The organism is Agrobacterium sp. LAD9, from assembly GCF_003031125.1.
In the GTDB taxonomy this organism is placed as follows: Bacteria; Pseudomonadota; Alphaproteobacteria; order Rhizobiales; family Rhizobiaceae; genus Agrobacterium; species Agrobacterium radiobacter.
In genome coordinates, this window is record NZ_PHGS01000016.1 from 287,337 (window position 1) to 343,683 (window position 56,347).

The following is a 56,347-nucleotide window of genomic DNA, read 5'->3' on the forward strand; positions in this document are numbered from 1 at the left end:
GGTGCGAAAAGCCGATGGCGCCCGCCTTTACTGACGCGGTGAAGATGCGCGATGCGGCCCGCCGGTCGGGCAAGGCGGCGGCGATGGGCTACAACTACATCCAGAACCCAATGATCCGCCACATGCGCCGCCTGATCGACGAAGGCGCGATCGGCAAGGTCTACCATGTCCGCGCCGAGATGGATGAGGACTTCATGGCCGATGCCACCCAGCCCTTCTACTGGAAGAGCGAGGCGTCCTCCGGTTACGGCGCGCTGGATGATTTCGCCGTTCACCCGCTGTCGCTGCTTTTTGCCCTGTTCGGCCATGCACAAAGCGCCATCACCGATATGGTGAAACCCTATGAGACCCGCCCGCTTGCCGGCGGCGGCGAGCGCGCCGTCGAGACGCATGATCTTGCCAGCGTTCTCTTGAAGCTTGAGGGCGGCATTTCCGCCGTGCTCATCGCCAACCGCTCCGCCTGGGGCCGCAAGGGCCGCATCGCCATCCAGATTTATGGCTCCACCGGCTCGATCCTGTTCGACCAGGAGCGGATGAACGAGTTCCAGCTCTACACCACGGATGGACGCCCCGAGGAGCAGGGTTTCAGAACCATCCTCGCCGCCCCCCACCACAAGCCCTATGACCGCTTCATCCCCGCCCCCGGCCACGGCCTCGGCTTCAATGATCTGAAGGTGATCGAATGCCGCGAACTGATAGCGGCGATCGAGGGAAAGAAGGCCCATATCATCGATTTCGAGGAAGGGCTGAAGATCGAGCGCAGCATCCACGCCATGGCCCGTTCGTTTGCCGAAGGGCGCTGGGTGACGGCGGAGGAGATTGCGGAATAGGGGTTGGCGTAAAAGCGTCCTAGCTGACGCCGAGCCCTCTCTCCGTTCTCGGACATGACCATTGAACCTTTGCACTCGACGTCATCCTCGAGCTTGACCCGAGGATGACGGATGAGAGGTTGGCGCATTCTTAGAAACCTGGATGGGCTGTCTCCCGCAGCCCATCACAGTATCGCCGGAACCTCACCCCTTCACCGGCGTTTCCGGCACCGGTGTCAGCACCGTGCCATCCTTGAACCAGCCGAGAATGTTGTCGGCCACGAGATCGGCCATCGCATTGCGCGTCGGAACCGAGGCGGAGGCAACATGCGGCAGCAGGGAGACATTCGGCAGCGACAGGAAGGCTTCCGGCACCTTCGGCTCGGCATAGAACACGTCGAGACCGGCAGCCCCCAAAGCACCGCTTTTAAGCGCCTCAAGCAGCGCATCCTCATCGACGCTGGAGCCGCGCCCGACATTGATGAACACGCCCTCAGGCCCAAGCGCCGTCAGGATTTCGGCGTTGATCGCCTTATGCGTTTCCGGCGTACCGGGCACGATGCAGATCAGGATGTCGACAGCTTCCGCCATCTCCTTCAGCGAACCGTAATAGGTATAGGAGAGGCCATCCCGCTTGCTGCGGGTGTGGTAACCGATCTCCACCTTGAAGGGCTCCAGCCGCTTGGCGATTTCCTGGCCGATGCGGCCCATGCCGAACAGGCCAACCTTGCGGCCGCGCAGCGAGAAGGGAGAGAGGGCAAACGGCCCTTCGCCAACCCATTTGCCGTCACGCAGCCAGGTCTCGGCCTGATAGAGCCGGCGCACGGTGTTGATCAACAGCGCAATCGTCGTATCGGCCACCTCGTCGTTCAGCACATCTGGCGTATTCGTCACCACGATGCCGCGCGTGGCGGCATGTTTGGCATCCACGCCATCATAACCCACACCGAAATTGGCGATGATCTCGAGCTTCGGCAGCGCATCGATCCATTTGGCGTTGACGACGCCGGAAACGGCGACGGCATTGATGCGCTCAGCCGCACCCTCAGGCAGAACCGGCTCGGCACCGGCAGGCACTGTCACGATCTCGACCTTGCCTTCGAGGCGCTCGAGAACGCGCGGGTTTATCTTGCCGGGCACGAGAACGACGGCCTTTTTGTCAGACATGAGCGGATATTCCTCCTGATAACATTCCGATAGCCGGAGTGGCTTTCAAGCGAACTGCTCGCCATACCACTCCTCTGGGCGGCGATCTTTTCAAACAACGGCAGCCGTGAAAAGGGCAATAAGGCGATGCTATGGGGGCAGACGGAAGTTTCATGCCGATTTTTTTGCGGCGTCGCTATATAGCTTCGTCATTCCGGCCTTGAGCCGGAATCCAGCCGACACGCGTCTGCGCGGCAAAAACAATCCTTTCAGCCCAAGGACTTGGGCTGGCTGGATACCGGCTCAAGGCCGGTATGACGGGGGAAGGAAACGCCGACGACGACTATGGGCGCGCGGTCAGCCGGCTCAGAGTCGCAAACGAGCTCACATCCGCGGCCGCACCGGCCCGGTCGATTGCCGAATGCGCATTTCCGGCTTGATGAGGTGAATGCCGTCAGGCTCATGGCTGCCCGCCAGCCTGTCCAGCAGCGCGCGCGCCGCTAAGCGCCCCACCTCGGCCTGGCCGTTGGAAACGGTGGTCAGCGCCGGCGTGGCGATCGCCGCTTCCTCCAGATCGTCGTAGCCGGTTACCGAGATATCGACACCCGGCACCAGACCGGCGCGGGAAATGCCGTTCATCAGACCGATGGCGACGAGATCGTTCCAGCAGACGGCGGCGGTCGGCTTCTGCGGCAGCGACAGGAAATGCACCGCCGCTTCAAACCCGCCCTGCTTGGAGCGGGGGCCGGGAATGCGCAGGTTCGGATCAACCTCGATGCCGGCCTTGCGCAGCGCATTGACGTAACCCTGGTAACGGTCACGGCCGGTCGAGGTCTGGTCGGTGCCGCCAACCATGGCGATGGTGCGGTGACCGAGGCTGATGAGATGGTTGGTGGCGAGCGAAATGCCGTAGCTGTCATCGCCGCGATAGGTCGGCATATCGACACCGTCCATGGAACGGGCGACCAGAATGGCAGGCATGCCGTTTTCTTCGGCCAGCGTCATGTCCTCGATCGGCGTGCCGATGGCCGGCGACATGATGATGCCGTCGGAACCGAGCTGCAGCAGCGTCTCGATGAAGGTGCGCTGTTTTTCCACCGAATCATAATGGTTGGAAAGAATGAAGGTCTGGCGGCTGCGGTCCAGCTCGCTTTCAATGGCTTTGAGAATTTCCCCGTAAAACGGGTTCATCACATCATGGAATACCACGCCGACAATGCCGGAGCGCGAGGTGCGCAGGCTGGCGGCGCGGCGGTTATAGATATAACCCAGCGCCCGCGCCTGTTCCTTGATCTTGTCCCGCGTATCGGCAGCGACCAGCGGGCTATCGCGCAATGCAAGGGAAATGGTGGCGGTCGAAAGACCGAGGCTTTCGGCAATCGTAGACAGTTTGACCTTTTGGGCCACGGCATTCCTCCCCAAACGCGTGTCACTGACGGATGTCTCCGTTTAAATTGCAATTAAACAATTTAAACAAAATCCGCAACCCGTTTAAGGAATAGCCACAAAACAGATGGTTCTTTTAAAAATTTCAACAAAATTATTGAAGATTGGCGTCGATTGCCTTGAGAAGTTTAACAACGTTGCGAATATCCTTGGCCGAAAGCCCCTCTATCGCCCTTGCTCCGCAATCCGCTATCGAGGTGTTGATGTGGTCGACGCTTTTCAGGCCCGTTTCCGTCAGCTTCACCAGCGTCACGCGGCCATCCTCGTCGTCGCCGCTGCGTTCCACGAAACCCTGGGCTTCCATGCGGCCGATGGTGCGCGTCATGGTGGGCGCCTTGACGCCGAGTTTCTGGGCGATCTGGCCCGGTGTCAGGCTGCCTTCCTGCGCCAGCGCCAGGATAACGCCGTCCTGCCCGGCATAAAGCCCGCTTTCGGCAAGGCTGTGGCTCAGCGCCGTGCGCATGGAGCGGGCGGCCTGGGTAATGGATTGCGCCAGTTCCTCGGGGTTGAAGTTCTCATCCCTCTTTTTGGCGTCCTTTACCTTCTTGCTGCCCTTTTCCTTCTTGGCGCCTTTGTCCTTATGCCCGGATTTGTCCTTGCTCATATGCGAGTGCCTTTTACCCTGTGGCGGAACCGATATATGTTGCTGGAAATCCTTACCGAATACACGTGCGGACTGCCAGATGCCAAACTCATACACGCATTATCACGACGAAAACGTAACAGACCCTCATCTTCGCGCAACAGGTGCAATTTCCGTGCTGCCGCTCGGCGCGCATGAACAGCACGGGCCTCACCTGCCCTTCGAGACCGATACGCTGATTGCCGAAGGCATTGTCACCCGTCTCGCCGCCGCCCTGCCCGGCCATCTGCCCGTCTCCTTCCTGCCGGTGGAACCGGTCGGATATTCCATCGAACACATGAATGTGCCGGGCACCAAGACCTTGCGTTACGATGAGGCCATCGAGCGCTGGCTCGGCATTGCCGAGGCGGAATATAAAAAGGGCGTGCGCAAATTCGTGATGCTGAACGCCCATGGCGGCAATTCACCGCTGATGACCATTGTCGCGACCGAGGCCCGCGCCCGTTTCGGCATGCTGGCGGTCGCCACAAGCTGGACCCGGTTCGGCGTGCCGGCCGATATCGTGAAGCCGGAGGACAAGGCGATCGATATTCACGGCGGCGATATCGAGACATCGGTCATGCTGGCGCTTCACCCCGAGCGGGTGGCGATGCAAAAGGCCGCCAGCTTCGCCTCCCGCCAGAGCGATTTCGCCAGCCGCTTCAAACACCTGCGCGCCTATGGCCCACACGCCTTCGGCTGGCTGATGAGCGATCTCAACCCTGACGGGGCTGCCGGAAACGCCGCCGCCGCGACAGCGGAAAAGGGCGAAAGGCTGATTTCCCACGCTGTGAATGGCCTTGTCGAACTGCTTGAAGATATCCACGCTTTTGACATAACGTTATTTCATAACAAAATTTGAGTGACATGGCCGAATTCGGCCAAAATCTCTTTGAACTGCCAGGGCGTCGCGCCTATATGGACGACGACACATCTTCCTGAGGCTTGATAGCCTCTCTCCACGCGGGGTTTTCCATGACCGAAACAGCACCAGCCAAGCCCATTCCAGTCACCGTCCTGACGGGATATCTCGGCGCCGGCAAAACGACGCTTCTCAACCGCATTCTCTCCGAGAACCACGGCAAGAAATACGCTGTCATCGTCAATGAATTCGGCGAGATCGGCATCGACAACGATCTGATCGTCGAGTCTGATGAAGAAATCTACGAAATGAACAATGGCTGCGTGTGCTGCACGGTGCGCGGCGATTTGATCCGCGTCGTGGAAGGCCTGATGCGCCGGCCCGGCCGTTTCGACGGCATCATCGTCGAAACGACAGGCCTTGCCGATCCGGTGCCCGTCGCCCAGACCTTCTTCATGGATGACGATGTGCGCGCCAAGACCGAGCTTGACGCCGTTGTGGCGCTGGTCGATGCGAAGCACCTGCCGCTGCGCCTGAAGGACAGCCGCGAGGCTGAAGACCAGATCGCCTTTGCCGATGTCGTCGTCGTCAACAAGACCGACCTCGTTTCGCCTGAGGAAGTGGCCCGCATCGAGGATATCGTCCGCGCCATCAACCCGTCCGCGCGCATCTACAAGACCACCCGTTCCGGTGTTGATCTTGCCCGGGTTCTCGATCAGGGTGCCTTCAATCTGGAGCGCGCGCTGGAAAACGATCCGCATTTCCTCGAGCACGGCCATGAGGATCATGCCTGCGGCCCCGATTGCGATCATCATCACCACGACCACCATCATCATGACCATGACCACGATCACGGGCATCACGACCATGGGCACGATCACCACCACCATGGCGCGGCCTCCCCGATCCATGACGTGACGGTGCAGTCGGTCTCGCTGCGCGGCGGTGAGATGAACCCCGAGCGGTTCTTCCCGTGGATCCAGAAGGTCACTCAGACAGACGGCCCCAACATTCTGCGCCTCAAGGGCATCATCGCCTTCAAGGGTGATGCGGAGCGTTACGTGGTGCAGGGCGTGCACATGATCATCGAGGGCGACCACCAGCGCCCGTGGAAGGAAGACGAAAAGCGCGAAAGCCGCCTCGTCTTCATCGGCCGCGAACTGGACCGCGAAAAGCTGGAAAAGAGCTTCAACGCCTGCCTCGCCACGGCCTGATCCTCTCTCTTCGGTACCCCGGCGTTGCGCCGGGGTGACGCCGCCTCCGTCATTCGGATACGCTCACCGCCCCTCATCCCTGTGCTTGTCACAGGGATCCAGCCAGCCCAAGTCCTTGGGCTGAGAGGAGTCTTTCGCCGCGCAGACGCGCGTCGGCTGGATTCCTATGACATCCTCGGGCTTGTCCCGGGGAACAGGAATGAGGGACAGGGAGATGCACGTCCTGTAAAATCATGGTGCCGTATGCCGTGGATTCCTCGACTACAAAGCGGTCTATCTCCTTGATTTCACGAATCGTGCGAACGTAAAAGCGGTTCCGCTTTTGCCGGAAATGCTCTAGAACCATGCCTGCCGCCGGGGTCGACATCGTCGCCCCACCAGACACAGATACGAAAGACCGATGCCCCATGCCGACTGTTGCCCCGCTTGATATCGAAGGCCACGTGGTCTCGACCCATTTTCTCGGCGACATTCCCCTGTTTGCCACCGCCGCCGGCACCATTCACCGCCTGGATGGCGGCGAGAAGGTGACGCAGGCGCATGACGGGCTTCTGACCTGCATTCGCGATCCCTACAGCGCCACGCTGCTTTCCGGCGGCGAAGACGGCCGTGTGCTGCGCATCGGCCATGATGGCAGCATCAGCGAGCTCGCCAATGTGCCGCGCAAATGGGTCGGCGTCGTTGCCGGCGGGCCGCAGAAGGCGGTGGCTTATGGCGTCGGCAAGTCCAGTTTTGTCCGGCTATCCGACGGTACGGTCAAGGAATTCAAGGAAGAGCGCACAGTGGAGGCCATCGCGTTTGCGCCCAAGGGCCTGCGCATTGCTGTTGCCCGTTATAACGGCGTGACACTGCATTGGGTGGCAAGTGCCGGCGATCCGGTCGATCTGGAATGGAAGGGCGCGCATACCGGCGTCACCTTCTCGCCCGATGGCAAGTTCCTCGTCACCACCATGCAGGAAAATGCCCTGCATGGCTGGAAGATGGAAGCGACCAAGGGCGGCATGGAAGCCCGCCACATGCGCATGACCGGTTATCCCGCCAAGGTGAAATCCATTTCCTGGTCGGCAAAGGGCAAATGGCTTGCCTCATCAGGTGCGCCAGCCGCCATTGTCTGGCCATTCGCCGGCAAGGACGGCCCGATGGGCAAGGCTCCGGAAGAACTCGGCAGCCGCGCCAACATCATGGTCACCAATGTCGCCTTCCACCCCGTGGAAGACGTGCTCGCCATCGGCTTCATCGACGGCATGATCCTCGGTGTGCGCCTGGCCGACGGCAAGGAAGCCCTGCTTCGCCGCCCCGGCAAGGGCGCCATTACAGCCATGGATTGGAGCGCCACCGGCAAGCTGCTCGCCTTCGCCTCGGAAGCGGGCGATTGCGGGATCATCGATATTTCGGCGTGAGGGCCAACACCCTGCCCCTCATTCCTGTGCTTGTCACAGGAATCCAGCCGACGCGTGTCTGCGCGGCGAGAGACCTCTTTTTTCAGCCCAAGGACTTGGGCTGACTGGATTCCTGTGACAAGCACAGGAATGAGGGATGATCGGGCCGCAAGGCCAGATGAAATCCTCCCTACCCCCGCCCGAACACCCTAATCCGCCACCTGCCGCCGCGTCAGAAACAAGAGCAGCAGCGCAGCACCCGCACCGACCGAAGCAAGCCGGATCGAGGTGCCGAAGCTTGCATATTGCGACACGAACCCCATCAGCGGCACCGCAAAAAGTGCTGCAAGGAAGATCGAATTCATGTAGAGCGCCGTCGCCCGCGCCGTGCGCCCGCGGGCAAAGCCCTGCACGAAGGTGAGAGATGTGCCGGCGAAAAGGCCGTAATAGGAACCTTCCATGGCAGCCCCCACCAGCATGGCCGGCAGGGTCGTGACCGAAGCGATGATGTTGAAAGCAAAGATCGCCGTCACCGCCGCGATGCTCAGAAGCAGCCGCGCGCTGATCCGGCGCATGATCCTCGGCGCGAGCAGGATAAGCAGGACTTCCATGGCGCATTTGACGCTGAGCGACAGGCCCGGCGCATAATCCGGCAGGCCCACCTCACGCACCAGAAATACCGGCAGGGCCGAGGCGCAGAGAGCATGGGCGAAAGACATGCAGAAACTGGCCGTCGCCGCCATCAGCAGCGGCAGGTTGCGCCCCGCATCGGCTCCGCCCTCATCCCGCCGCTCCATGGGGCAAGTCTGCCCACGCGGCACGATGGCAAGCGCAAGCGCCCCCCAGATGGCCGCCATCAACATCGCATTCACGAAGACGGCTTTTGCGCCGGCGAAATCGACGATCAGAAAGGCTGCGGCCGGCAGCAGCATCCAGGCCAGCGATACCATCATTCTGAGGAAGGCGTTATAAGCGGTGGTATCGAGCGCCTCCACCCGGCCGTGATACCGGCCATAACTGAAGACGAGGGTGGTGGCGGCGTTGGAAAGCCCCATGCCCGTCGCCGTTACCGCCACCAGCAGCGCCAGATGCCCGAAACTCGCGGCCGCCGCCGCCACGAAAGCACCTGCAATGGAGAGCATGAGCAGCGGCTTGATCCGCACGCCGGCATCCACCCGCTCGCCATAAAAACGGCTGGCGACGATCGAGGCCACCATCGCCGTCACGCTGTAGAGACCGAGCGTCGCCGGCGGATGGCCGAGCACCTGAATGATGTAAAAACCGATAAACGGTACGATGGCGGCATTGGTGCTGCCGGCGATGAAAACCAGCAACGCGATCAAATAGGCCTGACGGTCAAAAGCGCCCGGCGAAGTGCTTTTCTGTAGCATGGGAATCGACTGGAGACTGGCAAGCGGGAGTGGATTGGAACCCACCATCACATCAAAACGGCCCGCTGTTCAAGCCTGCGCGAAAGGCAATGTGCGTTTTGATTTCCTGCGGAACGTCTTCAGCGTCCGCTGGACCGATGCCAGCACCGCCGCATCAGGCGTGTGGGGGGGCGTCGCAACGCTGCGCCGCCCCCTGTCGAAAACGGAATAACCGTCAGAACTTCACGCCAAGGCCAACCTTGACGACGTGTTCGCTGACATCGCCGGTCGAAGTGATCGGACCGGTATGGTAGGTTGCCTTGCCGAAGTCGTTGTAACGATATTCGACGCGTCCAAACAGGTTGTTGGTGAAGGCATAGTCGACGCCTGCGCCAACCGTCCAGCCGTGCAGGACCTTGCTGTCCTCACCGAACGGCGCTTTGACTTCGCTGTCCGTCGCGGTGTAGCCGGCGGCGGTATAGATCAGCGCGCGGTCGATTGCGTAACCGGCGCGCAGACGCGCAGAGCCGTTCAGGCCTGCAGAAACCTCGCTGGTGACGATGGTCTTGTCGCCCCAGGCGTAGCCGAGATCACCCTCGACGCCGAGAATGACGGAAGGGGCAACTTCGGCATTATAGCCTGCGAAGCCGGAAAAACGGCCGCCGTCAAATTCATGCTTGGTGGTGACGCCAAAAGTCGTCGACTTGACCCGGTTCCAGCCGTAACCCGCAGACGCACCGAGATAAACACCATCCCAGGAAAAGGCAGGCGCAACATCGTTGACAACAGGTGCGGACGGAATGTCGCCGACGGCGTCGGCGGCAGCGGCCACGCCGGAGAGAACGCCGAGCAGGCCGAGCGCGAGAAGAGATTGTTTCAACATGCGATAGCTCCTTGAAAATAACATCCCGTCACCTGCGGGCTGCGAGTATTTCGCGACCAGAAGCGCAGCATCATGACGGGGTTAGCGCACCCACAGATTGAAGAACATCATGGTTAAAATCGCGTAAATAGCTTAGGCAAAAACACCGCCATGGAGCGTATTTCGATTAATATCTGCAATATTTACCAAATATAAATCGGAATTTACGCGGACATTCACACGGCATCCGCCCTGACGCAAAAGGGCTCTCACGACTTCACAAAACTATCATGAGTAGTGGTCGTCAGGCACTTTTGTGCGGGGCCGCCATGTCGGTAACACGGATAAAAAAAAGAGGGCCGCAAGGCCCCCTTCCAGTCATGCGATGCGCCGTTTGTTCTTGCCGGAAATGCCATGCGTCAAACACACGCAACTCGAGGGTCATTGCCGGCTTATGCGCTGCGCATCGCCTGTGTCGAAAATCCCTGATGATTTTCGAGCTGTCCCGTTGGAGCGGGATGGAGAAAAGCCCGATGGTTTCGCCATCCCGTTCCAAATTTCAGTTAGTGCCGGCGCTTCTTGCCGCCGTCATTCTTGTTGTCGATGACATCGACTGACGTCTTGTTGCCGTTCAGCAGGCCGTTCAGGATGCCGGTCTTGTTGCCGTTCAGAATCCCGTTATTGGACAGGATGCCGCTGACGCCGAGATCGATGCTCGGCGAGACGACGACAAGGGCGCCGCCCTTGTTGCTGTTGCCGGACAGGATGCCACCCAGAAGACCACCCGCATTGGCCTGACCAACGGAAGCGACAGTAAGAATAGCGGCTACACAAGCGAACTTTGCAATCATTTCTCTCTCCTCTTTTGTTTGATCACGCCATCTGGCGTAACTGAACTGTATATTTAGAGGATTCTAATTCAAGCAAAGGCTAATATTACAATAAACAGTTAACTTTAATACTGGTGATTTTAATAGAGTTTTACATATCTTCTTATGGAATCCGCTACCTCTATTCCGGTATTGGCGCACTGGATTTCGGCCACGAAAGTAAAACGGCGCGGGAGACTTTATTAACCATCCAAATATAAGATATTGCTTAATTAGCGACCGGAGATGCGAATGCGGCTGGGGGGATATATCGCGCTTGTTCTCGGCCTTGCCTGCGCCTGCGGCGCATGGGCGGGTGAAAAAGCCGATGAGCATAATGTCACCTATAAGTCCGGCATTGCTTATGACACCAATTATTTCGCCGACACCAACAGGCTGAGCGCAATTTCGCTGCGTGCCGGCTTCGGGCTCAACGGCAAGGTCGTGCTTGATGGTGCGGAACTGCGTTATTCGCTCGAACACGAGGAGGTCCGCCTCCCCCGTTACCGCTTCGCCAATGAACACAACACCATCGCGGCGCTGGGACTGACGAAACGGTTTTCCGAAAAGCTGGAATGGGCCATCGAGCTGCGCGGCACCCGCAGCGATGCCGGCGACATCTTCCTGCATCTGCCCGAAGAAGACATTGGTTACCGGCAGCTCGATCACAAGCTGGAGGCCTCTTCCCAGCTCGGCATCCTTGCGCTCGGCGGCAAGAACACGCTGACGGCAAGCTTTGCCAGCCTGATGAAGGGCAAGGCGCAGTTCCGTCCGGCCTATTTCACGCCCACCCGGCTGGAGGCAAACGAGGCGCTTTTATCGCTGAAGGCCGAACATGCGCGGCCGCTGGCCGGCGGCGAGGCGGGCCTGACGCTTGCTTATGACCGTATCGTCGTGCCCGAGGGGCAACAGGAGAAATATGAACGTTTCCCTGCCAATACGCTGCGCGGCTCGCTGGCCTATGGTTACAAGTTCTCCGATCGTTTCGCGGTTCTGGCCGAGGCGGGCTTCACATCCATTTCCGGTGACGAGATCAGCGACCAGGTGAAGCGTAGCCGCCCCTATCTCCGGGCCGAAGCCGAGGTGAAGGCCACCGAGCGCATCGCCTTCGGCGTCGGCTATTCGCAGGACTATGCGCTTTTCGATCCGGATGATCCGATCGCCGAGTTTCACCGTCGCTGGCAACTCGTCGTGAAAAGCAGGCTCACCGAAAAGGTCGGGCTCGATCTTGCGCTGAACCGGGTCCATAAGGACTGGATCTATTATAATTACGATACCAGCGAGCGCAGGCTGGTCGCCACGCTATCCTTCGATACCGGCAAGAACAGCAAGCTGGAGCTGGAGTTCAACCGCCTGCTGCATGGTGAGCGCGAGACCGACCTCGCCTATAGCGGCTCCAGCATCACCTCGCGTTTCAGCGGCACCTTCTGAAATCCCTTGACGGCCCGCGCGAAGGACGCGCGAAGGATCAGACGCATCAGGTCGAAATTCGGTCCCAATTTCTGCTAGAGTCGGGTCTTCAAGATTCGAAGGCAGGACAGACCGGATAATGAACAGACGCTTTTTGCTCCTCGCGGCCGGCCTCGCCTGCGTTCCCGTCGCGGCTGCTGCGCATCCGCACATCTTTGCCGAAGCCCGCATGGAAATCGTCGAGGGGCCGAACGGCACCGTTCAGGAAGTGCGCAATATCTGGCGTTTCGACGAGATGTTTTCGGCAAGCGTGGTGATGGATTACGACAAGAACAGCGATCTGAAGCTGGACAAGGACGAGCTGGCCGAGATCGGCAATACGGTGCTGGAATCGCTCGCCGAATATTCCTATTACACCTTCATCACCGCCAATGGAAAACCGGTGGAGTTCTCCAAGCCCGACGCCATTCACGTGGACTACAAGGACCAGCAGATCCTGATGTTCTTCTCCGTGAAGCCGACCAAGCCGCTCGCCGTCAAGGGCAAGCTCAGCTTCGGCGCCTGGGATCCGACCATGTATACGGCGATCGATTTCGCCAAGGACAGCGATATCGCGACACAGGGCAAGGATCTGAATGCCTGCAAGCATCATATCGTCCGCCCCGATCCCGACGAGGTAATCTCGCAGAACCAGGGTTCGCTGACCGACGCCTTTTTCAACGATCCGACCGGCACCGACATGACCAAGCTCTTCGCCACCCGGCTGGAGGTCTCATGCTGAGCCGCAGGGCACGCCTTGCCGCCGTCGCCATCGGCCTCATCGCCGTGGCCGGTGTCGCCCATGCGCAGTCGCCGCTCGGCATCGGCTCGGCCGAACCTTCCTTCTCCGTCGGCGGCCCCTTCGCACCGCTGATGCAATGGATCAACGTGCACCAGCAGATGTTTTACCGGGCGCTGACCGGTGCGTTGAAGGCCATGCGCGAGGACAGCTGGGCGCTCGGCTCGCTGATCGGCCTTTCCTTTGCCTATGGCGTTTTCCATGCCGCCGGTCCCGGCCACGGCAAGGCGGTCATTTCGTCCTACATGATCGCCAATGAAACGCAGCTGAAGCGCGGCATTCTCATTTCCTTCGTCTCGGCCCTCATTCAGGGCTTGATGGCCATCGGCCTTGTTGGGGCGGCCTGGCTGGTGCTGCGCGGCACCTCCATCACCATGACCAAGGCGACGCAGGCGATGGAGATCGCCAGCTTCGCCATGGTGGCGCTGTTCGGCGCCTGGCTCCTGGTGCGGAAGCTTTGGTCACTGCGCATCCGGCGGGAACCCGTCCCCGTCTTTGCCACGGCGGGTGAAGCCACGGCCGGCAGAACCACCGGCATGGGCACGGGGCTACGCTTTCAGGGCAAGCCGGTTTTCGCGGATCATGAGCATAACGGCACCGGCGATCTCTGCAACTCCTGCGGAAAGTCCCATGCGCCGGACCCCATGCTGTTGAAGGGCAAGAACTTCAGCCTGCATGAAGCATGGTCGGCCATCATCGCGGTCGGCCTCAGGCCATGCTCGGGCGCGATCATCGTCATGAGCTTCGCGCTTTTGAACGGGCTTTATCTCGGCGGCGTGCTCTCCGTGCTCGCCATGTCGCTCGGCACCGCCATAACGGTGTCGGCTCTCGCCATCATGGCCGTCTCGGCCAAGGGGCTCGCCGTGCGTTTCGCCGGCCCCGGCAGCCGCAAGGCGGCCGGCATCAGCCACGCGATCGAAATCGCCGGCGCACTTTTCGTGCTGATCATGGGACTACTGCTGCTCGGCGCTTCGCTTCAGCTCTAGAGCGTGTCCAATAAAATGGCCTAACCGTCGCGGCGGCGCTGGTAACGAGCGCGCAGCCAGAACAGCAGGAAGAAACACAACACGGCAACCGAACCGAAGGCGGCGGCGAGCCACGGCGAATAATCACCCAGCCACAACATGATATCAGGCATGACGAAGAACACGAGCCCGAAACCGACGATGATGAGGGCAGCGGCAATTGCCGGCGACCAGTCCTTTTTCCCCGATGTCGGTTTTTCAGGCATTGGCAAGCTCCGCGCGGATATCTTCAAGCTTGCGCTTCTGCGCCCCGTCGGCTGCAAAATTGTCAGGCGAAAGCCACGCTTCAAAGGCCTTGCCGATCAGCGGCCATTCGCCGTCGATCATCGAAAACCACGCCGTATCGCGGTTCTGGCCTTTCGAGATCATATGCTGACGGAAGACGCCCTCGAAGGTGAAGCCATAACGCTTCGCCGTGATCTTGGAGGGTTCGTTTTCATTGTGGCATTTCCACTCGTAACGGCGATACCCCAGATCCTCGAAAACATGTTTCGCCATCAGGTAATGCGCTTCGGTGGCAAGAGGCGAGCGCTTCATCTTCGCGCCATGGGCGACGGAGCCGACCTCGACCACGCCATTGGCCGGATCGGGCCGCATATAGCTCGCCATGCCGACGATATCGCCAGTGGCATTTTCCACGAAGACCAGCGTGACCCAGTTAAGCTTCTGCCCCGCGCCGATGAGCCAGTCGCCAAAGGCGTCGGCATCAGGGAAGGCGTTTTGCGGGAAATATTTGAGAAGCGCATTGGTGCCCTCGCCGCCAAGGGCTGACCAGAGCCTTGCGAGGTGTTTTTCGCGATCAAACGGCTCGGCCGTGACGTAACGGCCCTTTAGCACCACCGGCTGCGGCGGCGGACATCCCCTAAAATCACTCAGATCGCGCATTCTCTTCCCCATTTGCTGGGAGAAGGATTAGGGCAAGCGGGGCGGGATGACAACAGGGCATGTGGGGTGGGATGCGGTGGTCTCGGCGGGTGTGGCTCACCCCCTCTGCCCTGCCGGGCATCTCCCCCACAAGGGGGGAGATCGACCTGCGGTAAAGTCTCGCCCATCTCAACGTTCGAGAAGGAAGTGGCGAAAGAGCGTCTTGCCGATCTCCCCACCTGTGGGGGAGATGCCCGGCAGGGCAGAGGGGGGTGAACCACACGCTCAAACCTTCGTGCCCAAGCCTAAAGCACTACCTCAAACCTTCGCCGCCACCACCGTCGCCTCGATATGGTCCACCAGCGCATCCGGCAACCCAAGTCGCCCGGCAAGAAGATCGAGATACCCCCGCTCCGCCCGCGTATCGGCCTCGATGGCAAGGCGCGAGGCGGTATAAAGCTCCACCTTCTGCTCTTCCGTGCGGGCGGCAGCCACCAGCGCGTCGATGTCGAGCGGATCGGCCAGTTCCTTCTCGAGGAACCGCTCGGCTTCATCATCGATGCCGGAGACCTGCACCTTGTCCATGATATTGGCGCGTTCCTTCTCATCGATATGACCATCCGCCTTGGCAGCCGCGATCATCGCCTGGATGAGCTTCAGCGCAAAATCATTGGAAAGGGCCGGCGATTGCGGGTGGAAGGCGGAATCTGTGGGCGGGGCGAGAAGCTCCGGCTCGGGTTTCGGCGCGGCTTCCGGGGCCTGACCGGACTTGTAATTCTTGTAGGCGAGATAGCCGAGGCCGGCGATGGCGGCGACACCGCCGATGGTGGCGACATTGCCGGCGAGCTTGCGGCCGGTCTTGGTGCCCAGAATTGCGGCGGCAAGGGCACCGGCCTTCAGGGGATTGTTTTTGGCGATATCGGCGGCCTGCCCGGCTCTGTCACGGACGCTTCCCGAAAGGCCCGGCACCTGAGAGCCGAGGAATTGTTCAAGAAGCTTCTTGGCGTCGAACATCAAAATCTCCTGTAAAGGTCAAATCTACAGGGGAGATAGGAAGTCGTGGGCCGAATACAAATGTCAAACCCGCTCACGCCTTCGTGAACGGGTTTGACAGGACGCAAATCAGGCGCGCAGTGCCGCGGCTTCGGCAGCAAGCTTGGTGATGCCCGCCCAGTCACCGGTCGCCACCAGTTCGCGCGGGGCAACCCAGGAACCGCCGACGCAGACGACGTTCGGCAGGGAGAGATAGTCATTGGCGTTCTTGAGCGAGACGCTGCCGGTCGGGCAGAACACGGTGCCGGCGAGCGGTGAAGACAGCGCCTTGAGGTAAGGTGCGCCGCCAGCCTGTTCGGCCGGGAAGAACTTCAGCACTTTATAACCCTCGTCGCGCAGCGCCATGACTTCGCTGGCTGTGGCCGCACCCGGAAGCAGCGGCACCTTGGAACCGCGCGCGGCTTCCAGCACGCTTTTATTGATGCCGGGGCTGACGATGAAGGTGGAGCCGGCTTCGGCCGCCGCTTCGAAATCCCGGGCGTTGAGAATGGTGCCAGCGCCGACATGCGCGCCTTCCACTTCCGCTGCAACCGCGCGGATGGCATCCAGCGCCGCCGGCGTGCGCATGGTGATCTCGATCGCCTTCAGGCCGCCTGCGACCAAAGCGCGCGCCAAATGCACGGCGGAAGCGGCGTCATCCACGATCAGCACCGGCACGACCGGCTGGAGCTTGAGGATGGAGAGCAGTTTTTCGGAGTCCTGGGCCAAGATGAGCCTCCTTGCGCGTTTGAAACGATTGAAATTCCGTCTACGGATTAGCCTGCCTCGGCTTTCATGTCGAGGCGCGCCAGCCGCATTTTTATCCAGATACTTCAATCAATTCGCTTCATCATAATGTCATATTGCGATAATCTGCAGCACCAGTTCGCGGAGACAGCATGGCCAAGGAAATTGAACGGAAGTTTCTGGTTGCAGGCGGTGAATGGCGTAATGAGGTAACGCATAGCATGGCTTTCCGGCAGGCATATGTCGCCTCGATGGAAAACCGTTCGGTTCGGGTGAGGATCGTCGACCAGCGTGACGCGACCCTGACCATCAAGATCGGCGCCAGCGCCCTTGTCCGCGACGAATATGAATATTCCATACCCCTCAAGGATGCCGAAGAGCTGATGGCAAGCGCGCCGGGCGTGGTGATCGAGAAAACCCGCCACACCGTCGATCACGGCGGTTTCACCTGGGAGGTGGATGTTTTCGAAGGGAAATATCACGGGCTGGTCGTGGCGGAAGTGGAAATGCATGACGAGAATGCCGATCCCGCTCTGCCGTCCTGGCTTGGCCGGGAAGTAACCGGAGACAAGCGTTTCTCCAACCAGTCGCTCGCCATGGACTGTCCGAACGGAGACCTGTCGGATGCCCTTCAGAATTGATCCGAAAAAGCCCTTCGACGACGAAATCCGTCGCGCCGGGCTGGAACTGATCGACGATACGATCACGATCCTGCGCGACCAGCCGTCGGGATCGCACGAGGCGGTGCATGACGCCCGCAAGCGGTTCAAGCGGCTGCGCGCCCTCTACCGCCTGATCCGCGAGGCGGCGCCGGATTTCGGCCGGGAGGAAAATGCCCGTATTCGCGATATCGCCCGCTCCCTCGCCTTTGCGCGGGATGCGACGGCGCTGGTGGAGACGGCGGAATATCTCGAGACCTTCGCGCGCTCGGACGCGCAGGGCGAAGCGTTGCGATCGATCACCGCGATGCTGCGCAAGCGCCGCGACGACGCCATAGAACATGAGGCCGGCCTCGACGAGGCCATTGCCGCCGCCATCGCCGGCTGCGGGGAAGCGCGCAGGAAGCTCGAGGCCCTGTCGCTGCCGGATGAGTTGAAAGACACCGCCCGGCTGATAAGAACCGCCTGGGCGAAACAGCGAAAAAGGGCACGCAAGGCGCTCACCGATTGCCACGAGCAGGCCGACGTCGAACATTTCCACGAATTGCGCAAGGCCGGGCAGGCCTACTGGATGCATCTCGGCCTGATGCGCCGCCTCTGGCCTTCCGCCATGCGCGCCAAGCGGGCCGATACCAAGCGGCTGGTCGACATTCTTGGTCACGAGCACGATCTTTCGGTTCTCGCCGCCGTCGCCGACCGCGAGCCGGACCGTTTCGGCAATGGCGAGCGGCTGGCTCTGCTGCTCGACGCCATCATCCAGCGGCAGCAGGCGCTGCGCACGGAAGGCCTTGCGCTGGCAGGCGAGGTGTTTTCCGAATCCGCCCGCACCGAAAGCCGCATCATCGGCCTGCTGTGGCGGCGGGCGGCGAAGTAGCCCAAACTTCTCGTTCGGTGCTCCCTCACCTCCGCCATTCCGGCTCAAGGCCGGAATGACGGAGGTGAGATCGGCCGGAAGCCCCCCCAAACTCTCCCGATTTGACGATTTTCAAAATGACCGGACCCGTTGATAAATATTGCTTTGCGGCCGCCGTCGCTGTATTTCAGCGCCCATGACCGACACGACCATTCTCCCCCGCCCGGAAACCTCTGGTGATTTCCTTGTGGCCGCGCTTTATCATTTCGCCCGCCTGCCGCGGTTCGAGAGCCTGCGCGAGCCGTTGTTCGAGCTCTGCCAGAAGAACGGCGTCAAGGGCACGCTGCTGCTTGCCGCCGAAGGCATCAACGGCACCATTGCCGGGCCGGATGCGGGCATTCACGCCGTGCTCTCCTTCCTGCGCGCCCAGCCGGAATTTGCCGCGCTGGAACACAAGGAAAGCCGTGCCTCGCACATGCCCTTCGTGCGGCTGAAGGTGAAGCTCAAGAAAGAGATCGTCACCATGGGCGTGCCTGATATCGATCCGAACCGCATCGTCGGCACCTATGTCGAGCCGCGCGACTGGAACGAGCTGATCTCCGATCCGGATACCATCGTCATCGACACCCGCAACGATTACGAGACCGCCATCGGCGTCTTCAAAGGCGCGGTCGATCCGAAGACGAAAACCTTCCGCGAGTTTCCCGACTGGGTGAAGAACAATCCCGGCCTGCACAACAAGCCGAAGATCGCCATGTATTGCACCGGCGGCATTCGCTGCGAAAAGGCCACCGCCTTCATGAAGGAACAGGGTTTCGACGAGGTCTATCACCTCAAGGGCGGCATCCTGAAATATCTGGAAGAGGTGCCGGAAGAAGAGAGCCTGTGGGAAGGCGCCTGCTTCGTGTTCGACGAGCGTGTCTCCGTTGTCCACGGCCTTGCCGAAGGCGATCATGAGCTCTGCCACGCCTGCCGCAACCCGATCACGCCGGAAGTGCGCCTGTCTCCGAAATTCGAGGAAGGCGTCTCCTGCCCGAGCTGCTACGACGACCGCAACGAAGAGGACCGCCAGCGGTTCCGCGACCGGCAGCAGCAGATCGAACTGGCAAAGAAGCGAGGCGAACAGCATCTGGGACGGTAAGCCGGGTCAGCATCAGAATGCACAGGGGCCGGGTTTCGATTGAGCGGGTGCCGCGTATTTCTTCTCCCCGCCGGGGAGAATAAAATGGGCGGCACTCTCAGTTGATCGAGAATTGCTGAAAGACATCGGTGCGCCTCTCACGCCCCCGCTCTCAGAGCAAATAACGGCGCATCCTGCCCATCCAGCATGTCGGTAATCTCCTCGGCTGCGACCGGCCTCGAGAACAGGTAACCCTGCAATTCATCACAGCCGCACAGATGCAGGATGGCAGCCTGCTCTTCCGTTTCCACGCCTTCGGCCGTGACCGGAATATCGAGCGACTTCGCCAGCGCCACGGTGGCCTGCAGCATTTCCAGAGACCGGCCGCCCTTATCGAGCGCCATGATCAACGAACGGTCAATCTTCATCCGGTCGAAACCGAAGCGGCGCAGATATCCGACGCTGGCGAAGCCGGCGCCAAAATCGTCGAGCGCAATATGCAAGCCGAGCTGTTTCAGCTTGTCGATGGCCGCACTCGCCCGCTCCGGATGCTGGATGAAATAACCTTCTGTCATTTCCAGCCGCAGCCTTTCGGGCGGTGTCTGCGTCGCGTCAAGAATATCCGCGATATGGCCGGAGAAGGCCGGATTGCGGAACTGCACGGGAGAGATATTCACCGAGAGCTTGATGGACGGCCATTGCTGCGCCGTCTCGCAGGCCTTGTGCAGGACGAGAAGGCCGAGCCGGTCGATCAGCCCGCTGGTTTCGGCAGCGGCAATGAAGATATCCGGCGGCACGAAGCCATATCCCGGCCTCTGCCAGCGGGCCAGCGCCTCCACCCCGGTAATGCAGCGCGTGGCGGCGCTGACGACCGGCTGATAAACCACCTGTATCTCGTCGTTCAGGATGGCGGAGCGAAGATCGGCTTCAAGCTGCAGCTTTTCCTCGCGCAGCGCATCCATCTTCAGTTCATAGGAAACGTAACGCCCGCGTCCGTTTTCCTTGGCCTGATACATGGCCATATCGGCACGCCGCAGCAATTCCTCGCCATTGATATCGCCGGCGCGGGAAACCGAGGTGCCGATGCTGCAGCCGATGCTCGCCACCCTTTCACCGATGCTGAAAGGCTCGGTAAAGAGTTCGAGAAGCGCCAGACACAGTTTTCGGCCTTCAGACCAGACGTCGTTGCCCTGGATGGCAATGGCGAATTCGTCGCCGCCGAGCCGCGCCAGGACAGCGCCTTCCGGCACCAGCACCCTGAGCGCCGCCGCCACACCCTTGATCAGCCGGTCGCCGGCGGCATGGCCGTAGGAATCGTTGATTTCCTTGAAACCGTCGAGATCGAGATAGAGAAGCTTGATATCCGTCTTGTCGTGACGGCCGTTGTCGACCATGCGGTTCAGTTTCGCAAAGAGACCCGCGCGGTTGCTGAGCCCGCTCAACCGGTCGCGCAGCGCTTCCTCCCGCGCTGCCGCCTCATCCGCTTTCAGCCGGTCCAGCGTGGCCGAACCGATGATGAGCAGCACGAGGAAAAACGTGCCGGCAATGCCAAGCGCGGTGAAGACCACCGGCCGCGCCTCATGAAAGCTGACATCCCCCGGCAGGTGCGAGCGCCAGACGAGCCGCGCCAGCACCTCGCCTAAGGGATTGACGATATCCACATGGTTGGCGGCAGGTCCGTCGCCATATTGCAGTTCCAGCCCCTCGATGACGTAGTTGCGGGCAAGCTTGTCCACCGTCGCCTGCTTGAGGTGACGGGCAAAAACCAGATAACGCCGCTCCGCATCAACCGGCGGCAGCGCCCCGGATTTCAGCCGCACGAGCGCGACACCGGCTGCAGCGATGCCATCGCCGGTTTTGACGAAACCCGTGACCTGCGAGGTGATGCCGGGACGCATGGAACGCACGCGATCGATCATTTCCTTAAGGCCGCCGGCGAAATAGGCGTTTGGCCTCCATGTCGCCGGCTTGCCGTTCTGATAGGCCATGCGGACCCTGTCGTCCTCGTCGATGATCACGGCAGTATCGAAAAGATCGTTATTGATCGTCATCTCGCCGTAATTGCTCGCCACCCAGTCAAAACGATCAGGGGCATAGACATATTCGGCGGCATCATCCCAGGCGGCGTAATCATTCAGCGTTGCGCCGAGCTGTTCGCGAAAGGTGACGAGAGCACCCGCCGTCGTCTCGCGCGAACGGGCATTGTCGAGCGAATTCGCCTTTTCACGCACCTGACTGAGGGCGGACAGGACCAGCGCGGTAACGATGAGAAGCACCAGCGCGAAGGTGGACAATACAACGCCCACGGCGGTTCTGCGCCCGACCGGCAAATAGTCCCCAATGTTGCGCGGCGCAATCCGCATAAAATCCCCTTCGAAAGCATCATCTTCCGAAGGAAACATTCAGAAGCCGTTAAACCGCATCGTGGCCACGCCCCAAAAAAACACGGGTATAAAACGACAGTCCGGCAGCGACTCTGAAAAATTCTTCCCTGAAATGCCCCGGGCTTTTCATGGAACACGGATTTGCGCCCGCCCGGAAACAAAAAACCTCCCCCGCGAACGGGAGAGGTTGTCATTTTTTACAGTGCCGGAGCGGCTTACCAGGACGGGATGACCGTGCCGTTGTACTTTTCCAGAATGAAGGCCTTCACTTCCGGGCTCTGGTAGGATTCCACCAGCGTCTTCACCCAGGGCTTGTCCTTGTCCTGCGCCCGAACGGCGATGACATTCGCGTAAGGGGACTTTTCGCTTTCGATGGCGATGGCGTCCTTCTTCGGGTTCAGGCCGGCTGCCGTCGCATAGTTGGTGTTGATGACCGAAGCGTCGGTGTCATCAAGCGAGCGCGGCAGCTGGGCGGCGTCAAGTTCGACGATCTGGATGTTCTTCGGGTTTTCGGTGATGTCGGCAGGCGTCACCTTCAGGCCGGCTTCTTCCTTGACCTTGAGAACGCCCTTGGAAGCGAGAACCAGCAGTGCGCGGCCGCCATTGGTCGGGTCGTTCGGAATGCCGACGGTTGCGCCGTCCTTCAGCTCGTCAAGGCTCTTCACCTTCTTCGAATAAACGCCCATCGGGGTGGTGATGGTGGTGCCAACGCTGACGAGATCGAACTTGCGGTCAGCGATCTGGTTGTCGAGGTAAGGCTGGTGCTGGAAGGAGTTGGCCTGCAGCTCACCATCGGCCAGCGCCTGGTTCGGCACGACATAGTCGGAGAATTCGATGATATCGATATCGAGGCCCTTGGCGGCCGCGATCTTCTTCACCTGCTCCATGATCTGCGCGTGCTCGGCGGGGGTGACGCCGATCTTGATGGTCTCGGCCAGCGCCTGACCGGCGGTGAAGAGAGCGGCGAGCGAAGCCGCGAGGATGAGTTTCTTCATGGGTGTCTCCTTGGGTTGTTATTATGAACGCAGTTAATTCTTGCGGGTCCGCTTGTCGAAGCTGCGCGCCAGCCTGTCGCCGGCGCTCTGCACCAGCTGCACCAGCACGATCAGCACCAGAACCACCGCCAGCATCACGTCGGGCATGAAGCGCTGGTAACCATAGCGGATGCCGAGGTCGCCCAGCCCGCCGCCGCCGACTGCGCCGACCATGGCCGAATAACCGATGAGGCTGACCAGCGTGAGCGTGAGCGCCAGCGTGATGCCGGGCTTGGCCTCCGCCAGAAGCACCTTTGTGACGATCTGCAGCGGGGTGGCGCCCATGGCGCGGGCAGCCTCGATCAGGCCCTTGTCCACCTCGCGGATCGCCGCTTCCACCAGCCTTGCGATGAAGGGCACGGTTGCGACCGTCAGCGGCACGATGGCGGCGCTGGTGCCGATCGACGTGCCGGCCACGAGGCGGGTGAAGGGAATGATCGCCACGACAAGAATGATGAAGGGCGTGGAGCGCGCCGCATTCACGATAAGGCCGAGGATGCGGTTGGTCATTGGCGCGGGAAACAGTTCGCCCTTGCCGCTGGTGGCAAGGAAAACACCCATGGGCACGCCGATCAGCGAGCCGACGATGCCGGCGACCGCGACCATGTGCAGCGTCTGCCACAGGCCCTTGAAGAGAAGGTTGAACAGCATATCAGGCGACATAACCGAGCACCTCCGTGTGAAGACCGGTCTCAGCATAAAAGCGGCTGGCGCGGGCGGTGACGTCCACCGAGGCCGGATAGGAAACGACGAGCGAGCCGAAGGGCTGGCCGGAAATCTCCTCGATGGTACCGGCGAGAATATTCACATCAGGACCAATTTCGGCGACGAGGCGCGCCGTCAATGGCTGGAACGCCGTTTCGCCGAAGAACACCAGGCGCACCAGAACGCGATCACCTTCCGCTGCCTGCGGCTTGAGACCCGAGGTGACCCAGTGCGGCAGCTTCACGCCGACCGAGGACGACAGCAGGCTGCGGGTCGTCTCGTGTTTAGGCGCGGTGAAGATATCGAAGGTCGTGCCTTCCTCGACGATCAGGCCCCTGTCGATGACAGCCACCTGCGAGGCGATGGTCTTCACCACCTCCATCTCATGGGTGATGAGCAGCACGGTGAGGCCCAGTTCGGCATTGATGCGCTTCAGAAGTTCAAGAATGGACTGGGTCGTTTCCGGATCAAGCGCCGATGTCGCCTCGTCGGAAAGGAGCAGCTTCGGCTGGGTGGCGAGCGCACGGGCAATGCCGACACGCTGCTTCTGGCCGCCGGAGAGTTCCGCCGGATAACGATTGGCCTTGTCCGAAAGCCCGACGAGATCGAGCAGCGGCGCAACGCGGGTTTCGATCTCCCTTTTGCCCATGCCGGCGATTTCGAGCGGCAGCGCCACATTGCCGAAAGCGGTACGCGACGACAAAAGGTTGAAGTGCTGGAAGATCATGCCGACGGAACGGCGCAGCGTGCGCAGGCTCTTTTCATCGAGCACCGCGACATCGACGCCATCAACGACCACACGGCCGGTCGAGGGCTTCTCAAGGCCGTTGGCGAGGCGGATCAGCGTGGACTTGCCCGCACCCGAGCGGCCGATGATGCCGGTGATGGAGCCTTTCGGCACGATGTAATCGATACCGGCAAGGGCTGCGAAGCCGGGCTTGCCGTCGGCGCCGCCAAAGGTTTTGGTCACGCCTTCAAACGTGACCATCGGCTCCTTTGCCGCCCCTTCCGGGACCGCCTGTTCTGAACGCGCGGGCGATGCCGCACTGGATGGAAAACTCATTGTGAACTCTGGGAATGCGTGACGGATCGGGTCTCAAAAAATCCTGTTGCGGTGCTGAACCGCTCTCTTCATGCAGCCTTTTGGCACATTCGATGACAGCTGATTTTCCGGGTCATTTCGTCAGGCTTTCACTCAGAAATGCCGGGGATCGGCAATTCGATGGCGCATACTTGCCTGCACACGCCACCTTTTAACAGGGATGTTTTTTCAATTATCTGAAAAGAGAGAAAAAATCTACCGCAAAGCCGCGTGTGCGGCCCTGCGGCAGTCAAGATTTCACGACGATATGAAAATCACACGCGGCTGGTGAATTCCTCGAGCGGGCGGCGGACCTTTTTCAGGTTCACCAGCCAGTCGCCTTCCGGTTCACGGTAGCCGAGCGGCAGAATGGTGACGGAGCGCAGACCCTTTTCACGCAGGCCGAGGATTTCATCGAGCTTCGCGGGATCGAAACCTTCCATGGGGGTGGAATCGACGCCCTCGAAAGCGGCCTGCGCCACGGCCATGCCGAAGCCGATATAGGCCTGACGGGCGGCGTGTTCGAAATTCACCTGCTGCTCGCGCTGCGGATAGGTGGAGAGTAGCATCTGGCGATAGGCTTCCCAGCCTTCATTCTTGATGCCGCGTTCTTCATTGACCAGATCGAACATGTGGTTGATCCGCTCTTCGGTGTAATTGTCCCATGCTGCAAAGACCAGCAGATGCGAACCATCGGTCACCTGCGCCTGGTTCCAGGCGATCTCGCGGATCTTTGCGCGCACTTCAGGATCGGTAACAACGATCACTTCGAAGGGCTGCAGGCCGCTGGAGGTGGGCGCTAGCCGCGCCGCTTCCACGATCCGTTCAACCTTGTCTTCAGACACGGCCTTGGAAGGATCCATTTTCTTTGTGGCATAACGCCAGTTGAGTTTTTCGATAAGCATGTTCGTTTTCCCTGGGAGGACCAGCCCGCCCTGCCCCTTGACCGGCAGAAACGGACGCTACGCCGTCGTAGCCCGCCTGACATAGGAGACGGGACGGCGCGTGCAAGCAGGCACCGCGCGGTAACCGGTAAAAAAGTTTGGAAAACTGATAATAAGGGAGCAAAACTTTATTGCAGAGAGCGGTGACGCATCGCCTGCTACCGGATGCGGCGCGTAAAGTTCATCCACGCCCGCCCCAACCCTCATTCCTGTGCTCGTCACAGGAATCCAGCCGACACGCGTCTGCGTGGCGAAAAGACTCCTCTCAGTCCAAGGACTTGGGCTGGCTGGATCCCTGTGACGAGCACAGGGATGGGGGGAAGCCTCACCCCTTCGTCACGCCATGGTTCCCCTTCGGAAAACCCGAGGCCAGCGCGCTGTACCACTTGCCGCTGTTCTTCAGCGTGCGCACCTGCGTGTCGTAATCCACATGCACCAGGCCGAAACGCATGCGATAACCCTCGGCCCATTCGAAATTATCCATCAGGCTCCAGGCGAAATAACCGCGCATCGGGTAACCGTCGCGGATGAGATCGGCAACGATGCCGAGGTGTTCGGCATAATAATCGAGACGCGGCTGGTCATTCACCTCGCCGTTTTCAACGCCCATATTGTAGCAGGCGCCGTTTTCGGTGATGTAGCATTCCGGCAGGTCGTAACGCTTGTAGAGCGTCTCCACCAGCGACTTGAGCGCCGGCGCGTAGACCTCCCAGCCGATATCGGTCTTCACATCGCTTATGGCGGGGGCCGGTGTGGTCGCGGGGAATTCCGCGCCCGGCGTCGCATCGTTGGCGACACGCATCGGCGTGTAATAATTCAGACCCCACCAGTCGAGCTTCTGGCTGATGATGGCGAGGTCTTCCGCCTCCACGACAGGCATGCGGTCACCAAGCGCTTCCATCATCTCGGCCGGATATTCGCCCTTGAAGACAGGATCGAAAAACGCGCCATTGTGGAACTGGAAGGCCCGCTCCGCCGCCTTGAGATCGGCGTCGCTATCGGAAGCCGGGATGACGGAATGGGCGTTGAGCACCAGTCCCACCGGCACCTTCGGCGCGACATGGCGGGATGCCTCCACGCCGAAACCGTGGGCGAGGTTGATGTGGTGCATGGCGGCAAGGGCCGCCTCCATGTTGCGTTCGCCCGGCGCATGGATACCGTAGAGATGGCTGAGCCACACAGCGCACCAGGGTTCGTTGAAGGTCGCCACCGCATCCAGCCGGTCGCCGAGGCGGGCCATGACGGTCTTGGCGTAACGCTGGAAGGCGTGCGCAGTGGAACGCGAGGCCCAGCCGCCGTCACCCATCAGGGTCAGCGGCAGGTCCCAATGATAAAGCGTCGCATAGGTCTTGATGCCGCGCGCCTTGCAGCCATCGACGAGGCGGTCGTAAAAATCCAGCCCCTTCTCGTTGATCGGACCGAAACCATCGGGAATAATGCGCGGCCAGGCGATCGAGAAACGATAGGCCTCGACACCCATGTCCTTGATGAGATCGAGATCCTGTTCCCAGCGATTGTAATGATCGCAGGCGACATCACCATTGTGACGCCCAAAGACATGGCCCGGCATGTTGCAGAAGGCATCCCAGATGGAGGGCTTGCGGCCATCCGCCCTGGTGGAGCCTTCGATCTGGAACGAGGCAGTCGCGACGCCGAACAGGAAGTCGCCGGGGAAACGGGCTGCTAGCGTTTTTGGATCGGTCATCGGAGAGGCCCTTGTCGTCCATCGGGTGTGAAAAGATCTGCAGCGGTTTAGACCATGCCGCCTGTGAGGTACAGCCGGGCCGCAAAGAATCTACAACGTTTCAGGCTGCGCAGTTAACAAGTCCAAAGCGCTTTGCATGCGCCAATGCCGCCGCAGCGGTTTGCCGGCGGCGAAAGACATCGGCCCGGCAAATGCGGGGGAAATGGGAAGTGGTGGAAGTTGTTGCATTCACCGGGCCGCCGCATCGGGACCGCAATCGCGGCCCCTCGGTCACAGTCTTTTCACGGCACCTATCCGATCAGCCCTTCCCGCCTCTGGCCCGGCGGGATGCCTTTCAAAAACACGGTCTGCCAGAACCATGCTTGTCGATGCCGGCAGCCGGTTCGCGAAAGGCGCCGCGCGTCTCGCCCTTCCGTTCCGGTTGCGGGAGAATGATGCGGCGGAAATGGCTGATGGGGACGGACGGGAACGTATTTTCTTGGAAGCTGCTGAAAAGTGAGGAGCGGTGGCGGAAAGCCTTCCCCGCTTTGGGTGGATAACGGAGAGCATGTCCCCTCATACGATCCTTAGGGCCTGCCTTGCTCCACACTCGACGTCATCCTCGGGCTTGACCCGAGGATGACGTCGAGTGTGTCGTGACGGCGATCGTCAACCCGAAACGGCGAAAGCGGGAGATATTCTCCCGCTTCCTTTTGAGAACCTATGACCCCGTCAAACGTAACGATTGACCACGTTTTCGAGATATTCCTGACGACCGGATTTCGGCTCGGGGTTGATATCCTGGCTCTCGACCAGCGCTGCGATTTCCTCGAGCTTCAGCTCGCCGCGCAGCATCTTCTGGGCTTCAGCCGAATCCCACTTGGCGTAACGCTCGGAAAGCGGCTTCGAAAGCGCACCGTCCTCGATCATCTTCGCCGCCGCCTTCAGGCCACGGGCGCAGCAATCCATGCCGCCGATATGGCCGATCAGCAGATCCTGCGGATCGAGCGACTGACGGCGCAGCTTGGAATCGAAGTTGGTGCCGCCATTCTTGAAGCCGCCGCCGGCCAGAACATGGTAATAGGCAAGCGCCATTTCCGGTACGTTGTTGGGGAACTGGTCGGTATCCCAGCCGGACTGGTAATCGTTGCGGTTCATGTCGATGGAGCCGAAGATGCCGAAGGCATTGGCCATGGCCAGTTCGTGCTCGAAGGAGTGGCCGGCGAGGATCGCGTGGCCCTGCTCGATATTGACCTTCACTTCCTTATCGAGGCCGTTCTTCTGCAGGAAAGCATAAACGGTGGCGACATCGTAGTCGTACTGGTGCTTGGTCGGCTCCTGCGGCTTCGGCTCGATCAGGATCGTGCCTTCAAAACCGATCTTGTACTTGTATTCCACCACCAGATTGAGGAAGCGGCCGAGCTGGTCGAGCTCACGCGAAAGATCGGTGTTGAGCAGGGTCTCGTAACCTTCGCGGCCGCCCCACAAAACATAGTTCGCGCCGCCGAGCTTCTTGGTGGCGTCCATGCAGGTCTTCACGGTTGCGGCAGAGAAGGCGAAGACGTCCGGATCGGGATTGGTGGCGGCGCCGGACATGAAGCGGCGGTTGGAGAAGAGGTTGGCCGTGCCCCACAGAAGCTTCACGCCGGTATCGGCCTGCTTCTGCGCGAAATAATCGACGATCTCGTTGAGGTTCTTGGTGTTTTCGGCAAAGTTCTTGCCTTCCGGGCGCACATCGGCGTCGTGGAAGCAATAAAACGGCGAACCGAGCAGCGAGAAGAATTCGAAAGCCACATCTGCCTTCAGTTTTGCCGCCTGCATGGTGTCTTCGAACCACGGACGCTCAAAGGTCTGGCCGCCGAAGGGGTCACCGCCCGGCCAGGTGAAGGTGTGCCAATAGGCGACCGCAAAACGCAGGTGATCTTCCATGCGCTTGCCGGCGACGACTTCGTCCGGGTTGTAATGGCGGAAGGCCAGCGGGTTGGTGCTGTCGGGGCCTTCATATTTGATCTTGGCGATATCGCCGAAAAAACCTGTGGTCATGGTGATCCTCCTCTTGGGGTGGGTTTGGGTGTTGTTCGGGATGTGTTGGAGGGTGCGGCTCACCCCCCTCTGTCCTGCCGGACATCTCCCCCTCAAGGGGGGAGATCAGCAAGACGCGGTCTCGTCATTTCATTCTCGAAGCTGGAGAAGGGCGAGACCTCGCCGCAGGTCGATCTCCCCCCTTGAGGGGGAGATGCCCGACAGGGCAGAGGGAGGGTGAAGCCGCACACTCCGCGTCTCAATGCGAAAGCGGCCGAATAGCCGGATAAAGCGCGTGATACCGCCGGTAAGCCTCCTCATAGGCACCGGCCAGATCGGCCACCGGCTCGATCGTCCGTGCCGTCTCCGGCTGCGAGCAAACGGCAACCGGATCGGCCCCCGTCGCGGCGATGAGGCCGAGGCGGGCGGCGCCGAAGGCCGCGCCGAAATCGCCCTCGGCCGGAATATCGACGGGCACGCCGAGCGACGTGGCGATCGAGGCCAGCCAATAGGCCGAGCGCGAGCCGCCGCCGATGGCGGTGACGCGGGAAATCGAGGTGCCGGCCGATTTCAGCGCTTCAAGATTGTCCCTGATCGCGAAGGTGACGCCTTCCAGCACGGCCTGCGTCAGCGCCTTGCGGTCGCTTTCATGTGAAAGGCCGATGAAGGAACCCCGGATGGCGGCGTCGTTATGCGGTGTGCGCTCACCGGAAAGATAAGGCGCGAAGGTAACGCCGGTCGGCGCAAGAAGCGCCTCGCCCAGCTCACCCGTCAGATCGGCGGCGGATTGCCCGGTGAGGCGCGAATACCAGTTCAGCGCATCCGTCGCGGAAAGGATGACGCCCATCTGGTGCCAGGTGTTGGGCAGCGCGTGGCAGAAGGCGTGCACGGCGCTTTCAGGCTTCGGCAGATAGGACGCATTGGCGGCGAAAAGCACACCTGACGTGCCGAGCGACACGAAGGCATGGCCTTCCTTCACCGTGCCCATGCCGCAGGCGGAAGCGGCATTGTCGCCCGCCCCGCCGGCAACGACGGCACGGCCGGAAATGCCCCATTCGGAAGCAAGTTCGGAGCGCAGCACGCCCGCCTCATCCGTGCCTTCCACCAGGGACGGCATGTGCTTTTCATCCAGCCCGGTGGCGGCGAGCAGTTCGGAAGACCACTTGCGCGCGCCGGTATCGAGCCAGGAGGTGCCGGCGGAGTCAGACATTTCCGAGATGTATTCGCCGGTCAGCCACAGACGCAGATAATCCTTCGGCAGCAATACCTTGGCCACTTTCGCGAAGATATCGGGTTCGTTCTTCGCCACCCAGGCAAGCTTCGGCGCGGTGAAGCCGGGGAAAACGATGTTGCCGGTGATCTTGCGGAAACGCGGATCGGCATCCAGCGCGGCGGCCTCGGCGTGAGAACGCGTGTCGTTCCACAGGATGCAGGGGCGCAGCACCTTGCCATCGGCATCAACAAGCGTCGCACCATGCATCTGGCCGGAAAGGCCGATGCCCTTTACGGCGGCGAGTTCCCCAGGAAACTTCTGCTTCAGGCCGGCAACGGCGGTTTTCGTGGCAGCAATCCAGTCTGCCGGGTCCTGTTCGGACCAGCCATGATGCGGGCGCGAGACGTCCAGCGAGCCGTTGGCCGAGCCGATGATTTTCTGATCGCCGTCCATCAGCAGGGCTTTGACGCCTGAAGTGCCAAGATCGAGACCGAGATACATGTATTTCTCCATTCCGGCGCGCCATGCGCCGCTTTCAGCGTTTTTTAAAAGCCGCCGCATTTCCGGACGGAAAACCGGCGGCCACTTTTCCTGGAAATGCTCTCGTCAGGGCAGATTGTCCCTGAGGAATATGTCGATACGGATCCGTTCCTGCGCGGCGATGACGGGCAGGCCATCGGCGCGCGCCTTCAACACGCGGATGGCGCTGCGCACCTCGTGGCCGGCATCCTGGTTGAGCACGGCATCCAGCAGCCCTTCCCGCAGCGCATTGGCGGTGTTTTCCGTCAGTTCATGGGCGATGACCGAAAGCGCTCTTTCGCCATCTGCGGCCCCAAGCGCCCGGATGAGGCCGCGATTACCCGCACCGAGACTGTAGATGCCTGACAGTGAGGCGTTGCCGAGCGCCTCGCGCACCAGCGTCTCGACGGTCAGCGGATCGTCCCTGCCCTCCAGCACCGGCAGCAGCCGCAGCTGGGGAAATTCGGATTCGATCACGGCGCGAAATCCTTCCAGACGCTCGCGGTGGTCGCGCACCAGCATGGAGCCGGCAACAACAGCGACATCGCCGCCGCGTCCGGAAAGGAAACGCCCCATCAGGCTGGCCGCCGTGCGCCCGGCCGCGACGTTGTCCACACCGGCATAATGATCGCGCCGCGAACCGGAGAGATCGGAGACCAGTGTCACCGTGGCGATGCCGTCTTCCGCCAGCCGGTCGGCGGCCTCAGCCACATCTTCGGAATCGGTGGCGACAAAAGCGACGCCCGAGGGTTTTTCCCGGCGTGCAACTTCCAGTGCCTCGGTCAGTGCTGCGGCATTAAACGGCGGCACCTCGATGACACGGATGGCCGTGCGCTCCAGATGGGAACGGCTGGCAGCAGCCCGCACCTCGGCGCGCAGGGTCGCCATGAAGGAATTGTCATTGCCGGGCAGGATGAAGATCATCGAGTAATTGCGGCCCTTGGCCAGATTGGCGGCCGCGATATCGCGCACGTAACCCAGCTCGGCAATGGCCGCTTCCACCCGTGCCCGCGTTGCCGCATGCACGCCGGGGCGCATGTTCAGCACCCGGTCGATGGTGGCGAGACTGACGCCCGCGCGCTCGGCGATATCGTGAACTGTAGGCTTCATGGCTCCTCCCTCCCCCTTGCATATCCAGCTTTGCCGCCGCCGTAAATCGAAAAATGATGTACGTACCTCACAATTCATCAAATGGCTGCGGAATATCAAGAGCGGCATGGGCTGCGGCTAATAAAGGGTCCGCCGGTAGTCCTGCTCCAGCTGCTCGTCCATCTTCTGCATCTCATCACCGTTCGTCGGCGCACCTGTCGTCTCATCGAGAATGATCTTGATAAGCGAGGGCATTTCCGACCGGACCTGGAAATGTGCGGGATCCCACAGGTGGGAGCGCCTGAACGCCTTGGCGCAATGCATGAAAACCTCGTCCACCTCTACGACGATGGCAAGTTTTGGGGTGTGATCCGCAATGCTCATGAGCTTCAGGATCTCGGGATCATTGCTCAGTGTCGCGCGCCCGTTCACCCGCAGGGTGTCGTCGAAACCGGGCACGATGAACAACAGCCCGACAACAGGATTGGCGATGATATTGCTGAGGGTATCGAGGCGATTATTGCCCGGCCGGTCGGGGATCGCCAGGGTGCGGGCGTCGAGAACCTTTACAAAGCCCGCCGGATCGCCGCGGGGGCTGACATCGGCCTTTCCTTCAAGATTCTGGGTGCCGATGCAGAGAAACGGCGAACGCCTTATGAATTCCTGCGCATGTTCGCCGAGCCTGTCCTGACACTTCTGTACCGCCAGGGCATGTGTCGGCTCGAACAGCCCGCGAAGCGACTGCTCATCCGTGATTGCAAAGTCTGGATTGAGTTCCAAGGCCATCATGATCTCCCCCTCTGAACTGCCCCCTCCCAAGCGGCCGAAATCCGGGTCAGCCGTCCTCCCGGCCCCGTTTTGGCTCCCTCTCAAGCATTTTTGAGGTACGTACCTCAAGGATTGATATATATGGCTTGCCCGCTGCGATCAACAGGCAGAATCGGGATTTTCGGTAGGATATAAAAAAGGGGCCGTCATTTCCGACGGCCCCAGCTCTGCGGTGGATGGGAGGGGATTGTTATCAGTGCGCCGCGTCCGGCGGCGGCGCTGCCTTGGGTTTCTGGATCAGCACGGTCATGAAGATCAGGCTGGAGAACAAAATCGTCAGTGCGAAGAACACATCGGCAAAGGCCAAGATCCAGGCCTGCTGCGAAACCATGCCGACCATTTTCTTGACGGCGACGGAAGCGCCGTCCAGCCCGTAGGAATCATAGTTGGCGCCGACATTGTTCAGCCATTCCAGCGCCTGCGGGTTGGAATAGCTGATATGTTCGGCCAGCCGCACATAATGGTCGTCGGTGCGCTGCGACAGCATGGTGTTGATGACGGCAAGACCGACGGCGCCGCCGAGGTTACGGGTGAGGTTGAACAGGCCGGACGCGTTGCGGATACGGGCCGGCGGCAAGGTGCCGAGCGCGATGTTGTTGATCGGCACCATGCACATCATCAGGCCGAAACCGCGCAGGATCTGCGGGATCAGCAGCTCGTAGAAGTCCCAGTCGGTCGTCACATGCGTCATTATCCAGGTGCCGCAGCCGAAGCTGATGAAACCGATCGCCATCATCGCCCGCGGATCGAGCTTGGTCGAAACCTTGCCGGCAATCGGCGCGGTGAAGAACATCGCAAGACCTGAGACGAACATGGTCTCGCCGATCATCAGCGCATCGTAACCCCTCACCCGGCCAAGATAGAGCGGGTAGAGATAGGTCAGGCCGTAAAGCCCGATGCCCATGACGAAGGAGAAAAGCGAGCCGATGGAGAAGTTTCGGTCCGCAAAGGCGCGGATGTCAACCACCGGGAATTCCACCTTGAAGGCACGCCAGAAGAAGACCACCGCGCCGATGACCATGGCGACGGAGCCCAAAACGATATGCTCGTCGTTGAACCAGTCCTTGTTGTTGCCCTCTTCCAGCACATATTCCAGCGAGCCGAGGAAGACCGCCATGGAGATCAGCCCCCACCAGTCGAACTTCTTCCAGAGCGAGTGCTCCGGCTTGTCGAAATCAATGAGGCTCCAGGTCAGGATGGTGACGATGATGCCGGGAATGATGTTGACGAGGAACAACCAGTGCCAGGAAAAGGCATTGGAAAGATAACCGCCGACCGTCGGACCGATTGTGGGTGCAAGCGTCGCGACCAGACCGATGATCGGCGAGACGACCGAGCGTTTCGATGGCGGGAAGATCGTGAAGGCGGCCGCAAAGACGGACGGGATCATGCCGCCGCCGATAAAGCCCTGGATCGCGCGATAGACGATCATCTGGTCGATATTGGTGGCGGTGGCGCAGAGCGCGCTCGAAATCGTGAAGCCCGCAGCACAGGTGGCGAAGAGCACGCGCGTGGAGAGAATGCGCGCCAGCGTGCCCGAAAGCGGGATCATGATCACTTCGGCGATCAGATAGGAGGTCTGCACCCAGGCGATCTCGTCCGAGCCGGCGCCGAGGCCGGCCTGGATTTCCGCCAGCGAGGCGGAAACGATCTGAATGTCGAGAATCGACATGAACATGCCGAAGACCATCGCGAAGAACGCGATGAGCCTGCGCCTGTCCATCGGGGGATCGGCGGGGATGGACGCCCCGCCCGTACCGACAACCGTAGCCGCCATGATCTTGCCCTCAACGGTGCGTCAAAGACGCGCCTTACTTGGCTTCCGGGTTGACTTGCGCCGTTCTGGTGGTTTCCGGCGCCGTGCGGGTATCGACATCGACAACGACGCTGAGGCCGGCGCGGAGATTGTGCTTTTCAAGGTCTTCCTTGGAGAAGACGATACGAACAGGCACGCGCTGGATGACCTTGGTGAAGTTACCTGTCGCATTTTCCGGCGGCAGCATGGAGAAGACCGAGCCCGAACCGGGCGAAATCGACTGCACGGTGCCTTCGATCGTCGCATCGTCAAAGGCGTCGACATGCACGCGCACCTTCGAACCGGGCACGACGCGGGCAAGCTGCGTTTCCTTGAAATTGGCGTCGATATAAAGCTCGTTCATCGGCACCAGCGAAGCCAGACGCTTGCCGACCGACACCAGATCACCGTTCTGCACACCGAGATTGCCGATGACGCCGTCATAAGGCGCCTTCAGAACCGTGAAGGCCAGATCGCGGGCAGCCTTGTCCTTGGAAAGCTGCAGCGAACGGATGGTGCTTTCGGCTTCCTCGCGCTGGGCGCGCAGAAGCTCGACATTGGCCTTGGCCGACGCAATCGCCGCCTCGCCCGCCACGACATTCGCCCTGGCCTGATCGAGCGCGACCTGGGCGCTGTCGGAAGCGGCAACCGTGCCGACATCCTTCGCCTGCAGCTCGCTGGCGCGCTTCTGGGTGATTTCCGCGCCGCGAAGGGCGGCATCCAGCGCACCCTTCTGGGCAACGGCCTGTTCCTGCGCGGCTTCGCCGCCGATGATCTGCGCGTCGATACGCTTCAGCGACAGTTCCTCGGTGCGGATCTGGGCTTCGGCCTGTTCCAGAGCGATGCGATAATCGCCATCATCAAGCGTCACCAGCGGGTCACCCGCCTTGACTTCCTGGTTCTCGACCACGTTCACCTTGGCGACGTAACCGGCAACCTTCGGCGCTATGACGGCGATATCACCTTCGATATAGGCGTCATCCGTCGACACCATGAAGCGGCCGTCGACCCACCAGTTGTAACCATACCAGCCGGCGCCGGCGAGAATGGCAAGGGCGAAGACCGGCAGAAGCGGCGAACGCTTCTTGGCCTTCGGCGCTGCAACGGCCTGGGCCGGCTGCTGCGGCGCGGCCTCGGCCGGCTTTGCGGGAGAGGTCTCGGCCTTGGCAGAGATATCCGCCTCTTCCGCATCGTTGACGGCGCGAACCGCGCTATTCTTCTGGGCCGACATGAGAATGTACCGTGATAAATTGAAGAAAGTTTTTCGAACTGAACCGTTCGGTTCGATTGACATAATCCCTTTCCTGACACATATCAAGTGTTATCGAACCGATTGGTTCGACGTTCGGTTAGTTTTTTTTACGTCATTACGATGCTAAGAGGCGGCAGTGATGGCAGGTGAAGACATGGATATGGAGACGGAAACCGATACGGGCTGTCCGGGAAACCCCGCCGGGCGTTTTGCGGCGGGCGAAGACCCGGCCAAACGCGACCAGATTCTGGCCGGCGCCTGGCGCGTGTTCAAGCGCAAGGGCTTCGACGCCGCCAGCATGAACGACATCACCCGGGAAGCGGGCGTTTCCAAGGGCACGATCTATGTCTACTTCTCCAACAAGGAAGATTTGTTCGTTGCGCTCGTCGACCATCACCGCAACGAATTCGCCACCTCCATGCGCCATATTCTTGAGGGCACCGAAGAGGTACGCGAGGGGCTGGAACAGTTCGGCAAGGCTTTTGCCAACAAGATGATCTGTTCCGACATGATCCCCGCCATGCGCTCCGTGATCGGTGTCATCGATCGCATGCCGAAGCTGGCGCAGCGTTTTTTCCTCTCCGCGCCGAACAATGTGCGCACGGTGCTGCTGGATTTCATCGAACATCAGGTCAAGATCGGCCATCTGAAGGTGGATGACCCCGAGTTGGCGGCCCGGCAATATATCGAGCTTTCCACAGGCACCTTCTTCAAGCTGCGCCTGTTCGGGGAACTCGAAGGCCCGGTTCCCGAAGAGGAACTGGACCGGATAATCGGCAGCGCCGTCAATGTGTTCATGGCTGCCTACGGAACTGACAAGGCCTGAAATCATTCAGCAACGGGCGACCGGACCGGCAACGGGACAGTGCCCGATACGCGGTTTGCGCGAAATTTCGATGAAATCTTGCCCATCACAGGGGCGGTCTCCTTGTTTCTCGCGTATTGCGCTATAAATTCCACCCACCGAATGTTTCGGGTGGCCTTGTTGCTGAAAGGAAAAATTCCCTGATGGAGTCCGTTCTCCCTCTTCTGTCCGACCCCGCCGCCTGGGTGGCGCTCGTCACCCTGATCGTCATGGAGGTCGTGCTTGGTATCGACAACCTGATCTTCATCTCGATCCTCACCAACAAGCTGCCGCCTGAACAGCGCGAAAAAGCCCGCAAGATCGGCATCGGCCTTGCGCTCGTCATGCGGCTTGGCCTGCTCGGCACCGTCGCGTGGATCGTGCAGCTGACCACGCCGGTCTTCGAGCTCTTCGGCCACGCCTTCTCATGGAAGGACATGATCCTCATCGCCGGCGGTCTTTTCCTGATGTGGAAGGCCACCAAGGAAATCCACCACAATGTCGACCCGGAAGACCACAAGGAAGACATGGTCGGCGGCCCTGTGGGCATGAATTTCGGCGCCGCCATCGGCCAGATCCTGCTGCTCGACCTCGTCTTCTCGGTGGACAGCATCATCACCGCCGTTGGCATGACGCCGCATCTGCCGATCATGATCGTCGCTGTCATCGTCGCCGTCACCGTCATGCTTTTGGCCGCAACGCCGCTTGCCAACTTCATCGAGCGCAACCCCACCATCGTCATGCTGGCCCTCGCCTTCCTGATGATGATCGGCACGACACTGATTGCCGAAGGCATGGGCTTCCATGTTCCGAAGGGCTACGTTTATGCCGCCATGGCGTTTTCGGCGCTGGTGGAACTGCTCAACATGCTGGCCCGCAATGCGCGGCGTCGAAAGAAGGCGGAGGCCGCCGGCGACGTGCATTGATGTTGCCGTGACGTTTCCCTGATTTTCCGAGGCCCGTTTGCAGACGGGTCTCGGATTGAGGAAGGACCGCTCCTCATACTCCACGTCATCCTCGGCTCAAGGCCGAGGATGACGGAAGCTTTAGGCCGATAGGCGGCCATCCAAAGCCTTCCGCGCGAAGCAGGCTTCCACCAATCGGACTCTTTATTTCCGTCCGGAACCTCAAAGCCGCGGCTTGCGTTTCAATGCATCCTCGCCTTACGCCCGGCGACGGCGCGTTTTTCTCCTTCGAAAGCAAACAGGCAGCATGACAACCGACCAGATCCTCGCCTTCACCGTGATCGCCGGCATGATGGTCGCGTTCATCTGGGACAGGCTGCGTTACGATGTCGTCGCCTGCAGCGCATTGCTGGTGGCGGTGGCGGTGGGGGTTGTGCCTTTCGAGAAGGCTTTCTCCGGTTTTTCGGATGATATCGTCATCATCGTCGGCAGCGCGCTGATCGTCAGTTCGGCCGTGGCGCGCTCCGGCATCGTGGATATGACAATCAAGAAATATTTTCCCGAAATGCACTCCAAGAGCCTGCAGCTTGCCTTCCTGATGATCGTCGTCGCCATCATGTCGGCCTTCATCAAGAATATCGGCGCGCTCGCCATCATGATGCCGGTCGCTTTCCAGTTTGCCCGCAAATCCGGCAGCCCCGTTTCCTATTATCTGATGCCCATGGCCTTTGCCGCACTTCTGGGCGGGCTGATGACGCAGATCGGCACCTCGCCCAACATCGTCGTCTCGCGGCTGCGCGAGGAGATGACCGGGCAGAGCTTTTCGATGTTCGACTTCACCCCCGTCGGCGCGGGACTGACAGTCATCGGCATCATCTTCCTGACTTTCGGTTATCGCCTTCTGCCGGTCCGCAACCGCCAGCAGGCATCGGTGGAGGATATTCTCGACCAGTCGGCCTATACCGCCGAAGCGACGCTGCCCGCCGACAGCACCTATGCGGACAAGCCGCTGCGCGAATTGCTCAAACAGGCCGATGGCGACGTCATCGCCAGCACCATCCTGCGCGGGCCGAGACGCATCTCCCCCTTCCCCGATGTGAAGCTCAAGGCCGGGGACACCGTGCTTCTCGAAGGTAGCCCGGAAGGGCTTGACCGCATCGTCTCGCAGGCAAAGCTGCTGCTGTCAGGCAAGCCGCTGATGGAGAACGGCCAGAAGACCGTCGATCTCATTTCCATGGAAGCGGTCATCAGCAATGAATCGGTGCTGAGCGGCATTTCGGCGCGCGAGCTTTCGCTCTCCTATACGCGCGGCGTCAATCTGATCGCCGTCAACCGCCACGGCCAGCGCGTCAGCCAGCGGCTCTCCGAGCTGACATTGCAGGCAGGGGACGTCATTCTTTTGCAGGGCAGCCGCAAGAACCTGCCGCAGGTCCTGCAGGAATTTTCGCTCTTGCCACTGGCGCAGCGGGAAATCCTGCTTGGGGTGCAGCGCCGCGCGCTGCTGCCCGTCATCGTGCTCGCCGCCGCCATGATCGCCGCCGGCAGCGGACTGGTGCCGGTCTCAGTCGCATTCTTCGCCGCCGCCTTCCTGATGATCCTCGTCGGCGCGATCCCGCTCACAGAGGTCTATAAATCCATCGACGGGCCGATCCTCGTCATGCTCGCCGCCCTCATTCCCGTCAGCGACAGTCTGCGCACCAGCGGGGCGAGCGAACTGATCGCCGCCTGGCTCGGCCATGCCGCACAGGGATTGCCGCCCTTTGCGGCGCTCGGCATGATCCTGCTCACCGCCATGGCGGTCACGCCCTTTCTCAACAATGCCGCAACCGTGCTGGTCATGGCCCCCATCGCCGCAGGTTTCGCCACCACACTCGGCTTCAGGCCGGAAGCCTTCCTGATGGCGGTGGCGATCGGCGCGGGCTGCGATTTTCTCACGCCCATCGGCCACCAGTGCAACACGCTGGTGATGGGCCCCGGCGGTTACCGCTTCAGCGACTACCCGCGCCTCGGCCTGCCGCTGTCGATCATGATCGTCATCGCCAGCATTCCGATGCTGCTTTACGTCTGGCCGGTTTCCTGAAACTTTTCGGGGAAAAGCGCGGCATCCTTGCATCGCAGCAATGCGTTGAGGCAAGACGGTAAATATCCTTATTTCCTTGACGCCTGCGGCATAATATGGCCTAAGCCGATGCCGAACGGGAATGTGCAAAAGCGCGCGTGACACGCGCCTTTCCGCATGATTTCCTGCCGCATTCAAACGAAAACTCCGTGATATAAGGGCCAATTCGCCCCCATGTCACTGCCACGTCACGACGAGTGAATTTCATGACCACTTCCGGCGTTCGCGTCCGCATTGCACCTTCCCCCACCGGCGAGCCCCATGTCGGCACCGCCTATATCGCGCTGTTCAACTATCTCTTCGCCAAGAAACATGGCGGCGAGTTCATCCTGCGCATCGAGGACACCGACGCCACCCGCTCGACGCTGGAATATGAGCAGAAGGTGCTCGAGGCGCTGCGCTGGACCGGCCTCACCTGGTCGGAAGGCCCAGATGTCGGAGGCCCCTATGGCCCTTATCGCCAGTCCGAGCGCAAGGCCATGTACTGGCCCTATGCCGAAGAGCTGCTGGAAAAAGGCCATGCCTTCCGCTGTTTCTGCACACCCGAGCGGCTTGAGCAGATGCGCGAGGCCCAGCGCGCCGCCGGCAAGCCGCCGAAATATGACGGCCTTTGCCTCCACCTGAAGGCCGAGGAAGTGACCGCCCGCGTCGCCGCCGGCGAAGCCAACGTCGTGCGCATGAAGATCCCGACCGAAGGTTCGTGCGATTTCCATGACGGCGTTTACGGCGATGTCTCGATTCCGTGGGACTCGGTCGACATGCAGGTGCTGATCAAGGCCGACGGCATGCCGACCTATCACATGGCAAACGTCATCGACGACCATCTGATGAAGATCACCCATGTGGCGCGCGGCGAGGAATGGCTGGCCTCCGTGCCCAAGCACATCCTGCTTTACCGTTATTTCGGCTGGGAGCAGCCGACGTTCATGCATCTTTCGCTGATGCGCAACGCCGACAAGTCGAAGCTTTCCAAGCGCAAGAACCCGACGTCCATCTCCTATTATTCCGCGCTCGGCTACCTGCCGGAAGCGCTGATGAACTTCCTCGGCCTGTTCTTCATCCAGATCGCTGAAGGCGAAGAGCTTTTGACCATGGAAGAACTGGCGGCGAAGTTCGACCCGGAAGCGTTGTCCAAGGCCGGCGCCATCTTCGATATCCAGAAGCTGGACTGGCTGAACGGCCGCTGGCTGCGCGAGAAGCTCACACCGGAAGAATTCATTGCCCGCACGCTGGAATGGGCGATGGAGAATGCACGCCTGACCGAAGGCCTGAAGCTTGCGCAGAGCCGTATTTCCAAGCTCGGCGAATTGCCCAACCTTGCAGGCTTCCTGCTTTCAAGCGACGTTGGCCTCACGCCCGCGTCGTTTGCCGGTCTCAAAAGCAAACCGGAGGAAATCCACGAGATCCTCACCACGGTTGCCACCGACCTGGAAAAAATGCCTGATTGGAACGTGGAAGCAATCGAGGCCGAGCTGCGCGACATTGCCGAACGCACCGGCAAGAAGCTGCGCATCGTCACGCCGCCGCTCTTCGTTGCCGTGTCCGGTTCCTCGCGCTCGCTGCCGCTGTTCGATAGCATGGCGCTGCTCGGCCGCTCAGTGGTGCGCCAGCGGCTGAAGATGGCGATTGCTGTCGTGGCCACCATGGTTGGCAGCGGAAGCTGATAGTTTAATGCTGCCGGTAACGGCAGCATTCTGAAATATACCCCTCTGCTCGGGGCACCCCCCTCTGCCCTGCCGGGCATCTCCCCCTCAAGGGGGGAGATCAGATGGCGCACCCGCCCCCATGGGCAAGGTGTCCGCCGCTTGTCGATCTCCCCCCTTGAGGGGGAGATGTCCAGCAGGACAGAGGGGGGTAAACCCAGAGTGGGATGGGTAACCGTAACAAGCAAAGCCCGCTAAAGGCGAAGAACAATGACCGACACCAAGACCGAAACCACCGCCCTTTCCTCCGACGCGACAGAAGTGCGCCGCCAGAAACTTGCGCTGCTGCGCGAGCAGATCGGCGACGTTTATCCGGCGCATTTCCACCGCACGCTGACCAATGCGGAGCTGGCGGAAAAATATGCCGATATCGAAGCCGACGTCGAAACCGGCGACACGGTGACGGTGGCGGGCCGCGTTTATTCCTCGCGCAATTCCGGCATGTTCATGGACATCCATGATGCCTCGGGCAAGGTGCAGATTTTCTCCCACAAGGATACGACGCCGGAAACGGCGCGTAATCTTCTGCCAATGATCGACATTGGCGATATCATCGGCGTGACCGGCAAGGTGCGTCGCACCAAGCGCGGTGAGCTGACGATCAACGCCGAAGAAATCACCATGCTGACCAAGTCGCTGCTGCCGATGCCGGAGAAGTGGCATGGCGTTTCCGATATTGAGCTGCGTTACCGCAAGCGCCATCTCGATATTCTCGCCAACGAAGAATCCAAGCTGCGCTTCCTGCAGCGCTCGAAGATCCTGTCCGGTATGCGCCGTTTCATGGAGGATGAAGGCTTCCTCGAAGTGGAAACGCCGATGCTGCAGACCGTCTATGGCGGCGCGACGGCCGATCCGTTCAAGACTTTCCACAACACGCTGAAGATGGACATGTATCTGCGCATCGCGCCGGAACTGTTCCTGAAGCGCACGCTGGTATCCGGCCTCTCCGACAAGGTCTTCGAAATCAACCGCAACTTCCGCAACGAAGGCGTTTCCACACGGCACAATCCTGAATTCACCATGATGGAGTGCTATTGGGCCTATGCCGACTACGAAGACATCATGGGTCTCGTGGAGCGGCTGTTCGAGACGCTGGCGATTGCCCTGCACGGCACGACCGAAGTTGAATTCCAGGGCCAGACGATCTCCTTCAAGGGTCCGTTCAAGCGCGTGCCTATGCCTGATGCGGTAAAGGAAGCAACCGGCATCGACTTCCTCGCCATCAAGACCGATGAAGAAGCCCGCGCTGCTGCCAAGGCCGCCGGTTTTGCCGTCGAGAAGGACTGGACCTGGGGCGAATGCCTTGCCTTCATCTTCGAAGAGAAGGTGGAAGGCACGCTGATCCAGCCGAGCCACGTCACGCATTTCCCGAAGGATATTTCGCCCTTTGCCAAGGAAGTGCCGGGCGAGCCGCGCCTCGTCGAGCGTTTCGAAAGCTATTGCAACGCCTGGGAAGTGGGCAACGCCTTCTCCGAACTCAACGATCCCGAAGAACAGCGCCGCCGCATGGTGGAGCAGCTGGAGCAGGCCCATGCCCGCGGCGAAAAGGACAAGCAGCTGGACGACGAATTCCTCGACGCCATCGACCAGGGCATGCCGCCCGCCGGCGGCCTCGGTATCGGCGTCGATCGCCTGATCATGCTGCTCACCAACGCGCCCTCGATCCGCGACGTCATCCTCTTCCCGGCCCGCCGCAACAAGGCGGACTGATCGGACGAAACCCGGGGGCGGCCTCGCGGCCGCCTGCCGCTCCCCGATTTTCTCGCTGGTGGCGAAGGGGACGTATTTTCTCGACGTCATCCTCGGGCCTGTGCCGAGGACCTAATCACGTCCAATAATGTCAATCCGTTGCAGATCCTCGGGACAGGCCCGAGGATGACGCCGGAGTGTGTGGCGAGGTTTCGCCCCGTTTGCTGTCGGTTTTCCTCTCCCTACATAGACACGGCAAGTAACTATCCGGCCATCTGTGAGCGGATCGAATAAATTCATATAACTTTTAGTAGAATATACTGGCGATATCGCCTCAACTTGTGATACCCATTCCGCATCATTCGCATTGTGTTTGACGGCTTTCGATCAAGGGCCGCCGGGGGAGATACGCATGCCCGAGAATGAGCTTCCCAGATACCAGCCCGATATGTTCGCAACCCCTGAAAAGGAATGCGACGTGGTGATGAAAGGCGGCATCACCTCCGGTGTCGTTTATCCCTATGCGGTTCTGGAACTGGCGCGCCGATACCGTTTCCGCTCGATTGGCGGCACATCGGCCGGGGCGATTGCCGCCGCTTTCGCGGCTGCGGCGGAATATTCCCGCACCGTCAGGAAAGACCCTGATGGGTTCACCCGCCTGCAGGCCCATTGCGACGCGATACCCACTATTCTGGACAGGCTTTTCCAGCCGGAGCGCCGTTTTCGCCCCCTGATGCGCTATCTGCTGTGGGCGCAGGCCGGTGGCTGGCCGGGCAAGGTTTTGGGCTTGCCCATGGCTTTTCCGCTGGCAGCCATAACAGGCATTGTCATCGGCGCCGGTATCTTGTGGGCTCTGGGTGGCGGCTGCGCCGGGTCCATTCTCGGCGGGTTGGTGGGCATGCTGGCCGGCATCCTTGGCCAGATCCTGTGGCTGGTTTTTCATCGGTTGCCGAAGGACGGCTTCGGCTTCTGTTCAGGACTGACGGTTTCCGATCGGGAGGTTCCGGGCCTGACGGAATGGTTGCATGCCTCGATCCAGGACATTGCTTTCGGCAGCGACGCTGCGACAGCGCCGCCGCTGACCTTTGGCGATCTCATTGGCGCGGAGCCGGAGAAGCCGGTCATAAACCTGAAGATGGTCACGACGAACCTGTCGATGCGGCGGCCGCACACGCTTCCGACAACGACTCTCATGGTGGCCTACGACCCGAAGGAATGGAGCCAGCTGTTCCCCGCTGGCGTGATGGACTGGCTGAAGCAGATCGCAACACCGGGCGGCCCCTTTCCTGAACTCAAGGCTTTTCCGGAGCCCGCCCAGCTGCCCGTCATCATCGCAACGCGCATGAGCCTGAGTTTCCCGGTCCTGTTCAAGGCCATTCCGGCCTATACCAATGATCGCGGCACGCTGGATATCGTGCGACGCATCAGCGGCGACGCACGGCCCGTCATGAAGGCGAAAATCTGGTTCTCCGATGGCGGCATCAGCAGCAACTTTCCCATTCATCTTTTCGACGCCCTGCTTCCGTCGCGTCCGACTTTCGCCCTCAGCCTTGATGAATTGCCGAAATCCATCGCCGGCAGCAAGAAGCGCGTCACTATCCCGCAGGCGGCCGGCGAAGGGATAGGCGTGCCCGTTCACAAGATGGAAAAAATGAGCGGCTTCCTGGGCAGCATCCTCAGTTCGGCGAAGGACTGGCAGGACCAATCCCTTGCCACCATGCCCGGCCAAAGGGAGCGCATCGCCCGCGTTTTCCTCAATGAGGAGGAAGGCGGGCTAAACCTAACGATGCCACCGGAACGCTCGGCAAAACTGATGAGCTACGGCCTTGAGGTCGGATCGCTTTTTGCAAATGGCGCGCTGGATTTCGACGAGCATCGCTGGCGACGGACGCTTGTTGCCTATGATCGGCTGGAAGACGCGGTGTTTGCGACTGGGCGTCTGTGGAGCGAAGGCAAATATGAAGAATGGCTGACGGGTTACATTGACGAGATCAAAAGCTACGAAGCCGTGACGAAGGGTGAACGGGAAAAGCTGATCGCCCGAATTGCCGCCTTTGCCGCCCTGTCGCAGAGTTTCTCTCCGGCAATCGTCAACAAGCGCAAGAAATTTCCAAATCCGGCTGGCCGTCTGCGGATCGGACCCGATATCTGACGCACCGGGGGCAAGGTCGCCGGAAGGTTTCTCCGAGAACCGCCCTCGCCCGCTTAGTGGCTTGCGGCCTTTTTCTCCGCACCCGGTTCTTCTGCCGGCGCATTTTCGGTCGCCGGCTTCTCTTCCGCCGCCTGTGCGGTCGTCGAGCCTTTTCCGAAGATCAGCGATTTCAGGTAGGACAGGCTGAAGATGCTGCCGCCATCGGCTTCCGGTGTCGAGGTCAGAAGTTCATCGGCGGCAGGTTCGCCATGCGCTTCGGGAGACGGGGTTTCGTCATGGGCTTCCGCACCGGCCCCGCCTTCCTTGGTTTCCGCCGGCGTGCCACCGTGGCCGCCTGCGCCATCATCCTTGGTTTCGCCGTGTCCCGTCGCGCCCTTTGCGGGCTTTGCGTCGTGGCCTTCGGAGCCTGCATCCAGAGCCGGGGTCGCGCAATCGGCTGAATCGCTGAGGCTTGCTGCCAGCGCTTCGGTATCTTCCAGCGGCAGATCGATGCGCAGCCCATAAAATTGCCCGGTGCCGTTTGCCGCGCCATCGTAATAAAAGGCCGAATAGCGCCGCGCCTCCGCACCCTCAGGGATTTTGGCGAGGTCCGGAATGAAAACCACCTGTGCGGCAATGGCGCGGCCGCGCATTTCCGAGCGCAGCTGCGGACCGTTCTTGTCGAGCACGGAGACCTGAACCAGATCGGGTTTCTGCTTGTCGTAAACCGCCCTGGCGACGCGAAGCGCGGTCTTCAGCCGCTCGGTGCCGTCACCGCCCTGGGTACGAATGAATTTGCGGACCCATAAAGAACCGTTCTTGCGAATGTTGACTGTCTGGACCGCGTCGCAGGAAAGCCCGTTGGTGGAAGCGTAGGATGGACCAAGCAGCCGATCGCTGCCGATGAACACGGCAGCAGAACCGGTCGCACCCGCCAAAAGCAGGATCCCGCCTCCGATCATAACGAGCTTGCGCGAAAACCGCATTCGTCCGAATACAGCTTTCACCCGCAACATCCTGACATCAAGTACCCCGTCTTACGCCCTCACCCCAAAACGTGGCTCGATGGATGAGGAACACACGCGGGACAAGCTACGGACCACGCTGTCCGAGCCCTGCGATAGTGCCGCTTTCTCATTGAAAAAAGTTTAACCCCACCGGCGCGGTACCGGCAAAAACGCACCATTTTCAGACATTCTTGAAATCCACTAATTTGCGAATGATTTGCAATAGCGTTGACAAGGGTGATTTTATAACAGATGGTATTGCGAATTAATCGCAACAAAATCTGGTGAGCCCCGTGAACTTTCAAAAAATCCGGCATGCAGTTTTCGCCTTCTCGCTTTTTCTCCCCGGTGCGGCCCTTGCCCAGGAAAAACCTGTTGTCGTGACGACCTTCACCATCATCGCGGATATGGCGCGCAACGTGGCGGGCGATGCGGCCGAGGTGGAAAGCATCACCAAGCCGGGTGCGGAAATTCACAATTACCAGCCGACGCCGCGCGATATTCTCAAAGCCCGCAAGGCCGATCTGGTGCTTCGCAACGGCCTCAATCTGGAATTGTGGTTCGAGAAGTTCCTGGTCAACCTTTCCGGCGTGCCGAGCGTGACGGTGAGCGAGGGCGTGAAACCCATGGCCATCAGCGGCGGGGCATACCAGGGAAAGCCCAATCCGCACGCCTGGATGTCGCCCGATAACGCCTTGATCTACGTGGAGAATATCCGCAAGGGACTGACGGATATCGACCCCGCCCATGCGGATGTCTATGCCGCCAATGCCAAGGCCTATTCGGACAAGATCAAGGCCACCGTGCAGCCGATCCGCGACACGCTTTCCGTCCTGCCTGAAAACAAGCGCTGGTTGGTAACGAGCGAAGGCGCTTTTTCTTATCTCGCCCGTGATTTCGGCCTGAAGGAACTGTTCCTGTGGCCGGTCAATGCCGACAGCCAGGGCACACCGCAGCAGGTTCGCGGCGTGATCGACGCCATGCGCGAGCACAATATCAACGTCATCTTCAGCGAAAGCACGGTTTCCGCCGATCCCGCCCAGCAGGTGGCCAAGGAAACCGGTGCGGCCTATGGCGGCATTCTTTATGTGGATTCGCTGAGCGAAGCCGATGGTCCGGTTCCGACCTATCTCGACCTCCTGCGCGTGACGAGCGAAACCATCGCCAAGGGGCTGTCTTCATGAGAATGGGCAGTAAAAAATCAGGCGGCGGCCTGACGGTTCAAAATGCGACAGTGACCTATCGAAACGGCCACACCGCATTAAGAAATGCCAGCTTTTCCATCCCCCGCGGAACGATCACTGCACTTGTCGGCGTCAATGGCGCCGGCAAGTCCACGATTTTCAAGGCGATCATGGGTTTCGTGCCTTTGGCCGCCGGTTCCGTCTCTATCTTCGACCTGCCGGTGAAGGAAGCGCTCAGGAAAAACCTTGTCGCCTACGTACCACAGGCCGAGGAAGTGGACTGGAGCTTTCCGGTGCTGGTCGAGGATGTGGTGATGATGGGCCGTTATGGCCATATGAATTTCCTGCGCATCCCCTCGAAACGCGACCACCAGATGGTGGAAGAGGCGCTGAAACGCGTCAACATGCTCGATTATCGCAAGCGCCAGATCGGCGAACTCTCGGGCGGACAGAAGAAGCGGGTGTTTCTCGCCCGCGCGCTGGCGCAGGAGGGTCAGGTGATCCTGCTGGACGAGCCTTTCACCGGTGTCGATGTGACAACGGAAGAGCAGATCGTCACGCTTCTGAAGGCGCTGCGCGACGAGGGCCGGGTCATGCTGGTCTCCACCCATAATCTCGGCAGCGTGCCGGAATTCTGTGACCGCGCCGTCTTCGTCAAGGGCACGGTTCTGGCATCAGGCAAGACGGCGGATACCTTCAACGAGGAGAACCTGCAGAAGGCCTTTGGCGGCAGCCTTCGCCACTTCGTGCTTGGCGGGGCCGACCTGCATAACGACGCCGATCCGCGGCGGGTGAAGGTCATTACCGATGATGAGCGGCCCTTTGTGATCTACGGCAAGAACGGCCAGAACGGGCACGATCCTGAGGCTCCGAAAGAAAAAGTCGATGATAAACAGCCTTCTTGAGCCCTTCACCTATGGTTATATGCTGAACGCCATCTGGGTCAGCGCACTGGTAGGCGGCGTCTGCGGTTTCCTCTCGGCCTATCTGATGCTGAAGGGCTGGTCGCTGATCGGCGATGCTCTTTCCCATGCCATCGTTCCCGGCGTTGCGGGCGCCTATATGCTGGGCCTGCCCTTTTCGCTCGGTGCGTTCCTTTCCGGCGGGCTTGCGGCCGGCTCCATGCTGTTCCTGAACCAGAAGACGCGGCTGAAGGAAGACGCGATCATCGGGCTGATCTTCACCTCGTTTTTTGGGCTCGGGCTGTTCATGGTGTCGCTCTCGCCCACCTCGGTGAATATCCAGACCATCGTGCTCGGCAATATTCTCGCGATCACCACCGAAGACACGATCCAGCTGGCGCTGATCGGCGGTATCAGCCTCATCGTGCTGGCGCTGAAATGGCGTGACTTCATGGTGGTGTTCTTCGATGAGAACCACGCCCGCACCGTGGGGCTGAAACCGGAAGTGCTGAAGGTGATCTTCTTCACCCTGCTGGCCGCCTCCACGGTTGCCGCCCTTCAGACGGTTGGAGCCTTCCTCGTCGTTGCCATGGTGGTAACGCCGGGCGCCACTGCCTATCTCTTGACCGACCGTTTCGAGCGGCTGATCCTGATGAGCCTGATCATCGGCGCGGCCACCAGCTTCGTCGGTGCTTACCTCAGCTATTTCCTGGATGGCGCAACCGGCGGCGTCATCGTCGTGCTGCAGACGGCGATCTTCCTTGCTGCCTTCGTCTTTGCGCCCAAACACGGGCTTCTCGCATCGCGTGCCAAGGCCCGCAAGGCGCTGGAGGAAACGCCATGAGCGAATATCTCGAACTCGCCATCCTGCCGTTTCAGCTGCCCTTCATGCAATATGCCTTCGTGATCACCCTGATGATCGCGGTGCCGATGGCGATGCTCTCCTGTTTTCTGGTGCTGAAGGGCTGGTCGCTGATGGGCGATGCGGTTTCCCATGCGGTGCTGCCCGGCGTGGTGGTGGCCTATATTGTCGGCATCCCGCTGTCCATCGGCGCGTTCATCGCCGGCATGATCTGTGCGCTCGGCACCGGTTTCATCAAGGAAAACAGCCGTATCAAGGAAGACACGGTGCTCGGCATCGTCTTTTCCGGCATGTTCGGGCTGGGGCTGGTGCTTTATGTGAAGGTGCAGAGCGACGTGCATCTCGATCACATCCTCTTCGGCGACATGCTCGGCATTGCGCCCTCAGACATGCTGGAGACGGGCCTGATCGCGCTTTTCGCCACGCTGTTTCTCGGTATCCTGCGCAAGGACCTGCTGGTCAACGCCTTCGATGCGCAGCACGCCAAAGCCATCGGCCTGCCGGTGCGTATCCTGCATTACGGCCTACTGATGGTTCTGTCGCTGACCGTGGTTGGCGCGCTGAAGGCGGTGGGCATCATCCTCTCGGTCGCCATGCTGGTGGCGCCGGGCGCTATCGCCTTCCTGCTGACCCGGCGCTTTTCCGCCATGCTGCTGGTGGCCATGGCGGTGGCGGTCGCCTCATCGCTTTCGGGCATATGGCTGAGCTTCCTGATCGACAGTGCGCCTGCCCCCACCATCGTCATGTTCATGAGCCTTGCTTTCGTTGCCACCTTCATCCGCACCACCTGGAAGGCCCGGCGGATCGACGCGGCGGGGGAAACAGGCTTCTAAAACAACGATTTTTGCGGGCGTGTGGAACATTTTCCCCTTTTGCGCGTCATTTTACTGAGCCAGTCGCGGGACGGCGGGCTCGGTAAAATTATGCAAAAGGGGAAGCACCATGCTGAAGTGGGCTCTTATTTTCTTTGTCATTTCTTTGATCGCAGGCGTGTTCGGCTTTACTGGCATTTCGGCAGCCGCGGCGGGCGTGGCCCGTATCCTGTTCTTCATCGCCGTGGTGATCTTCCTGGTCTTCCTCGTGCTTGCACTGATGGCCGGAAGCGCCGTCGTCTGAATGAAAAAAGGCGACCGGGTTTTACACCGGTCGCCTCTCCTCTCTCCCGTAACGGAATTCAGCCAGTCCAGCCGCCATCGATCACATGGATCTGGCCGGTGGTGAAGCCTGCCTCATCAGAAGCAAGATAGGTGACGAGTGCCGCGATTTCTTCCGGCATGGCGATACGGCCCATCGGCTGGCGGGCGATGAAATCGGCCAGAGCCTGTTCGTAATTGCCGGTGGCGCGCAGGCGGTCATGCAAGGACGGGCTGTCGACCGTGCCGGGGCAGATGGCGTTGCAGCGGATGCCCTTGGTGACGAAGTCAGCGGCAATCGCCTTTGTCAGGCCCACCACGGCAGCTTTCGAGGCGGTATAGGCGAAACGGTTCGGCACGCCCTTCACGCTTGATGCAACCGAGGACATGTTGACGATCGCGCCCTTGCCCTTTTCCAGCATGCCGGGCAGGAAGGCGCGGCAGGTGCGATACATGGCCTTGGCGTTGAGATCGAAGGAGAAGTCCCAGTCCTTCTCTTCACAGTCCAGAATGGTGCCGGAATGAACGAAGCCGGCGCAGTTGAACAGCACATCCGCATGGCCGATATCGGCAGCGAAATCCTTGACGCCATCGCCATCAAGCACGTTCAGAACGCGGGTTTCCGCGCCCTTGAGGGTGGAAAGCGCCTGCTCGTTGATATCAGTGGCGATGACGCGCGCGCCGAGCGAGATGAACCGCTCCGCCGTCGCCCGGCCGATACCCTGACCGGCGGCGGTGATCACCACTGTCCGGCCGTTAAAATCCTGCACCATGAATAGCCTCCCGCTAAGGCGCGCCCGCCCTTCGGGGATCGGACCGCTGAATTTCGATGATCTCAAATATGGATCGACAATTCATATGTAAACGCGGTATTCATATGGCGTCAAGCAAACTTGCGCGGATGTCGGGTATCGGGCAACCATATTTTATGGCGCCTCCACCGGGCACTCATAGAAAACACATCGAGGCCAGATGACCGACGACGACAGCGAAAGATATCGCGCTCCCGCCCTCGACAAGGGTCTCGACATTCTCGAGCTTCTGGCCCGCACCGATGGCGGGCTGACGCAGATCGAGATCGCCAAGTCTATCGGTAAAAGCCCGAACGAGCTTTACCGCATGCTGGACCGGCTGGTGCGCCGCGGCTACGTGCAGCGGCTTGACGGCGACCGGTTTTCGCTGACGCTGAAGATGTTCGGGCTGGCGCATTTCCATGCACCGATACGCCGGCTCGTCTCTTTTGCCGCACCTGTCATGCGCGATTTTTCGGCCAGCGCTGAGCAGGCCTGTCATCTGGCCGTTTATGACCGCGGTAGCGTCGTCGTCATCGCCCAGCAGGAATCCGCCACCTATTGGGCCATGTCCATGCGGGTCGGCGCGCAGATGAGTCTGTTCCACACCGGCTCCGGCCATGTGCTCTTGGCCTTCCAGACCGAGGCGCAGCGTGAGATCATGATAACCGAGCAGGTGCGCGGCAGCGGCGAAACCGTGCCGCCCTCCCTCGCCGAGCGGCTGGCGGAGGTGCGCAAAAACGGTTTCGAATCCATGGACAGCCTTCAGACCGCCGGCGTGCGCAATATTTCCGCGCCGGTACTGACGCTCGATGGCACGGCGCTCGCCGTCATCACCTGCCCCTATATCACGCCGCTTGGCGGCAAGGCGCCGACACGCGAGGCCTGCGAAGTGCTGATCCGCGAGGCGGCAAAGCGGATTTCCGAAGTGGCGACAGGGAACGGAAATTCCTGAAACGCACAAAAAAAACGCGACCGGCAGGGACCCGATCGCGTTTTGAGTGACTGGAGATTATATCTCTTAAACGTCGGGGGAACGTGGATGGTTCCCCCCTTTATGTGTCAGGCCGCAGCCAGCGTCAGTTCCTTGCGGACCATCTCACGCAACGTCACCAGATCCTTTGCGAACAGGCGGATGCCTTCCGAAAGCTTCTCGGTTGCCATCGCGTCTTCGTTCATGGCCCAGCGGAATGCCTTCTCGTCGAGCGACTGCAGCGGCTCTGCCTTGACGTTGTCAGCCGAAAGCTTGCGCTCCAGCTTGCCGGTATCCTTGTCCAGCTCTTCCAGCAGCGCCGGGCTGATCGTCAGGCGGTCGCAACCGGCCAGCGCTTCGATTTCGCCGACATTGCGGAAGGACGCGCCCATGACGACGGTGCTGATGCCATTGGCCTTGTAGTAGTTGTAGATGCTGCGCACCGAGACGACGCCCGGATCGGTCTCGGCGGTGTAGTTCTCGCCGGTCGACTTCTTGTACCAGTCAAGGATACGGCCAACGAAGGGCGAGATGAGGAAGACCTTGGCTTCGGCGCAGGCAATCGCCTGGGCCTGCGAGAACAGGAGCGTCAGATTGCAGTCGATGCCTTCGGACTGCAGCACTTCGGCAGCCTTGATGCCTTCCCAGGTGGAGGCAAGCTTGATGAGGATGCGTTCACGCTCGATGCCGCGCTCCTTGTAGGCCGCGATGATGTGGCGCGCCTTGGCAATCGAGGCTTCCGTATCGAAGGAAAGGTCGGCATCAACTTCGGTCGAAACGCGGCCCGGAACGAGGCCGGCAAGCGCCGCACCGACAGAAATGGCCAGACGATCGGCAACGGCGGCAACAACGGCGTCGGACTGGCCACCCTGCTTCTTGCCCCATGCGACGGCTTCCTTCACCGCATCCGCAAAGGCCGGCGTGCCGAGTGCTTTCAGAACGATGGTGGGATTGGTGGTGCAATCCACCGGCTTCAGGCGCGCAACCGCCTCGATATCGCCGGTGTCGGCAACAACCGTGGTGATGGCGCGAAGTTGTTCGAGTTTGGACGTCATATCGAATGATCCTTCATGATCTCTTGAAAACTTGCTCACCCGTCTTTTCGTTCCCGCACCATGGGTGCGCCCAAGGCCGAAATCGCGGTTTGTCCGGCTCCGACTATCGCAAGCGGCACGGCCCAAAGTCAAGACATTTGCGCATCGCAATTGACATAAGTTTCACGCCTGCGATACTCCGCCAACATAAAGAATGGCGGAAACCGTGGCGAAACTGAGAAGAGAAACCCATACGGCCTATTCGGAAGCGGCTTCGCTGAGGCTGCGCGCCGCATGGCTTTATTATAATCAGGGCATGACGCAGAAAGATGTCGCCGAGAAGCTCGGCATCAGCCGCTCCACCGTCATCCGCCTTCTCGATGAAGCGATGAAACGCTCCGAGGTGCAGATCTGGATCAACGAGGGCATCGAGGATTTCGTCGAACTGGCCGGCCGGCTGGAGGCGGCTTACGGGCTGGATGAGGCCGTCATCATTCCCTCCCCCGACAAGGCAAGCGTCGAGGGCACGGCCAAGGCCGTGGGCCTGGCGCTCGGGCAATTTCTCTCCGAAGCGGTGCCGAACGGCGCCACCATTGGCGTCGGCTGGGGCCGCACCATGACCGCTTCGCTTTCCAGCTTCCGCCCGCCGCGCCGGGAAAACTGCAAGGTCGTCTCGCTGCTCGGGGGTATCGTCGCCGTGCATCAGACCAACCCGCTCGATTACACCTGGCGGCTGGCAAGCGCGCTCGGGGCGGAATGTTACATGTTCCTCGCACCGCTTTTGGTGGATTCCGTCGAGACCAAACGGGCGCTGATTGAAAAATGCGGACTCGCGACGCTTTACGATCTCGCTGAAACGCTTGATCTCGCCATCGTCTCCTGCGGCGATATCGGCCCGCATTCGACCTCACTGTCGGAGGGTTTCATTTCGAAGGCGACGCTGCAGGAACTCATCGACGCCGGCTGCGTCTGCGACACGATGTTCAACTTCATCGATGCTGAAGGCCGCTCCGTCGATCACCCGATCAATCAGCGCGCCATGGCCATCGATCTCGATACGCTGCGCAAGGCCAAACACATCGTTCTCGCCTCCGGCGGCGCCCATCGCGCCGTCGCCATCCGCGCCACGATCAAGCGCATCGGGTGCAATACGCTGATAACGGACGAGGCGGCGGCAAGGGCATTGATGGAGCTGGTTTAGGCTTCGTCAGGCCATTCCCGGGCGGCGTGCTGAACGAATAGGACCTCGATCTGCCTGTCCGTCACGCGATAAGCCACGATGTAGGGCAGACCGGAAATAACCAGCTGGCCGAGATAAGGATTTGCGCACAGAAGGCGTGCCGTTGTCTGGTGGATTGCCCGAACGACCTTTGTCGCCGCACGCGGATTACGCCCCGCAATGTAGTCGCCGATACCGCCAAGTTCTTTAAGATAACGCGGTGTCCAGACCAACCGCACGCGTTTCAGGCCTTGGCGTATTTGTTCAAAACAGCGTCAATCTCTTCTTCGGAAACGAACTCTCCGGCTTCTGCCTCAGCCAGCCCAGCCCTGACACCGCTTGTCCACTTCTCCTGCCATGCCAGGGAACGGCCATGCGACAGCGCATCTTCTATGATGCGACTGGGGCTCAAATTCGAGCGCTCGGCCAGAAGGTCTATCCGGCGCTTCAGATCATCGGGAAGTTCGATCATGCTCTTCATGGGCAAAGAATAGCCGATCCTCGACGGATCGGCAAAGGTAATCGTCCCCCGTCACACCTTTCCGGTTTCCCAGCCGAGCATCGCCCGCTTGCGGGTCAGGCCCCAATGATAACCGGTCAGCGCCCCGCTTTTACCGACCGCGCGGTGGCACGGAACGACGAAGGAGACGGGGTTGGCGCCGACTGCTGCACCCACGGCGCGCGAGGCGGTGGGCTGGCCGATATCGCAGGCGATGTGCGAATAGGTGACGGCGCGGCCCATCGGGATTTTCAACAGGCTTTCCCACACCCGCACCTGAAAATCCGTACCGAGCAGCACGACGCGCAGCGGCTTGTCCTCCAACCACATGGACGGGTCGAAGATGCGCGCGGCATAGGGCGCGGTCGCTTCGCGATCCTCGACATAGTCAGCATTCGGCCAGCGGCCGGCCATGTCCTCGAAACAGGCTTTTTCCTCACCCGGATCGGCGAAGGCGCAGCCGGCAAGACCGCGATCGGTGACCATCACCAGCGCAAGGCCGAAGGGCGAGGCGTGAAACCCGTAACGGATCGTCAGCCCGCCACCCTTGGCTTTCCATTCGCCAGGCGACATGGCTTCATGGGTGACGAACAGATCGTGCAGGCGTCCCGGCCCCGACATGCCGACCTCGATCGAGGTTTCCAGCAGCGGCAGATCCTCTTCGCGCAACAGCCGCTTGGCATGATCGAGCGTCACGGCCTGCAAAAAGGCCTTGGGCGACAGACCGGCCCAGCGGGTGAAGGTTTTCTGCAATTGCGTCGGCGACTGGCCGAGCTCTGCGGCGATGGCTTCAAGGGAGGGCTGCTCGCGATAATCCAGCGTCAAAAGCTCGATGACCCCGCGCACCGTGTCGTAGTCCGATCCGATGGGGGTGATGTCTTCGTTCAGCGTAATATTGGCGTTCATCGCAAATCTCCTAACGGGTAAGAGAAAACCATTAAAGCGACTTCGTCTCCACCCGTTTCTTGCGCGGTATCACGATACGCAAGGAATGTTCGTTAGCCGGAACACGCACTCACCCTCATTCCTGTGCTCGTCACAGGAATCCAGCAGACACGCGTCCGCGTGGCAGGAGGAGTTCTTTCAGCCCAGGGACTTGGGCTGGCCGGATCCCTGTGACAAGCACAGGGATGAGGGCGGCAGAGCATCCCCTCACATCCGCCGCCTGACGGTCGCCAACGCACCGCCAAACGCCTTCGCAAAGCTTTCCCTGTCATCGGGATTGAGAAACGATCCGATATCGGTCGCCCGGCCTTCACCCGTCACATGCATGGAGACGATGCCGATCTCGTCATGCCGCCTGACCCTGAAGCGCGCCCAGAAGGGATTGAAGCGATGCTCCACCATACGCCCGGCCGGAGAAAATTTGCGGATCGACAGGCTGGTGTGCGAGACGCTGACCTCTTCCCGCGCCTTCGCAGCCCGGTAATTGGCGCGGAAGGCGACATAAAGCAGCATAAAATCCAGCCCGAAGAACAGGCCGACGGGCCATGCCCCGGTGGCGAGGAAGAAGCCGCCATAGACAAGGCAGGCCAGACCGGAGACAAGCAGGAGCAGCCGGAAACCCCTTCTGCCAAGCGAACGGTGCGGAACGAGTTCCGCCGCGAAAATCGGCTGGTCGTTGAGCGTATCCACGTTGCTTTCCTTTGGGCGGGCTGGCTATAGATAGTCCATG

55 protein-coding genes (2 of these 55 only partly in view) are annotated in these 56,347 nt (G+C 60.5%); 26 read left to right on the top strand and 29 right to left on the bottom strand.

Going from position 1 to position 56,347, the window contains the following annotated elements; all coding sequences use genetic code 11:
* Window positions 1-830, top strand: the 3' portion of a protein-coding gene (locus tag DA915_RS18635; RefSeq protein WP_107676883.1) for a Gfo/Idh/MocA family protein. Its footprint begins 298 nt before the window's first position; 830 of the gene's 1,128 nt are visible here — the last part of the coding sequence; its start codon lies off the left edge, out of view; it ends in the stop codon at window positions 828-830.
* A 183-nt stretch (window positions 831-1,013) separates the two neighbouring features.
* Here DA915_RS18635 and DA915_RS18640 read toward each other — a convergent pair whose 3' ends face one another.
* The 3 genes from DA915_RS18640 to DA915_RS18650 form a co-directional block, all read right to left on the bottom strand.
* A complete protein-coding gene (locus DA915_RS18640; RefSeq protein ID WP_107676884.1) occupies window positions 1,014-1,976 on the bottom strand; it encodes a 2-hydroxyacid dehydrogenase in 963 nt (320 codons plus the stop codon).
* 363 nt (window positions 1,977-2,339) lie between these two features.
* Window positions 2,340-3,362 (bottom strand): LacI family DNA-binding transcriptional regulator, encoded by a 1,023-nt coding sequence (locus tag DA915_RS18645; protein WP_107676885.1) that lies wholly within the window; start codon window positions 3,360-3,362, stop codon window positions 2,340-2,342.
* Between the two features lie 133 nt (window positions 3,363-3,495).
* Window positions 3,496-4,005 carry a MarR family winged helix-turn-helix transcriptional regulator gene (locus tag DA915_RS18650; RefSeq protein WP_060724477.1) on the bottom strand — a complete coding sequence of 170 codons (510 nt, stop codon included), beginning with the start codon at window positions 4,003-4,005 and terminating at the stop codon, window positions 3,496-3,498.
* 79 nt (window positions 4,006-4,084) lie between these two features.
* Between DA915_RS18650 and DA915_RS18655 the strand changes: the two genes are divergently transcribed.
* The 3 genes from DA915_RS18655 to DA915_RS18670 all read left to right on the top strand — a co-directional run bounded on the left by DA915_RS18655 (window position 4,085) and on the right by DA915_RS18670 (window position 7,499).
* Complete coding sequence (locus DA915_RS18655; RefSeq protein WP_080867281.1) at window positions 4,085-4,885, top strand: creatininase family protein; 801 nt, start codon at window positions 4,085-4,087, stop codon at window positions 4,883-4,885.
* A gap of 113 nt (window positions 4,886-4,998) precedes the next feature.
* Window positions 4,999-6,099 (top strand): GTP-binding protein, encoded by a 1,101-nt coding sequence (locus tag DA915_RS18660; RefSeq protein ID WP_060727308.1) that lies wholly within the window; start codon window positions 4,999-5,001, stop codon window positions 6,097-6,099.
* A gap of 407 nt (window positions 6,100-6,506) precedes the next feature.
* Window positions 6,507-7,499, top strand: coding sequence for a WD40 repeat domain-containing protein (locus DA915_RS18670; RefSeq protein WP_003505463.1), 993 nt, complete (start codon window positions 6,507-6,509; stop codon window positions 7,497-7,499).
* 188 nt (window positions 7,500-7,687) lie between these two features.
* Here DA915_RS18670 and DA915_RS18680 read toward each other — a convergent pair whose 3' ends face one another.
* A complete protein-coding gene (locus tag DA915_RS18680) occupies window positions 7,688-8,869 on the bottom strand; it encodes an MFS transporter (protein WP_192886599.1) in 1,182 nt (393 codons plus the stop codon).
* Window positions 8,870-8,903: 34 nt separating this feature from the next.
* Here DA915_RS18680 and DA915_RS28980 point away from each other — a divergent pair, with 34 nt between their 5' ends.
* Complete coding sequence (locus DA915_RS28980; protein WP_192886600.1) at window positions 8,904-9,080, top strand: hypothetical protein; 177 nt, start codon at window positions 8,904-8,906, stop codon at window positions 9,078-9,080.
* A 3-nt stretch (window positions 9,081-9,083) separates the two neighbouring features.
* Here the strand turns inward: DA915_RS28980 and DA915_RS18685 are convergent, their stop codons facing one another.
* Window positions 9,084-9,731 carry an outer membrane protein gene (locus DA915_RS18685; RefSeq protein ID WP_060724480.1) on the bottom strand — a complete coding sequence of 216 codons (648 nt, stop codon included), beginning with the start codon at window positions 9,729-9,731 and terminating at the stop codon, window positions 9,084-9,086.
* Between the two features lie 542 nt (window positions 9,732-10,273).
* Window positions 10,274-10,561: a hypothetical protein gene (locus tag DA915_RS18690; RefSeq protein ID WP_003505460.1), complete on the bottom strand. Its 288-nt coding sequence runs from the start codon at window positions 10,559-10,561 to the stop codon at window positions 10,274-10,276.
* 270 nt (window positions 10,562-10,831) lie between these two features.
* On the opposite strand from DA915_RS18690, the gene DA915_RS18695 reads away from it, so the two are divergent.
* From DA915_RS18695 to DA915_RS18705, 3 genes are all read left to right on the top strand, one after another.
* Window positions 10,832-12,010 carry a hypothetical protein gene (locus tag DA915_RS18695; protein WP_107676887.1) on the top strand — a complete coding sequence of 393 codons (1,179 nt, stop codon included), beginning with the start codon at window positions 10,832-10,834 and terminating at the stop codon, window positions 12,008-12,010.
* Between the two features lie 118 nt (window positions 12,011-12,128).
* On the top strand, window positions 12,129-12,770 hold the full coding sequence (locus DA915_RS18700) for a DUF1007 family protein (RefSeq protein ID WP_003505458.1): 642 nt from the start codon (window positions 12,129-12,131) through the stop codon (window positions 12,768-12,770).
* Window positions 12,764-13,813 carry a nickel/cobalt transporter gene (locus tag DA915_RS18705; protein WP_107676888.1) on the top strand — a complete coding sequence of 350 codons (1,050 nt, stop codon included), beginning with the start codon at window positions 12,764-12,766 and terminating at the stop codon, window positions 13,811-13,813. The genes DA915_RS18700 and DA915_RS18705 overlap by 7 nt, the downstream gene beginning before the upstream one ends.
* A 20-nt stretch (window positions 13,814-13,833) precedes the next feature.
* Here the strand turns inward: DA915_RS18705 and DA915_RS18710 are convergent, their stop codons facing one another.
* The 4 genes from DA915_RS18710 to DA915_RS18730 all read right to left on the bottom strand — a co-directional run bounded on the left by DA915_RS18710 (window position 13,834) and on the right by DA915_RS18730 (window position 16,477).
* Window positions 13,834-14,058: a hypothetical protein gene (locus DA915_RS18710; RefSeq protein WP_107676889.1), complete on the bottom strand. Its 225-nt coding sequence runs from the start codon at window positions 14,056-14,058 to the stop codon at window positions 13,834-13,836.
* On the bottom strand, window positions 14,051-14,737 hold the full coding sequence (locus DA915_RS18715; RefSeq protein WP_003505455.1) for a GNAT family N-acetyltransferase: 687 nt from the start codon (window positions 14,735-14,737) through the stop codon (window positions 14,051-14,053). The genes DA915_RS18710 and DA915_RS18715 overlap by 8 nt, the downstream gene beginning before the upstream one ends.
* A 297-nt stretch (window positions 14,738-15,034) precedes the next feature.
* Window positions 15,035-15,730 carry a tellurite resistance TerB family protein gene (locus DA915_RS18725; RefSeq protein ID WP_020812108.1) on the bottom strand — a complete coding sequence of 232 codons (696 nt, stop codon included), beginning with the start codon at window positions 15,728-15,730 and terminating at the stop codon, window positions 15,035-15,037.
* Window positions 15,731-15,838: 108 nt separating this feature from the next.
* On the bottom strand, window positions 15,839-16,477 hold the full coding sequence (locus DA915_RS18730; protein WP_003505453.1) for a 2-dehydro-3-deoxy-phosphogluconate aldolase: 639 nt from the start codon (window positions 16,475-16,477) through the stop codon (window positions 15,839-15,841).
* Window positions 16,478-16,647: 170 nt separating this feature from the next.
* On the opposite strand from DA915_RS18730, the gene DA915_RS18735 reads away from it, so the two are divergent.
* The 3 genes from DA915_RS18735 to DA915_RS18745 all read left to right on the top strand — a co-directional run bounded on the left by DA915_RS18735 (window position 16,648) and on the right by DA915_RS18745 (window position 19,148).
* The gene (locus DA915_RS18735) at window positions 16,648-17,136 is read left to right on the top strand and encodes a CYTH domain-containing protein (RefSeq protein WP_020812106.1); all 489 of its coding nucleotides are present in this window, start codon (window positions 16,648-16,650) and stop codon (window positions 17,134-17,136) included.
* Complete coding sequence (locus DA915_RS18740; RefSeq protein WP_087746769.1) at window positions 17,120-18,028, top strand: CHAD domain-containing protein; 909 nt, start codon at window positions 17,120-17,122, stop codon at window positions 18,026-18,028. The genes DA915_RS18735 and DA915_RS18740 overlap by 17 nt, the downstream gene beginning before the upstream one ends.
* Before the next feature lie 175 nt (window positions 18,029-18,203).
* Complete coding sequence (locus DA915_RS18745) at window positions 18,204-19,148, top strand: rhodanese-related sulfurtransferase (protein ID WP_107676890.1); 945 nt, start codon at window positions 18,204-18,206, stop codon at window positions 19,146-19,148.
* Between the two features lie 137 nt (window positions 19,149-19,285).
* On the opposite strand, the gene DA915_RS18750 is transcribed toward DA915_RS18745, so the two are convergent.
* The 6 genes from DA915_RS18750 to DA915_RS18780 form a co-directional block, all read right to left on the bottom strand.
* Window positions 19,286-21,529: a bifunctional diguanylate cyclase/phosphodiesterase gene (locus DA915_RS18750; RefSeq protein WP_162696745.1), complete on the bottom strand. Its 2,244-nt coding sequence runs from the start codon at window positions 21,527-21,529 to the stop codon at window positions 19,286-19,288.
* 197 nt (window positions 21,530-21,726) lie between these two features.
* The gene (locus DA915_RS18755) at window positions 21,727-22,506 is read right to left on the bottom strand and encodes a MetQ/NlpA family ABC transporter substrate-binding protein (RefSeq protein WP_003505446.1); all 780 of its coding nucleotides are present in this window, start codon (window positions 22,504-22,506) and stop codon (window positions 21,727-21,729) included.
* Between the two features lie 33 nt (window positions 22,507-22,539).
* Window positions 22,540-23,208, bottom strand: a complete 669-nt coding sequence (locus tag DA915_RS18760) for a methionine ABC transporter permease (protein ID WP_003505445.1) — start codon at window positions 23,206-23,208, stop codon at window positions 22,540-22,542.
* Window positions 23,198-24,238, bottom strand: coding sequence for a methionine ABC transporter ATP-binding protein (locus tag DA915_RS18765; protein WP_107676891.1), 1,041 nt, complete (start codon window positions 24,236-24,238; stop codon window positions 23,198-23,200). The genes DA915_RS18760 and DA915_RS18765 overlap by 11 nt, the downstream gene beginning before the upstream one ends.
* Window positions 24,239-24,606: 368 nt before the next feature.
* Window positions 24,607-25,236, bottom strand: a complete 630-nt coding sequence (locus DA915_RS18770) for an NAD(P)H-dependent oxidoreductase (protein ID WP_020009083.1) — start codon at window positions 25,234-25,236, stop codon at window positions 24,607-24,609.
* Window positions 25,237-25,600: 364 nt separating this feature from the next.
* A complete protein-coding gene (locus tag DA915_RS18780) occupies window positions 25,601-26,980 on the bottom strand; it encodes a GH1 family beta-glucosidase (protein WP_107676893.1) in 1,380 nt (459 codons plus the stop codon).
* 358 nt (window positions 26,981-27,338) lie between these two features.
* Here DA915_RS18780 and DA915_RS28985 point away from each other — a divergent pair, with 358 nt between their 5' ends.
* A complete protein-coding gene (locus DA915_RS28985) occupies window positions 27,339-27,479 on the top strand; it encodes a hypothetical protein (RefSeq protein ID WP_162996202.1) in 141 nt (46 codons plus the stop codon).
* A gap of 212 nt (window positions 27,480-27,691) precedes the next feature.
* Here DA915_RS28985 and xylA read toward each other — a convergent pair whose 3' ends face one another.
* The 6 genes from xylA to DA915_RS18810 all read right to left on the bottom strand — a co-directional run bounded on the left by xylA (window position 27,692) and on the right by DA915_RS18810 (window position 35,656).
* On the bottom strand, window positions 27,692-29,002 hold the full coding sequence (gene xylA / locus DA915_RS18785; protein ID WP_060724546.1) for a xylose isomerase: 1,311 nt from the start codon (window positions 29,000-29,002) through the stop codon (window positions 27,692-27,694).
* 238 nt (window positions 29,003-29,240) lie between these two features.
* Window positions 29,241-30,695 carry a xylulokinase gene (xylB, locus tag DA915_RS18790; RefSeq protein WP_107676921.1) on the bottom strand — a complete coding sequence of 485 codons (1,455 nt, stop codon included), beginning with the start codon at window positions 30,693-30,695 and terminating at the stop codon, window positions 29,241-29,243.
* A gap of 105 nt (window positions 30,696-30,800) precedes the next feature.
* Window positions 30,801-31,823, bottom strand: a complete 1,023-nt coding sequence (locus DA915_RS18795; protein ID WP_003505436.1) for a LacI family DNA-binding transcriptional regulator — start codon at window positions 31,821-31,823, stop codon at window positions 30,801-30,803.
* 117 nt (window positions 31,824-31,940) lie between these two features.
* Complete coding sequence (locus DA915_RS18800) at window positions 31,941-32,591, bottom strand: pyridoxamine 5'-phosphate oxidase family protein (RefSeq protein ID WP_192886603.1); 651 nt, start codon at window positions 32,589-32,591, stop codon at window positions 31,941-31,943.
* Between the two features lie 232 nt (window positions 32,592-32,823).
* Window positions 32,824-34,407 (bottom strand): DHA2 family efflux MFS transporter permease subunit, encoded by a 1,584-nt coding sequence (locus DA915_RS18805; protein ID WP_003505432.1) that lies wholly within the window; start codon window positions 34,405-34,407, stop codon window positions 32,824-32,826.
* A 34-nt stretch (window positions 34,408-34,441) separates the two neighbouring features.
* Window positions 34,442-35,656 (bottom strand): HlyD family secretion protein, encoded by a 1,215-nt coding sequence (locus DA915_RS18810; RefSeq protein WP_107676895.1) that lies wholly within the window; start codon window positions 35,654-35,656, stop codon window positions 34,442-34,444.
* A gap of 160 nt (window positions 35,657-35,816) precedes the next feature.
* Between DA915_RS18810 and DA915_RS18815 the strand changes: the two genes are divergently transcribed.
* The 6 genes from DA915_RS18815 to DA915_RS18845 all read left to right on the top strand — a co-directional run bounded on the left by DA915_RS18815 (window position 35,817) and on the right by DA915_RS18845 (window position 45,089).
* Window positions 35,817-36,503 (top strand): TetR/AcrR family transcriptional regulator, encoded by a 687-nt coding sequence (locus DA915_RS18815; RefSeq protein ID WP_060724551.1) that lies wholly within the window; start codon window positions 35,817-35,819, stop codon window positions 36,501-36,503.
* Between the two features lie 182 nt (window positions 36,504-36,685).
* On the top strand, window positions 36,686-37,447 hold the full coding sequence (locus tag DA915_RS18820; protein WP_020812092.1) for a TerC family protein: 762 nt from the start codon (window positions 36,686-36,688) through the stop codon (window positions 37,445-37,447).
* Between the two features lie 286 nt (window positions 37,448-37,733).
* Window positions 37,734-39,506 carry an SLC13 family permease gene (locus DA915_RS18825; RefSeq protein WP_107676896.1) on the top strand — a complete coding sequence of 591 codons (1,773 nt, stop codon included), beginning with the start codon at window positions 37,734-37,736 and terminating at the stop codon, window positions 39,504-39,506.
* Between the two features lie 245 nt (window positions 39,507-39,751).
* The gene (gene gltX / locus DA915_RS18830; RefSeq protein ID WP_107676897.1) at window positions 39,752-41,209 is read left to right on the top strand and encodes a glutamate--tRNA ligase; all 1,458 of its coding nucleotides are present in this window, start codon (window positions 39,752-39,754) and stop codon (window positions 41,207-41,209) included.
* Window positions 41,210-41,458: 249 nt separating this feature from the next.
* Entirely contained in the window at window positions 41,459-42,958 is a 1,500-nt protein-coding gene (gene lysS / locus DA915_RS18840; protein WP_060724554.1) for a lysine--tRNA ligase, read from the top strand.
* A 391-nt stretch (window positions 42,959-43,349) separates the two neighbouring features.
* Window positions 43,350-45,089, top strand: a complete 1,740-nt coding sequence (locus DA915_RS18845) for a patatin-like phospholipase family protein (RefSeq protein ID WP_107676898.1) — start codon at window positions 43,350-43,352, stop codon at window positions 45,087-45,089.
* Between the two features lie 53 nt (window positions 45,090-45,142).
* Here the strand turns inward: DA915_RS18845 and DA915_RS18850 are convergent, their stop codons facing one another.
* Window positions 45,143-46,054, bottom strand: coding sequence for a hypothetical protein (locus DA915_RS18850; RefSeq protein ID WP_162722792.1), 912 nt, complete (start codon window positions 46,052-46,054; stop codon window positions 45,143-45,145).
* Between the two features lie 314 nt (window positions 46,055-46,368).
* Between DA915_RS18850 and DA915_RS18855 the strand changes: the two genes are divergently transcribed.
* The 5 genes from DA915_RS18855 (at window position 46,369) to DA915_RS18875 (ending at window position 50,139) form a co-directional block, all read left to right on the top strand.
* Window positions 46,369-47,259 (top strand): metal ABC transporter substrate-binding protein, encoded by an 891-nt coding sequence (locus DA915_RS18855; protein WP_003505422.1) that lies wholly within the window; start codon window positions 46,369-46,371, stop codon window positions 47,257-47,259.
* Window positions 47,256-48,164, top strand: a complete 909-nt coding sequence (locus tag DA915_RS18860) for a manganese/iron ABC transporter ATP-binding protein (protein WP_060727311.1) — start codon at window positions 47,256-47,258, stop codon at window positions 48,162-48,164. The genes DA915_RS18855 and DA915_RS18860 overlap by 4 nt, the downstream gene beginning before the upstream one ends.
* On the top strand, window positions 48,145-49,005 hold the full coding sequence (locus tag DA915_RS18865) for a metal ABC transporter permease (protein ID WP_003505419.1): 861 nt from the start codon (window positions 48,145-48,147) through the stop codon (window positions 49,003-49,005). The genes DA915_RS18860 and DA915_RS18865 overlap by 20 nt, the downstream gene beginning before the upstream one ends.
* Window positions 49,002-49,856 carry a metal ABC transporter permease gene (locus DA915_RS18870; RefSeq protein WP_107676899.1) on the top strand — a complete coding sequence of 285 codons (855 nt, stop codon included), beginning with the start codon at window positions 49,002-49,004 and terminating at the stop codon, window positions 49,854-49,856. The genes DA915_RS18865 and DA915_RS18870 overlap by 4 nt, the downstream gene beginning before the upstream one ends.
* A gap of 109 nt (window positions 49,857-49,965) precedes the next feature.
* Window positions 49,966-50,139, top strand: a complete 174-nt coding sequence (locus DA915_RS18875) for a DUF1328 domain-containing protein (RefSeq protein ID WP_003499086.1) — start codon at window positions 49,966-49,968, stop codon at window positions 50,137-50,139.
* Between the two features lie 58 nt (window positions 50,140-50,197).
* Here DA915_RS18875 and DA915_RS18880 read toward each other — a convergent pair whose 3' ends face one another.
* Window positions 50,198-50,929 carry an SDR family oxidoreductase gene (locus DA915_RS18880; protein WP_107676900.1) on the bottom strand — a complete coding sequence of 244 codons (732 nt, stop codon included), beginning with the start codon at window positions 50,927-50,929 and terminating at the stop codon, window positions 50,198-50,200.
* A 199-nt stretch (window positions 50,930-51,128) separates the two neighbouring features.
* On the opposite strand from DA915_RS18880, the gene DA915_RS18885 reads away from it, so the two are divergent.
* Window positions 51,129-51,902 (top strand): IclR family transcriptional regulator, encoded by a 774-nt coding sequence (locus DA915_RS18885; RefSeq protein ID WP_065695066.1) that lies wholly within the window; start codon window positions 51,129-51,131, stop codon window positions 51,900-51,902.
* 107 nt (window positions 51,903-52,009) lie between these two features.
* Here the strand turns inward: DA915_RS18885 and tal are convergent, their stop codons facing one another.
* Entirely contained in the window at window positions 52,010-52,975 is a 966-nt protein-coding gene (gene tal, locus DA915_RS18890; RefSeq protein ID WP_107676901.1) for a transaldolase, read from the bottom strand.
* A 205-nt stretch (window positions 52,976-53,180) separates the two neighbouring features.
* Between tal and DA915_RS18895 the strand changes: the two genes are divergently transcribed.
* Window positions 53,181-54,155, top strand: coding sequence for a sugar-binding transcriptional regulator (locus DA915_RS18895; protein WP_026363379.1), 975 nt, complete (start codon window positions 53,181-53,183; stop codon window positions 54,153-54,155).
* On the opposite strand, the gene DA915_RS18900 is transcribed toward DA915_RS18895, so the two are convergent.
* From DA915_RS18900 to DA915_RS18915, 4 genes are all read right to left on the bottom strand, one after another.
* Window positions 54,152-54,412 (bottom strand): type II toxin-antitoxin system RelE/ParE family toxin, encoded by a 261-nt coding sequence (locus tag DA915_RS18900; RefSeq protein WP_107676902.1) that lies wholly within the window; start codon window positions 54,410-54,412, stop codon window positions 54,152-54,154. The genes DA915_RS18895 and DA915_RS18900 overlap by 4 nt on opposite strands.
* 5 nt (window positions 54,413-54,417) lie before the next feature.
* Window positions 54,418-54,654 carry a CopG family ribbon-helix-helix protein gene (locus tag DA915_RS18905; RefSeq protein WP_107676903.1) on the bottom strand — a complete coding sequence of 79 codons (237 nt, stop codon included), beginning with the start codon at window positions 54,652-54,654 and terminating at the stop codon, window positions 54,418-54,420.
* Between the two features lie 51 nt (window positions 54,655-54,705).
* Window positions 54,706-55,578 (bottom strand): bifunctional helix-turn-helix domain-containing protein/methylated-DNA--[protein]-cysteine S-methyltransferase, encoded by an 873-nt coding sequence (locus tag DA915_RS18910; RefSeq protein ID WP_107676904.1) that lies wholly within the window; start codon window positions 55,576-55,578, stop codon window positions 54,706-54,708.
* 246 nt (window positions 55,579-55,824) lie between these two features.
* A complete protein-coding gene (locus DA915_RS18915; protein ID WP_107676905.1) occupies window positions 55,825-56,307 on the bottom strand; it encodes a DUF2244 domain-containing protein in 483 nt (160 codons plus the stop codon).
* A 37-nt stretch (window positions 56,308-56,344) separates the two neighbouring features.
* On the opposite strand from DA915_RS18915, the gene nth reads away from it, so the two are divergent.
* Window positions 56,345-56,347, top strand: partial view of an endonuclease III gene (gene nth, locus DA915_RS18920; RefSeq protein WP_080864545.1) — the 5' portion only. 780 nt of this gene lie beyond the right edge of the window; only the first 3 of its 783 coding nucleotides appear in the window; the start codon lies at window positions 56,345-56,347; the stop codon falls past the right edge of the window.

Bases quoted from the DNA above. Each gene is read 5' to 3' on its own strand.
- DA915_RS18640 (WP_107676884.1), bottom strand. From the start codon at position 1,976: ATGTCTGACAAAAAGGCCGTCGTTCTCGTGCCCGGCAAGATAAACCCG.
- DA915_RS18650 (WP_060724477.1), bottom strand. From the start codon at position 4,005: ATGAGCAAGGACAAATCCGGGCATAAGGACAAAGGCGCCAAGAAGGAA.
- DA915_RS18655 (WP_080867281.1), top strand. From the start codon at position 4,085: ATGCCAAACTCATACACGCATTATCACGACGAAAACGTAACAGACCCT.
- DA915_RS18660 (WP_060727308.1), top strand. From the start codon at position 4,999: ATGACCGAAACAGCACCAGCCAAGCCCATTCCAGTCACCGTCCTGACG.
- DA915_RS18670 (WP_003505463.1), top strand. From the start codon at position 6,507: ATGCCGACTGTTGCCCCGCTTGATATCGAAGGCCACGTGGTCTCGACC.
- DA915_RS18680 (WP_192886599.1), bottom strand. From the start codon at position 8,869: ATGCTACAGAAAAGCACTTCGCCGGGCGCTTTTGACCGTCAGGCCTAT.
- DA915_RS18685 (WP_060724480.1), bottom strand. From the start codon at position 9,731: ATGTTGAAACAATCTCTTCTCGCGCTCGGCCTGCTCGGCGTTCTCTCC.
- DA915_RS18690 (WP_003505460.1), bottom strand. From the start codon at position 10,561: ATGATTGCAAAGTTCGCTTGTGTAGCCGCTATTCTTACTGTCGCTTCC.
- DA915_RS18695 (WP_107676887.1), top strand. From the start codon at position 10,832: ATGCGGCTGGGGGGATATATCGCGCTTGTTCTCGGCCTTGCCTGCGCC.
- DA915_RS18700 (WP_003505458.1), top strand. From the start codon at position 12,129: ATGAACAGACGCTTTTTGCTCCTCGCGGCCGGCCTCGCCTGCGTTCCC.
- DA915_RS18705 (WP_107676888.1), top strand. From the start codon at position 12,764: ATGCTGAGCCGCAGGGCACGCCTTGCCGCCGTCGCCATCGGCCTCATC.
- DA915_RS18710 (WP_107676889.1), bottom strand. From the start codon at position 14,058: ATGCCTGAAAAACCGACATCGGGGAAAAAGGACTGGTCGCCGGCAATT.
- DA915_RS18715 (WP_003505455.1), bottom strand. From the start codon at position 14,737: ATGCGCGATCTGAGTGATTTTAGGGGATGTCCGCCGCCGCAGCCGGTG.
- DA915_RS18725 (WP_020812108.1), bottom strand. From the start codon at position 15,730: ATGTTCGACGCCAAGAAGCTTCTTGAACAATTCCTCGGCTCTCAGGTG.
- DA915_RS18735 (WP_020812106.1), top strand. From the start codon at position 16,648: ATGGCCAAGGAAATTGAACGGAAGTTTCTGGTTGCAGGCGGTGAATGG.
- DA915_RS18740 (WP_087746769.1), top strand. From the start codon at position 17,120: ATGCCCTTCAGAATTGATCCGAAAAAGCCCTTCGACGACGAAATCCGT.
- DA915_RS18745 (WP_107676890.1), top strand. From the start codon at position 18,204: ATGACCGACACGACCATTCTCCCCCGCCCGGAAACCTCTGGTGATTTC.
- DA915_RS18750 (WP_162696745.1), bottom strand. From the start codon at position 21,529: ATGTTTCCTTCGGAAGATGATGCTTTCGAAGGGGATTTTATGCGGATT.
- DA915_RS18755 (WP_003505446.1), bottom strand. From the start codon at position 22,506: ATGAAGAAACTCATCCTCGCGGCTTCGCTCGCCGCTCTCTTCACCGCC.
- DA915_RS18760 (WP_003505445.1), bottom strand. From the start codon at position 23,208: ATGTCGCCTGATATGCTGTTCAACCTTCTCTTCAAGGGCCTGTGGCAG.
- DA915_RS18765 (WP_107676891.1), bottom strand. From the start codon at position 24,238: ATGGTCACGTTTGAAGGCGTGACCAAAACCTTTGGCGGCGCCGACGGC.
- DA915_RS18770 (WP_020009083.1), bottom strand. From the start codon at position 25,236: ATGCTTATCGAAAAACTCAACTGGCGTTATGCCACAAAGAAAATGGAT.
- DA915_RS18780 (WP_107676893.1), bottom strand. From the start codon at position 26,980: ATGACCGATCCAAAAACGCTAGCAGCCCGTTTCCCCGGCGACTTCCTG.
- DA915_RS28985 (WP_162996202.1), top strand. From the start codon at position 27,339: ATGCTTGTCGATGCCGGCAGCCGGTTCGCGAAAGGCGCCGCGCGTCTC.
- xylA (WP_060724546.1), bottom strand. From the start codon at position 29,002: ATGACCACAGGTTTTTTCGGCGATATCGCCAAGATCAAATATGAAGGC.
- xylB (WP_107676921.1), bottom strand. From the start codon at position 30,695: ATGTATCTCGGTCTCGATCTTGGCACTTCAGGCGTCAAAGCCCTGCTG.
- DA915_RS18795 (WP_003505436.1), bottom strand. From the start codon at position 31,823: ATGAAGCCTACAGTTCACGATATCGCCGAGCGCGCGGGCGTCAGTCTC.
- DA915_RS18800 (WP_192886603.1), bottom strand. From the start codon at position 32,591: ATGATGGCCTTGGAACTCAATCCAGACTTTGCAATCACGGATGAGCAG.
- DA915_RS18805 (WP_003505432.1), bottom strand. From the start codon at position 34,407: ATGGCGGCTACGGTTGTCGGTACGGGCGGGGCGTCCATCCCCGCCGAT.
- DA915_RS18810 (WP_107676895.1), bottom strand. From the start codon at position 35,656: ATGTCGGCCCAGAAGAATAGCGCGGTTCGCGCCGTCAACGATGCGGAA.
- DA915_RS18815 (WP_060724551.1), top strand. From the start codon at position 35,817: ATGGCAGGTGAAGACATGGATATGGAGACGGAAACCGATACGGGCTGT.
- DA915_RS18820 (WP_020812092.1), top strand. From the start codon at position 36,686: ATGGAGTCCGTTCTCCCTCTTCTGTCCGACCCCGCCGCCTGGGTGGCG.
- DA915_RS18825 (WP_107676896.1), top strand. From the start codon at position 37,734: ATGACAACCGACCAGATCCTCGCCTTCACCGTGATCGCCGGCATGATG.
- gltX (WP_107676897.1), top strand. From the start codon at position 39,752: ATGACCACTTCCGGCGTTCGCGTCCGCATTGCACCTTCCCCCACCGGC.
- lysS (WP_060724554.1), top strand. From the start codon at position 41,459: ATGACCGACACCAAGACCGAAACCACCGCCCTTTCCTCCGACGCGACA.
- DA915_RS18845 (WP_107676898.1), top strand. From the start codon at position 43,350: ATGCCCGAGAATGAGCTTCCCAGATACCAGCCCGATATGTTCGCAACC.
- DA915_RS18850 (WP_162722792.1), bottom strand. From the start codon at position 46,054: ATGCGGTTTTCGCGCAAGCTCGTTATGATCGGAGGCGGGATCCTGCTT.
- DA915_RS18860 (WP_060727311.1), top strand. From the start codon at position 47,256: ATGAGAATGGGCAGTAAAAAATCAGGCGGCGGCCTGACGGTTCAAAAT.
- DA915_RS18865 (WP_003505419.1), top strand. From the start codon at position 48,145: ATGATAAACAGCCTTCTTGAGCCCTTCACCTATGGTTATATGCTGAAC.
- DA915_RS18870 (WP_107676899.1), top strand. From the start codon at position 49,002: ATGAGCGAATATCTCGAACTCGCCATCCTGCCGTTTCAGCTGCCCTTC.
- DA915_RS18875 (WP_003499086.1), top strand. From the start codon at position 49,966: ATGCTGAAGTGGGCTCTTATTTTCTTTGTCATTTCTTTGATCGCAGGC.
- DA915_RS18880 (WP_107676900.1), bottom strand. From the start codon at position 50,929: ATGGTGCAGGATTTTAACGGCCGGACAGTGGTGATCACCGCCGCCGGT.
- DA915_RS18885 (WP_065695066.1), top strand. From the start codon at position 51,129: ATGACCGACGACGACAGCGAAAGATATCGCGCTCCCGCCCTCGACAAG.
- tal (WP_107676901.1), bottom strand. From the start codon at position 52,975: ATGACGTCCAAACTCGAACAACTTCGCGCCATCACCACGGTTGTTGCC.
- DA915_RS18905 (WP_107676903.1), bottom strand. From the start codon at position 54,654: ATGAAGAGCATGATCGAACTTCCCGATGATCTGAAGCGCCGGATAGAC.
- DA915_RS18910 (WP_107676904.1), bottom strand. From the start codon at position 55,578: ATGAACGCCAATATTACGCTGAACGAAGACATCACCCCCATCGGATCG.